We start from the raw sequence: 46622 nt of genomic DNA, 5'->3' as shown, positions 1-46622 counted from the left end.
TGTGCCGCTTTGACTGTCTTTGCCTGGTACCGGATTGGCGTTGACAGCAGCGCAAAGCATGCTGTCCTTGTTTTTGGTCTTGGCGCAGTACTGGTCTTGACTGACTTTGTCTGTCGAAGTCGTGGTGCCTGTGACGTTGCCGTTAGCGTCCTTAGTGGTCTTAGTCGTGGTGGATTCGCAGACGCCGTTAGAGCAAGTCGTGGTGGTTTTGCCTTCGGTTTTGGTGCCGTCGCTGTTTGTAGTCGTGCCCGTCCAGTCCACGCCAGTTGCGCTGGCTGCAGGAATGCAAACGGTGTTGCCATTGACGGTGCCAGTCTGTCCCGCACAGCGCTTGTCGATAGGCTCGGCTTTTTCTGCGGGTGGTGGCGCATCAGGCGCAGAAGGTTCACTAGGTGTGCCGTAGCTGCACTTGCCGCCTGTGAGCGTGCCCATGCCCTTGTACAGGGTCTTGCCGGTGCTATCGGTTACACCTGTGCTTGGGCCGGCATTAGCCATGCAACCTTGACTACAGCCAGGAAACTTAGGTTGGTCCCAGAAGCAACGGCCAAGACACCCGCAGAACCTGCAACGACCTTGGCACCGTAGCGACGGGCGATAGAACGAGTTTTATTGAACATGATTGGACGGGCGTTGGTCCTGTCGGAGATTCGCTTTGTGGTGCTGCGCTCACAAGTAGCTAGGCCCGGCTCCGGTCAAGAGCTGCCGACTACCGCAGACTTCTGAACGACGGCTGGAGGTTGAACTGGGTCATCTTCGTGAATCGGTCTGGACGATTGCAAACACGGACGTCAGCTCTTGGTCGCAAAGCGACTTCAACCGGCGGGGTATCCCTTAACACCAAACTCTCCGCCATGGAGGTCGAGAAACGCGGGCCTACGAGGAGTTGGGCCATTTGGTTCGGTAGAACATCACTCCATCATGTTCTTTGCACACTCAAGCGGATGAGCACGGATCTTGCTTAACTGACTTGTAGCCGTTTTTGCAATGAAGCAGATTCGGCTGTATCAAGACAACGACGTCTACGTTAGGCATAGGCCGCTATTGCGGGTAATGCCTGCGTAGACGTTTTCTTTTGTAGGGACAGAAAGCAATGACGGGCTTCCGAAACTTTTTACAAGCTGGGCATGCACCAACCTTGGGCGCATCACTCTTCTATTTCGCCTGCTCATGCGGCATTTGGGTCATCAATGGTGCAATGGCCCCTTTTCTCAGCGAGAGCTTTAATCTGACACCGGCGCAGAAGGGCCTGATGCTATCCATCCCAATCTTCGCGGGGTCGCTGATGCGCTTTCCGCTGGGATTACTGGCTCAGTACATCGGTAGAAAGAATGCCACCTTGGTTGAGATGGTGGGCATCGCCATCGCAATGTTGTACGGCTACTTCGCCGTTGACTCCTTTGGTGATCTGCTGGCCATGGGCGTTTTGCTAGGCATTGCTGGTGCCAGCTTCGGCGTAGCTCTTTCACTCGGTTCAGGCTCATTTCCACCGCACTACAAGGGACTAGCAATGGGACTAGTTGGTGCCGGCAACATCGGAACGGCCTTTGCCGCACTGCTGGCACCGCAGTTGGCACAGGCCTTTGGCTGGCAGGCCGTATACGGCTTTGCGGCTCTAGGTATTCTGGTGCCTATGGTCGTAATGATTGTGTTTGCCCGAGAACCCGCAGACCGTGATGCACATGCCACTCTGCGCGACCATGTTGCCTGCCTTTTCGAGAAGGACGGCTGGGCCTTCAGCCTAATTTATGCCGTCACCTTTGGCGGCTTCATTGGCTTAGCCACTTTTCTGCCAAGCTACTTTTATGACCAATTCGGTGTGAGCAAAGTTGAAGCTGGGCAGTTGACCATGCTGGCTGCGTTTATGGGTGCGACTACGCGCATTTTTGGCGGCTGGCTGTCGGATCACTGGGGCGGAGTGAACACGCTCACAGCAGTGCTGGTCGTCGTCTTCATTAGCTTGCTGCTTTGCGGACTCAGCGGCCACTCCTTAACTCTCACAGTGCTGTTCTTCTTGGTATGTTTTGCCGCCTTGGGAGCTGGCAATGGTGCCTTGTTCCAATTGGTTCCTCTGCGGTGGCCAACAACCACTGCTGTGGCCGGCTCCATGATCGGAGAGTTGGGCGCTTTGGGCGGCGGCTTGATCCCTGCAAGCATGGGTTTGTCGCAACAGCACACCGGCAGTTACTTCACAGGATTCGCTGTGTTTGCCTGCTTTTCACTAGTCATGTTGGTGATGCTGCGCCACATGCAACTGCGCTGGACACGCACCTGGGCGGAGAAAGGCGGTCGCGCACGCACCGTGCCGGCTTGATTCAAAGCTCAGCGTGGCAGGAACAGTAACCAGTAAAGCAGCGCCACATTGAGCACAACGCTGAAGGCGAGCGCTGTCTTCCAACCGAATGCTGGATCGCGCTCAAGGAGTGGACTGGACGCTTGCGGCAATAGTGGCCGCGCAGCTCCGCGCTCTAACGCCAGCAACATTTCTTCGGCCGTCTCGAAGCGCTGTGCAGGATCGCGAACGATCGCCTTAAGAACGATGGCATCCAGCCAGATTGGTACTTGTGGGTTGTGACGACTGGGAGGTATTGGGTCACGCCAGTAGCGCCCTCTCTGGTAAGCGATAACCTCACCATAAGGCAGACGTCCACTTGTCAATAGCTGGTACAGCGTCACGCCCAAAGCGAACAGGTCGCTGCCCGCACTTGCTGGCACTGGCGGATCGTCCCACTGCTCGGGGTTCATGTAGCTAGCAGTACCCGCATGTAAGGCACGCAGTTCGGGAGGCTCTCGGCCAGTCAGCGCAACGCCAAGGTCGAGCAGACGCAACACCCCATCAACACCGCAGTGAAGGTTCGCGGGCTTGACGTCGCGGTGGATAACACCCTGTCGGTGCAGGTAACCCAGCACACGCGCGGCCTGCTGACCTATGGCAAGCACCTGGTCTACACCAGGCTGATGTCGTCGCTCCAGCCATTGAGAAAGCGTCTCGCCCTCCACCCATTCGTACAAAAGATAGAAAGCTGACGGCAGATCCACCGGCGCAGCATGCAGCCGAACCAGATGTCGGGCTGCCGCTCCGGTCTGCAGATGGCCGGCCACCCATGCTTCATGGGCCAGAGCAGCCCATTCCTCGCGGTCATGGGCACGCTGTGTGTGCAGCGTTTTGAGCGCATGGCGCTGGCCGCTGCGCTCATCCAGCACTCGGTACACGCGGTAAATGCCACTGTCGGCCACTAAAGCCTCCACACGCAGCCCATCCACCAGACTGCCGGGCCTGAGCAGAGGCAACGGCGGCAGGGACTGTGCGCGACGCATAGTGTCGTCCAGGGTTGCTTCCTTCACGCCCAGCACGCGAACGACCACGGCTGTGAGATTGTCGCGGCTGCCGTTGCGCCACGCGGCATCAGCCAAGCGTTCGGCCAGGGACTGTGCACCGCCCTCGCCCGCCCACTGGGCAAACTCGCGCGGCTTGACGTCATTGTGTATGCCGTCTGACAGCAGTACAAAAATGTCGCCGGGAACCACTTCTCCTTGCCGATAGTCAATGCTGACCCTATCCTCCAGGCCGATGGCGCGCGCCAGGCGGTGCGCGAAGTCCACGCCGCCCATCACATGGTCCTCCGTCAGCTGCTCGATCTGCCCTTGTCGCAACAGGTAGGCACGGGTATCGCCTACATGGGCCAGCGTGAAACTCTGCCCACGTAGAACCAGAGCTGTCAGCGTGGTCAGACCATAGGCCGGCTGACGTCGCCGATTGATGCCATAGAGCCAAGCGTTCTGTGCACCCACGATGCGGTCCAGCGCCACGGTGGGCTCCCAGGTGGCTGGCGTGCAAAAGAAGTCGCGTGCCAAACAGGTTACCGTGGTCTGTGCAGCTTCACGGCCCCAGCCACCCGCACTGACACCATCGGCAACGGCGGCGAGCATGCTGGCGTGGCCCGAACTTTCGTCCTGCAGTTGTACTGCCGCGAAGTCCTCGTTGTCCTGCGCACGACCGGAGCGTGAGACCCATCCGATATCCAGTTCAAAAGGCATGAGCGAATCCGTAACGGCATTCCTTGCTATCGCGCCCCACAAGAGTGCCTATCGATGCGGACACCGCACCGAACTGAAGCATCGGTAGATCAGAATCAGCAGCACCTTCGTTTGGAACCACGGCACTGCCAAGCTCCATGAGCAAGAAAATGATTGGCATAAAAAATGCTTTATTCATAGCAACGGTCTGGGCAATGTAGCTCCGACAGTTGAGGACAACGGCGTTTGCGACATACCTGGCCAAAGGTGGCTAGGTCATGGCGCAAGCGCCTTTTTGTTTTTTTAACCGTGAGAGGGAGCGTAACTCGCTTCACTCCCCTCCGACGAAGGGATATCGCATGCCCCACGCGATTCATAAAACACCACGAAAGCTCATCGTTGTTGGTAACGGCATGGTGGGTCAACGCTATGTCGAAGCTCTAACCGAACAATTTCCCGACCTTTGCGCAGCAGGATGGGAAGTGACGGTACTTGGTGAGGAGCCGCGCCCAGCATACGACCGTGTCCACCTGTCGGAGTTCTTCAGTGGCCGCAGCGCCGACGATCTGTCCCTGGTCCCAGAGGGCTTCTACGACCGCCCGGGCCTGACGCTGCGCCTCAATGCCCGCGTTGCCTCCATCGAGCGGCGCGATCGTACGCTGCAACTGACCAATGGTGAAGTACTGGCCTTCGACAAGCTGGTGCTTGCAACGGGCTCCTCACCCTTTGTACCGGGTGTGCCGGGACGCGACCGCCCTCACTGCTTTGTCTACCGAACCATCGAGGACCTCGAAGCCATGCAGGCCTCGGGGGCCAAGTCCCAAAGCGGCGTAGTGGTGGGCGGCGGGCTGCTGGGGCTGGAATGTGCCAAGGCCTTGCGCGACATGGGGCTGCAAACCCATGTCGTGGAGTTCGCACCACGCCTGATGATGGTCCAAGTGGACGAAGGCGGCGGTCGCGTGCTGCGCACCAAGATCGAATCGCTGGGCGTGCAGGCTCACACCAGCCGCAACACTGTGGAGATCACCGATGGCGCCACGGCGCGCCATCGCATGGTGTTCGCCGATGGAACTTATCTCGAAACCGACATGATCGTGTTCTCGGCCGGCATCCGGCCGCGCGACGAACTGGCACGTCAATGCATGTTGGCCATCGGTCCGCGCGGAGGCATGGTCATTGACGACCACTGCCGCACCAGCGATCACGACATCTATGCCATCGGTGAATGCGCGGCCTGGAATGAGCAGGTCTTCGGTTTGGTCGCGCCAGGCTACGATATGGCCCGCGTTGCCGCAGCTCACTTGGCAGGACAGGCCGATGCCGCGTTCACGGGCGCCGACATGAGCACCAAACTCAAGCTCATGGGTGTGGACGTAGCCAGCATCGGGGACGCACTTGGCAAGACGCCGGGTAGTCGCAGCTTTAACTACACCGACGAGCTGCAGCAGATCTATAAGAAAATCGTTGTCAGCGAAGACGGCAAGCGCCTGCTGGGCGCCGTGCTGGTGGGGGATGCCGCAGAGTACGGCACGCTTCTGCAGATGGCGCTCAACAATATGGAGTTGCCCGATGCACCCGGCCAGCTCATCCTGCCAACCAGCGACGGCGCGGCCAAACCAGGCCTCGGCGTGGACGCCCTGCCTGACGCTGCGGTACTGTGCTCGTGTAACAACGTCAGCAAGGGGCAGTTGTGCTCAGCTATCGCTGGCGGTGTGCAAACCATCAGCGAACTTAAATCCTGCACCAAGGCGGGGACCTCCTGCGGCGGCTGCGTGCCGCTGGTTACCCAGGTACTCAAGGCCGAGCTCAAGCGCCAAGGCGTAGCTGTCAACAACCACCTTTGCGAGCATTTTCCGCACTCGCGCCAGGAGCTTTATCACTTGGTGCGCGTTGGCGAAATCCGAACCTTCGCGCTATTGCTGCAGCAACATGGCAAAGGTCATGGCTGCGACATCTGCAAGCCCACGGTGGCCAACATCCTGGCCAGTTGCTGGAACGACTTCGTTCTCGACCGCAACGGTGCGCCGCTGCAGGATAGCAACGACTACTTCCTGGGCAATATCCAGAAGGACGGCACTTATTCCATCGTCCCACGCGTGCCCGCAGGTGAGATCACGCCTGACCAACTGATCGTGATTGGTAAGGTCGCCAAGGACTACGGCCTCTATACCAAGATCACGGGCGGCCAACGCATCGATCTGTTCGGAGCCCAAGTCCACGAACTGCCGCTGATCTGGCGTGAGCTGGTGGATGCAGGCTTTGAATCGGGCCATGCTTATGGCAAGTCGCTGCGTACGGTCAAGAGCTGCGTGGGGTCCACCTGGTGTCGCTATGGCGTGGACGACAGCGTTGGCCTGGCCATCGAGCTGGAGAACCGCTACAAGGGCCTTCGCTCGCCACACAAAATCAAGTTCGGCGTTTCCGGCTGCACACGCGAATGCGCCGAAGCACAGGGCAAGGACGTGGGGGTGATCGCCACAGAAAAAGGCTGGAACCTCTATGTCTGCGGCAACGGCGGCATGAAACCACGCCACGCCGAGCTGCTGGCAGCTGACCTTTCCAAGGATCAGTTGGTACGTCTGATCGACCGCTTCCTGATGTTCTACATCCGTACCGCTGATCGGCTGCAGCGCACCAGCACCTGGCGCGACAACCTCGAAGGTGGCCTGGACTACCTCAGGGCCGTTGTGGTCGACGACAGTCTGGGTCTTGCCTCCGAGCTGGAGGCGCAAATGGCCCATGTCGTGGGCACCTACGCTTGTGAATGGAAAAAGGCCGTGGACGACCCTGCCGTCGTGCGGCGCCTGCGTACCTTCGTCAACAGCGACGCAGGCGACGACAACGTGGTCTTCGTTCAGGAGCGCGGCCAGATCCGACCCGCTACCCAAGCCGAAAAGCACGCACGCCTCAAAGGCATCCCGGTGTTGGTCGAAGCCAGCGTTTGACCCCCTAAGGAGCACCTCATGAACGATACCGCCATTGCGCCAGAACCCACGCGCACCGCCGCACCCACGAGCTCAGCCGCCAACAAGAGCGCAGCCTCTGCTGCCATCTGGCACCGCATCTGCCCTTTCGACGACATCTGGCCCGACACGGGCGTTTGCGCTCTCATCGGGCGTCGTCAGGTGGCCGTCTTTCGGCTGACCGACGGCAGCCTCTACGGCATAGGGAACCATGATCCCCACAGTGGTGCCAACGTACTCTCTCGCGGCATCGTTGGCGACCTGGGCGGCGAACCTGTCGTCGCCTCGCCCATCTACAAGCACCACTATCTGCTGCGCACCGGCGCCTGCGTGGAAGAACCGGACACCATCCTGCCTGTCTACTCCATCGAGCTGCGCGACGGCATCGTCTGGCTCAAGGACTGAGTGCACATGGCCACCGAAGTCTCCTCTGTGCGCCCTTACTTCGGCGTTGGCTGCGGTATGAATCTGCACGTGGACCAGGGTAAGGTGATCAAGGTCATCGGCATCAAAAGCCACCCGACCAACTTCGGCCGCCTGTGCACCAAGGACTCCAGCAGCTCGCAGACTTTGAGGGAGTCTGGCCGGATGGAGACCGCATTTGCGCGCATTGACCGTCAGCGCGATCCTGTGCAGGTCAAAATGGACGAGGCCGTTACGAAAACTGCCCAGCGCCTCAAGACCATCCTTGACACTCATGGCCCCGATGCTATTTCGTTGTACGTATCGGGCCAGATGTCCCCGGTTCCTACAAGGATTTCGATCAAGCCGATGTCTTTTTCGTGATCGGCGCCAATATGGCCGATTGCCACCCCATCCTGTTCCTGCGCATTAATCGGCAAAGCCGGGGCCTGGATGAGCTGCTGGACCATGGGGCTGAACCAGAGCGCGCACGGCACCTGGAACACCAATGCCATCTGTAACTTGCACCTCGCTACCGGTGCGATCTGCAAGCCGGGTAGCGGTCCGTTCTCGCTGACAGGCCAGTCCAACGCAAATGGGGGGACGCGAGATGGGCTATATGGGCCCTGGCCTACCTGGCCAACGGGCAGTGCTGGTGGAAGCTGAGCGCCACTTCGTCGAAGATGTGTGGGACGTACCACGTCACCGTTTCGGCTTTCAGCGGGCTTGTAACGGTAAGTGCTGGATGACGAGCAGTGAGCGGCGTTCGCTGAGTCCACCGCCCATCCTCGCGCCGTGCAGGTGCGCTCACCACTTTTTTCTCAAGGCTTCTTTCGTCACCTCGTTCTCCAACATGGACTCGGCCAGCAGCCGCTTGATACGGGCGTTTTCAAGCTCTAGCTCCTTGAGCTGTTTCGCGTCCGAGACGCTCATGCAGAAACCGTGCCGGCGGCGCAGCTCTGCCACTGGCAGTCCAGACTCCGCTTCTCGCAGGAAGCCAATGATCTGTTCTTCTGTAAATCTCTTTTTCACGTCCAATCTCCTGTCTTCGGGATTGGACTCCAGAGTCAGACGCTACTCAAATCCGGGGGGACGTCGCTCAGCGAGCTGCTCTTGAAGGCATGACTGTAAAAACGTACAAGAAATTACTTCACCCGCCTGCAACTCAGAACCTGCTGGCAAAATAGTGCCTATGCGATTCCTCCACACGATGTTGCGCGTTGGCAATCTCCAGCGCTCTATTGATTTCTACACCAACGTCATCGGCATGCAACTGCTGCGCACGTCCGAGAACCCCGAGTACAAGTACTCGTTGGCCTTTCTTGGCTTCGAAGGTGGTAACCCGGGTCAGGCGGAAATTGAGCTGACTTACAACTGGGGAACCGAGAACTATGACATGGGCACGGCTTACGGTCATATTGCTCTGGGTGTGCCCGATGCCTATGCCGCCTGCGAGAAGATCAAGGCTGCCGGCGGTAATGTGACCCGTGAGGCTGGCCCCGTCAAAGGCGGTAGTACCGTCATTGCTTTTGTGACGGATCCTGATGGCTACAAAATCGAATTAATACAAAAAAAATTAAACGATTACAGCGAAGAACGCCACTCAGACGCCAAAAAAATCGATCCGCTGCGTAGCGCGTAGCAGGTGAGCAATAAAAAAGCCTACGCGAGTAGGCTTTTTTCTATCCAGTGATGGAAGGCCTGCAACGCCCGCGACCATATGCGATTTTTCGAGAATCACCTGGATTCCGCCTGACCGAGGAACTGTCACTGGCTTGCGTCACCAACGGCCAGGAAATCGTTGACTGCACGCGCGAGATCGAACAAGACGAGACGCACGTCTACAGCATTGCGAAATACATGCAGCTGTTTGTCTTCAGAGTCATCGGCAATGGATGTTGTCTCTACCTATTGGGCCGTTGGCATGGCGAATTCCGCGCCTTTGCCAATGCTCTCGGGCCAACGCTGCATGACGGATTTCTGTTTGGTGTAGAAGCGCACCCCCTCTTCCCCATAGGCATGCATATCGCCAAACAGGCTCTTCTTCCACCCACCAAAGCCGTGCCAGGCCATGGGCACCGGAATGGGTACGTTGATACCTACCATGCCAACCTGGATACGCCGAGTGAATTCCCGAGCCACATTGCCATCGCGGGTGAAACATGCAACGCCATTGCCAAACTCATGCTTGTTGACGAGTTGCACTGCGGCGGAGAAATCAGCGACTCGAACACATGACAGCACGGGGCCGAAGATCTCTTCTCGGTAGATGCTCATTTCCGGCGTAACCTGGTCGAACAACGTGCCCCCCATCCAAAAGCCGTTGGCGCACCCCTCTCCGGCAGCAGCGCCCAGGAAGGTACGGCCATCAACGAGCAGTTGTGCCCCCTCCTTAACGCCCTGCTCGATATAGCTGCTGATACGCGCATGCGCCACAGGAGTCACGATGGGGCCCATCTCTGCCGCCAAATTGGTGCCATTGAGCACTTTCAATGCTCTGGTTCGTTCCACCAATCTGGGCATGAGCTTGTCGGCGACGTCGCCTACGAGGACTGCGACAGAGATGGCCATGCAGCGCTCCCCCGCTGAACCATAGCCCGCACCGATCAGTGCATCCACGGCCTGGTCGATATCGGCATCTGGCATCACCACCATATGGTTTTTGGCACCTCCCAGCGCCTGCACGCGCTTGCCATGGCGCGCACCGGTTTCATAGATGTAGTTGGCGATCGGGGTAGAGCCGACAAAGCTCAGCGCCTTCACTTCAGGGTGTTCCAGCAGCGCATCTACAACCTCTTTGTCTCCTTGAACAACGTTGAACACGCCGTCGGGCAAGCCTGACTGTTTCAACAGATCGGCGATGAACAAACTCGGGCTGGGGTCAGTGGGGCTAGGCTTGAGCACGAAGCAATTGCCGGCGGCAATGGCTACGGGAAACATCCACATGGGCACCATGACGGGAAAATTGAAAGGTGTCACACCAGCGACGACGCCAAGTGGCTGGCGCAGAGTCCAGTTATCAATACCGGTACTGACTTGATCGGTAAAGTCGCCTTTGAGAAGTTGGGGAATTCCACATGAGAACTCGACGATATCGATGCCCCGTGCCACCTCGCCTTGAGCGTCAGTAAAAACCTTGCCATGCTCGGCCGTGATGAGTGCGGCGAGTTCGTCCTTATTGCGATTAAGCAGTTCCAGGAACTTGAACAGTACGCGCGCGCGACGTATGGGCGGGGTGTCCGCCCACTGCGGAAATGCAGACTGCGCAGCAGCAACGGCAGCCTCCACGTCCTGAGCCGTACCCAGACGCACCTGGCGGCTAACGGCGCCGGTGGCGGGGTTGTAGATGGGTTGCTTACGCGTGCCGTTGCCAGAGATGTGAGCGCCGCCTATGTAGTGGGCGATTTCCGTTCTGTTACTGATATCGGTCATGGTGAAACTCCTGTTCGGTGGAAAAAGAAACCCGTCGAATGACGAATGCTTGTGTTCAGAAAGACTCACACGCCAGCGTGCTTTCATTGCCGTCGATGACGATGTCGCGCAAGCCTGGAACGTTTGAAAGGATGCGGATGGTGTAAGAAGTGCGATGTGGCGATCTTTGTGCTCAGGAAGGCCGTATCTATCTTCTGGCGCGCCAACATGACCTTGCTGGCAGCAGCGGACACAATGCAAAGCTCATGCTGGCGCTGTTGAGCATTTCCGTGCATGCCGCGCCGATGCTGGGCAGACCTTGGCCGCCAAAGGCGGGGGGCTGCAACCCTCTTCCATCAACCGTAGGTAAGCCCATTTGAAGCCGGGCAAGGTGCTCACCGAGCCATCGGCCAAGGCAGCGGGGTTTTGTCCCTCAGCTGCATTCAGCGGCGCGATCACTATCTGGGTGAATTTGGCGCAGGCTTGGGCCGTCTCCGGCATGACTTCTTCCAGCCCCTGCAGTCGCGCGGTTGCGTCTAGCCCAGCAAGTTCCTTCATGCAACACAGCATGTCGTCAATGGGGGCTTGGTAAGTCATGTCCTTGCTTATCTTCCGTACGTTCAATGAGATACAGAGGCAATGCCTACGGCGGTTTCCGCGCGCACCTCCTGCGCAGGAAACCCAGCTTTGTCCTGCGCGGCGCGCGGCGAGCGGTCCATGAGGGATACCACGACGATCACCACGAATGCCAACGGCATCGAAATCAGTGTGGGGTAGTCATAGGGAAATACCGGCGCGGCGAAATGGAAGATGCGCACCCATACCGCAGGCGAGAGCACTACCAAAGCAAGAGCTACGCTCAGCCCTACCAGGCCGCCGGCCAAGGCACCACGGGTCGTCAGGCTGCGCCAGTACATCGACATGAGCAACACTGGAAAGTTGGCGGATGCAGCGATGCTGAAGGCAAGGGCCACCAGGAAAGCCACGTTCTGATCTCGAAAGAGCAGACCGAGCACGATGGCTACCATGCCGATGCCAATGGAGGCCAGACGGTTCACGCGCATGGCCTCACTGGGGGAAACATGGTCGTTCTTGTAGACCTTTGCATACAGGTCATGCGCAATAGCGGAGGCACCGGCCAGCGTCAATCCACTGACCACCGCGAGAATGGTGGCGAACGATACGGCAGCCAGCAGGCCGAACAGCAAGTTGCCGCCCAGCGCGGTCGCCAGGTGCATGATGGGCATATTTGAGCCACCCAGCACAGGGCCGCCCACCTTGCCGTCCACGTAGAATGCGGGGTAGTTCGGCAGGATGGCCATTGCACTGAGACCCAGAAAGCAGATGATCACAAAGAACGCGCCCATCAAGCCTGTGGCGACGAAAACCGATTTGCGGGCCGCGCGCGCATTGGGCACGGTGAAGAAACGCATCATGATGTGAGGCAGGCCCGCAATGCCAAAGACTAGGGAGACGGCCAGTGACAAGCCGGAGATCGGATTCGCCATGAGCTTCCAGGGCCCTTTCATCGCTTCGCCAGCCTGATGGTTGTTGGCAGCAGCCGCCAATAAGGACGAGAAGTCGAAATTAAAGTAGCGCAAAGCAAGCACCATCAGCACGATGCCGTTGCCCAGCATCAGCACGGCCTTGATGATCTGCACCCAGGTCGTTGCAACCATGCCGCCGACCACGACATACACCATCATCAGCAGACCAACGGCAATGACGGCATAGGTGTAGTCGATGCCAAACAGTAGCTGCACCAACTGTCCGGCGCCAACCATCTGCACAATGAGGTAGAACAGCACCACGGTCAGCGAACTGATCGCGGTGAAGATGCGCGTACTGCGCTCATCCAAGCGGTAGGAAACGATGTCGCTCAGCGTATAGCGCCCCAGGTTGCGCAGGCGCTCTGCAATCAGAAACATGATCATGGGCCAGCCCATGAAGGCACACACCGCGTAGATCAGCGAGTCGAAGCCGTTGGAGAATGCCAAACTGGAGATACCCAGCAATGTGGCTGCAGACATGTAGTCGCCCACGATTGCCATTCCATTCTGGGTCCCAGTGATACCGCCACCTGCAGTGTAAAAATCCGAGGTGGAACGCGTGCGGTTTGATGCCCAGTAGGTGATGCCTAGCGTGATGGCGACAAAACCAGCGAAGATCAGGATGGCCTGCGTGTTCATGTTTGCAACCCCGACAGCAGCCGCGTGCACTGAGCGTCGAAGCGTGTATTAGCAATGTGGATATAAATGCCCGTTAGCCCCCATGACAACGCGATCAGCCCGGTGGCGCATGCCACGCCGCTGGTAAGCGTTCCCTCGCGGTTCAAAGGCACGGCCAGACTGGCAGGCGACATCACTGCAGCCAGAATGAAGGCCATACACAGTCCCAGGCATACGCTGGCAAAGGCAAATGCCACGCGGCGGCGCTGGGTTTTGAGTTGTTCGTAGCCAGGGTGGCCGGGCAGCCGCCGGCATATTTCTTCATTCGATAGCATGCTTGTCTCCGTTGTTGTTGCGGGTTGGCAGGCGACCAGAATCAGTGGCCCAGTTGCACCTTGTGCGCCCTCTTGTTGACGAACTCGCCCAGGCGCTGCTGTACGTCATGCCCCTGCTGGATCATGGCCATGACCAGCCCTTCGGTGAACAAACCATCCGTGGCCGACATGTCCGCAATGCGGTTGATGGCACTGACGATGGCGTAGTTGGATAGCGCCGCGTTGCCAGCGATCTTTTTCGCCAGGGAAAGTGCCAATTCAGAGGCTGGTGTATCGCCCTTGGCGGAGTCGCAGACGTAGTGGGCCAGACCGAGTTGACGGCCTTCCTGCGCATCGATAACCCGGCCCGTGAGCATCATCTCAACCATGCGGGGGGCGGAGATGATGCGCGCCGTGCGCACAGTGGCACCGCCGCCAGTGAAGATGCCACGTGTTCCCTCGGGCAACGCGAAGAAGGTGCCGCTGTCGGCCACACGGACATGGGCCGCGCTGGCAAGTTCCAGCCCACCGCCTACTACGGCGCCTTGCAGGCAGGCGACCACAGGGATGCCACCATGCTGGATCTTGTCGAACGCGCGGTGCCAGCCCTGACACACGCGCATGAATTCAACGCCGCTGCGCTCCTTGTCATGGTGCTCCTTCAAATCGAGCCCGGCACAGAAATGCTCACCCTTGGCCATTAGAAGGACGACGCGGATGTGGCTGGGAATAGCCGAAAAATAGGCATCGATGGCCGCAATCGCTTCCTCGTTCAGCGCATTGCGCTTGTGCTCCATGTTCAGGGTAACGATGCCGACGTCGTCCTGCTCGGACGTCAGCAAAAGAGGGGTAGACATAGAAAGAACTCCTTGCAAGCGGTGAAATGGGTAACGAATGGGGATAGGGACGGATCACGTCGCCAGCGCACGCAGCGCTGTTTTCTGAATCTTTCCGGTGGCCGTCATCGGCATGTGATCTATGAACACCACCCTGTCGGGAATGGACCACTTCGCCACACGCCCTTGGTAGCGCGCAAGAATCCGTTCGGCCGATCGCTCCGCGCCCGCCTTAGGCACGACGAACAGCACCGGGCGTTCACCCCACTTTTCGTTGGCTTCGGCAATGCAGGCTGCCAACTCGACACCGGACTCTTCCATCGCGATGTTTTCAATCTCTATGGATGAGATCCACTCTCCGCCTGACTTGATGACATCCTTGCGGCGATCCGTGATGCGCATGTAGCCGTCCGCATCCATGCTGCCGACGTCTCCCGTACAGAACCATCCGTCTTCGATCGCGGGCTCAGTCTTGCCGTAGTAGCGAGAGATGACCCAGTTGCCCTGAACCATCAGGTGCCCAGTTGAAACTCCATCGTGGGGCAATCGATTGCCAGCATCGTCCACCACCTTGAATCTCGCACCAAACAAGGGCCGCCCTTGCGACGCCAGCACCTGCAGGGCTTCGTCGCCAGACAGCGACGCATGCTGGGGAAGCAATTGGCACACCGTTCCCAGAGGGGACACCTCCGTCATACCCCAGGCGTGGCGCACCGTGACATTACGGGCACCAAAAGCCGCAATCATGTGAGGCGGGCATGCCGCGCCACCGATGAGGATGCGCTGAAGCGTGCTGAAGGCTAGTCCGTGGTTTTCGGCATGGTCCAACACGCCTTTCCATACAGTTGGAACGCCGGCCGACAACGTCACCCCTGCTCGCTCGCACAGAGCGTACAGGCGCTCCCCCTGCATGTTCGATCCCGGCAAGACAATCTTGGCCCCGGACATCAAGGCTGAATACGGCAAACCCCAAGCATTGACATGAAACATGGGCACCAATGGCATCACGGCATCTCTGGCCGAGATGGCGACGGCGTTGGGATGGCTGGACGCGTAGGCGTGCAGCACAGTTGATCGATGGGAGTACAGGGCCCCCTTTGGCGCTCCAGTGGTGCCGGACGTGTAGCACAGCCCACACGCGGTATTTTCATCAAAGACCGGCCATTCAAAGCCACGGGTGTCGTTGCCAAGCCAGGAGCCGTAGTTGTCCCCAGCGCTTCCTCCACCTGCACCTTCGCTCAACAGCACCCAATGCGCGACTGACGGGCATTGAGGGCGCAAGAAATCGACCAGCTCTGTGAATTGCGCGTCGTAGAACAGAACGGTGTCCTGCGCATCATTGATGATGAAGGTGATTTGCTCACGACTCAGCCGCGGATTAACCGTGTGGCAAATCACGCCGATACCAGCCGTGGCATAGTAGATTTCCAGATGGCGATAGGTATTCCATGCCAATGTCGCCACCCTCTGACCTGGCTGCACTTCATGCCGCGTCATGCCGATGGCCAGATCCATCACTCTTTCACCGAATTCACGGTACGAGTACGTGTGCAACCCACCATCGTCAAGTGCCGTTAAAATCTGCTGATCTCCGCTATTTTCAAGGGCATACGTTAGGATTGAACTGATAAGCAGCGGCATGCGCATCATGTTTCCAAGCCGTTCCATGTCGTTGTCTCCTTTTCCTTTATTCAGAGAATAGGTACAAGGCGCTCCCCATCCAATTGCCAATGGCGACTTGAAACATGCAAAAAGTGACAATCGCACCAGATCCCCTGGAATGGCCTCAAACGGATGCAGAGGATGGCAGAAGTACCTCGACGGCAACCGTTTCACTCGATTTGGTGCAGGATCTGCTGCAAAGCCTGCGGGCGCTTTGCTCTGAACAAGCTTTGGATCGCTGCCTGAAAGAGGCTGGAATCGTCAAGGAATTCATCAGTCACCCTGGCGCTCGGCTCACACACGATCAGCTCGTTGGGCTTTATCAGAAAAGCGCAGGCGCAACGGGCGATGAAATGATGGGTTTATGGAGCCGCCCCATACGAACCGGCTCCCTGAAATACATCATCCGGGTGCTCATGGATGCGCCCACAATCGATGTGGCGCTATATCGCTTCACACAGTTCTGGAACCTGCTGCTGGACGACTATCACTTGAATTTTGGACAAGCTGAAACCACACTGCGCCTGGACCTGATCCCCCGTTCACCCGAGGCGGGGGTGAACCGCTTCGGCCACGCACTGATGTTGAAGCTCACGCACGGCATCGTTTCATGGCTCGTCGGCCGGGAGGTTCCTGTTTACAGCGTGGGGCTCGCATTTCCGCGTCCCTCCTTTGCCGCCGACTATCCGATCCTGTTCCCGGCCCCCATTGATTTCGATGGCAAGCACTCGCAGATCACCTTTGGTGCCGAGCTAGGGAAAATTCGGCCCGTACGCAGTGCAGCTGACGTACGGACCTTTCTTGCACGAGCACCCCGCGATTGGATATTCACCTCCTACCACGAACACGCTATACGGCTAAAAGTGCGCGAGTTGTTGCACGCAGATCTGGGAAGAACGCTGGACGACGTTTCAAGCCGACTGCACATGTCCTCGCGAACATTGATCCGCAAATTGCAAGAGGAAGGTCTGTCCTTCCAGGGCATCAAGGATGAACTGCGCAGGGACTTGGCCATCCTGAACCTTGTACGTAACGACGTTTCTCTGGCTGAGATCTCCTATGCCCTGGGCTTCAGCACTCCTGCTGTTTTTCACCGTGCCTTTCGTCACTGGACGGGTATGACTCCGGGCACATACCGGACTGCACAGCGAAGCATCTCCCAAATAACCAAGCCATGACGTCAGTCATGCAGCCTGAAGCCCGCCACTGCGAACCGTTGTGGCCTGTTGCCCCAACCGCTGTTAGAGAGCAGGCTTCCACAGTGTGAATCTCATGTCTGCACTGACCGTCAGTTACCAGGCGATGGACGATGGTCCCGACCGTATTGGCGGCAATGTCCTTGACGATCTGCGCCAGTTCCTGATTTTTCAGGCCTGAATTGACTACCTATCGTCCAAACATGGGTTTTCAGTCATTGGCTGGCATTCCAGACTCGGCACTCCAACACCAATCAGGAGACTGGCAATGAGTGACTCGGTTCTGGAGCAACTTCAGCAGCGTTTGCAGCATCTTGAGGATATTCAGGCGATACAGGCTTTGAAGGCCCGGTACTTGCGAGCCTGCGATCAGAAGCAACCGAATGCCATGCGTGAGTGCTTTGTGGAGCATGGCGCAGTCATCGAGGCCGATGGTTTTCCGGCTTTTACGGATCGCGAAGAATGGGTTGAAACCTTCACCAGGCTGGCGGTTGCCAACCCGTCCATCCAGGACATGCACCACGGCCACAACCCTCAGATCAGCTTTACGGGAGCTGATAGTGCAAAAGGCTTGTGGGATCTGGAGTTCTGCCAGGTCAATGTCAAGGAACGCACCATCGTCAATCTCTCAGGTCAGTACAGTGATGAGTACGAGCGCATCAACGGGTGCTGGCAGATCCGTTCCATGCGCTTTGCGCGGGGATCATTTGTCATGCGCCAGGTCGATGCAGGCGGCATTGAAAGAGTCATTGCCCTGGGCAAGCCTCCGGCAGCTGGATTCATTGAAAACAACTGATCCTTGCTCTGTTGCAAACAGCAAAAAGCCCGATACAGCGAATGCCATATCGGGCTTTGTGCAAGAGAACTGGGGTTATCAGTCGGCCAGAATCACTTCCACACGGCGAGCTTCGGCATTGGAGCCGTCGGCCTGAGATTGCTCGGGCTTCTTCAGCTCGACCTTGTCTTCTGCCACGCCCAGTGCCACCAGGGCGGCCTGGACGGCTTGCGCACGTTGCTTGGCCAGTTCCGCGTTGATTTCAGCACTGCCGGTTGCATCATGGAAACCGGAGATCACGGCGCGCTTGCCTTCAGCCACGCCCTTGACCACATCGCTCAGCGCTTCGTTGGCGCCAGCGGCCACTTCCGCCTTGCCCGAGACAAAGTAGAACTTGACCACACCGTTTTCCACGATCACGCGGGCAGTTTCTTCAACCACCACCACAGGCACGTTGGTCGCGCTGGGTGCGGACACTGCTGCTTCGGCCTTGGGAGCATGGGAAATACCGCGCTTGTAGACGACGGTGCCGACGACGGTGGAGACAACCAGAGCGATCAGGGCAAACAGAAAACCCAGGGCAAAGCGTTGTTGGCTATCGTCGTCAGAGCTGTTGAAGGACATGAATGAAATCTCCGTATTTGCGGGTGATTATGAAAGTACGAAACCTGTATTCATGACACTTTGCAGCCCAGCTACATGCTTCAGGCTGACAAAGCGACAAAACCACGCATTCTAGAGGTTTGCCGTGAAACGCCCTAACTGCTGCTCTCACAGCAATCGCAAAAAAGATTCAAATTTCAGCCGTTTCACACCGGGAAAGCGTTGCTTTTACGCCTTCGTGTGTGCACAGGTGCACCGACGGCGCGTCCGCGCGTTATATATCAAAGTCAATTCAGCTCTGAATCCGGTTCGAGGAGTTTCCATGTCCGCCCTTCCTTTGTTGAATCATTCCATGCGTGATGCTGACCAGATGCTGGAGCGGGCTCTGGTGCAGTGGGGAGGTGACGAGGATTTGTGGATCTTTGGTTATGGTTCCCTGATCTGGCGTCCCGAATTCGACTTCAGCGAACGCCGCTCGGCCCATGTACATGGCTGGCATCGTGCCCTCAAAATGTGGAGCACCATCAACCGTGGCACGCCCCAGGTTCCAGGCCTGGTGTTTGGCATGCTCTCGGGCGGCAGTTGCCAGGGCATGGCCTTCCGTATTCCGCGCAACCAAGGCGATACTGTCATGCGCAAGCTTTGGCTGCGTGAGATGCCAAATGCCGTCTATGACCCGCGCTGGCTGCCTTGCCGCACCCCGCACGGAGCCGTGAAAGCCCTCGCATTCACGCTGTCACGCCAAAGCCCGCACCATACCGGCGAGCTGGCGCCGGATGAATACCGGCGCATTTTCTCTCAGGCCCAGGGTATATACGGCACGACCCTGGACTATGCGCAGGCCACTTTTGACGAGCTGCAACGGCTTGGCATCGACGACAAGGCGCTCAAGCGCCTGCTGGCCTATGCGGACTTCCAGCAAGCCAGTTGCCCATCTGCTGCTGCTATTTGAAACGTAGCTAACATCGCTCTACTGTATTGGTCTGCAGAGCAAAGAAGCTTGAAATTCTGGCGATCCGGGGCACAATGGCCTTTTGATTTCGGAAAGACTGCCATGTTCCCCAACCGTGTTGCCGCCCTCTTTTCGCGCCCTGCCTGGGCAGGTTTGACGCTTGCAGCAAGCTTGGCCGTGACAGCCTGCTCCACGACCAGCAACACGGCCGCGCCCTCTTCTTCGGAGACGACTCCCGCAGCGACTCTCAGCAAAGGCGTTCAATCGATTGCACGTCTGGAAGCCACCAAGGGCAGCCAGGTAACGGGTACGGTACAGTTCTTCCCACAGCCTGACGGTAGCGTGCGAGTAAAAGGCCGCGTGGAAGGGCTTGCGCCGAATAGCGAGCACGGCTTTCATGTCCATGAAAAAGGTGACTGCTCCAGCGGCGACGGCTTGAGCGCCGGTGGCCACTTCAACCCTGGACAGCAGGCGCATGGCAAATTCGGCGACAGCAAGGCCCATCACATCGGTGACCTGCCCAGCCTTGACGCCGACACCCAGGGCGTGGCAACTATCGATTTTGTGAGCAAGGAGTTCAAATTGGACAGAGGCAGCAGCGGCATTCTGGGTCGATCGCTGATCGTGCACAACGATCCGGATGACTACACGACCCAGCCCACCGGCAATTCAGGCGCACGCCTGGCTTGTGCCGTGATTGAGCGCGGCGCCTAAGCCTGCCATCGCCTGAAAAATGAGTAGCGGGAGTGCATTTCAAGGACAAGGCCAGACAGCTGGAGCCGGGGCTTGTCTGATAGACGAACTCGGCAAATTCAAAGGCTACCGCGTCAGGCACTCCCTCAGGGGCTTCTAGACAATCAAGAATTGCGCGCCTGCCAGATCCTGCGCGCCTCTTCCAAGGCCTGCACGGTGTCCACATCAAGCACGCAGCCTATGTCATCGCAGTCCCAGCGCCTCAGACGCTGATTCTCCGCCGCGTTGCGCACGATGGAGGCTGCGCCCAGATCGCCACTGAGCTCAGCAAGTTCCTGCGCTGCTGCACGACTGAAAGCTACAGGATGGCCCTTCTGGCCCTGATAAAAAGGTTGGATCACACGCAGCTCGCGACTCTCCAGCTGTGCCAGCTGCAAAGCCAGTTGTTGCAGCGTGCTGGCTTGAATCAAGGGCAAATCTGCAGGCAGGACCAGCCAGCCATTGGCGCCGGCTGTGGCCTTGACGGCCGCCGCAATGCTGTCGCCCATGCCGGGATGCGGCCCGTATTCCAGATACCAGGGAAGGCCCGAGGCCTGCACTGCAGCCAGCGTGGTTTGCAGAACGGTTTGCAGGCCCAGCATGGCCTGGAGCTTGTGGCTGGATCCGCCCGATGCGAGAAAACGCTCTCCCCTGCCCGCAGCGAGAACCAGCACACAAGGCTGCTCCGAATCAATCACGGGAGCGGACAAAACTTCTTGATTCATATTGCTGTCGAGCATAACGTCGGCTTTGGCTGCGCGGCACAATGTGGACATGAGCAGCCTATCTTCATCCATTGCCGATCTGCGCAAAAGCTATGAACGCGCAGAGCTGAGCGAATCCGCTTCCAACCAGAATCCCCTGCAGCAGTTCGACCAATGGCTGCAGGAAGCCGTGAGAGCCCAAGTGCCTGAGCCCAATGCCATGACTGTGGCGACCGTGAGCGGCGACCTGCGACCCAGCACGCGTATTGTGCTGATCAAAGGTTACGACGAGCGTGGCATTGTCTGGTACACCAACTACGACAGCCGAAAGGGCCAGCAGCTGGCGGGCAATCCATTCGCTGCATTGCAATTTCACTGGGTAGAGCTGGAGCGCGTGGTGCGCATCGAAGGCCGTGTGGAAAAAGTCAGTGCCGAAGAAAGCGATGCCTACTTTGCCAGCCGCCCGCTTGACTCCAGAATTGGGGCCTGGGCCAGTCCGCAAAGCCAGGTCATCAGTGGCCGCGGCGTGCTGGTGGCCAATGCCGCCAAGTACAGCGCGCAGTTTTTGCTCAATCCTCCCCGGCCTCCCCACTGGGGCGGTTTCCGTTTGGTGCCCGAGCGGTGGGAATTCTGGCAAGGACGCAAGAGCCGGCTGCATGACCGCCTGAGCTACCGCCAGGAAGGTCAGCACTGGATTCGTGAACGACTGGCTCCCTGAGTTTTGATGGATCCCTCATTGAAATGGGAGGGCGCAGCGACAGAAAGCGCCCTCTTCGCTGATGACCTTTGGCTTGTGATTAAGTGAATGAATTTATGTCGGTGGTGATAAATACATCATGTAAGTTACATTAATATCATCAAATGCAAAATATAGACATTTCGGATCTGCAGCCTCCAGACCCATCCACTCTGCCAACAGGAAGCCAGCTGTTTCGCGACTGGCTAGAGCATGAGGGCAACAAGAGTTGGGATGCGCTGGATACTTCTCCTGACGGCAACTATGAAAAGGTCTGGCAGGCCTGGTTGATGCATTTGTCCGGGCAGGCACCGATCTCTGGCAAGGAGCGCCCTGCGCGCAGGCAACGTTCTTCAAAGCCCTGGCATCAGGCAACCGAGCTGGATGTGCAAAGCTTCTTGCAGATACGCGATGGCCAACGTGCGCACCACCACCCCGATCGCAAGATCAGCCCGGTCACCCGCCGCCGCTACTGGCGGCTGCTGGAGCGCATCTACGATCATGCGATGGAGCACGGCTGGATCAGCGCCAACCCAGCAACCGGTCTCGAGCCGGCTGAACGCCCTCCCTCCGAGGACGGCAAGGGCCATTGTCTGCCTCCCCTGCTCTGGCAGTCACTGCCAAGGCACTTTCCCAGCGCCGACGGCTATCAGGATGCACGCGATCGCGCCATTGTGTTGCTGCTCTACGAGTTGGCTCTGGCCCCTGAAGAGGTTCGCTGCCTGCTCTGGAAGAACCTGCTTTCAAGCGCCGATCAGGTCTGGCTTGGCAGCTCGGAGAGCATTGCGAACGGAGAGTCACCCCTGCCCCGCTACATGCAGATAGAAGGCAGTAGAAATGCTCAGCAACGGCTGCTTGAGCTGCCCGACTCCGTAGCTCAGGCCCTGCAAAGCTGGAGAAGATTCAGCGCCGCACAGCGCGGGCCGTCAGTGATTGACGGCAACCATATCGTTTTCTATTCGCGCCGTGGCGGCGAACTGTCGGTACGCATGCTGTTCCATGTGGCCTCGCAGATCATTCAGCGCGCCCATCAGGCCCAGCCCGAGGACAGCCAGAAATTTCCGCTGCAGCGCGTAGGGCCGCAGGTCTTGCGCAACACGGCCATCGTGCAATGGCTGCGCGCCGGCGTGCCCGAATCGGAAGTGATTGCCAGGATCGGCGTGGACAGCACACGTTCCCTGCGCCATCTGCAGCACTATCTATAGCCACGACATCCGGCCCAGGCCCAAACCTGGGCCGGATGCGGCTTAACTCAGCTGAAGCCGGATCAGAAATCCATTCTCAGACCGACCACCAGATTACGCCCCATCAACGGCGCTGCACTCTTGATGAACGAGGTTGCTGCGTAGGCCAGACGGTTGGTGAGGTTCTGGCCCTTGACATAGAACTGCCACTGGTTGCCGCCACTCTTCCAGAGGTAGCTCGCGCCCAGGTTCAGCATGCCGTAGCCAGGCGTCTGGGTTTCATACTGGGCCGTGCGGTTCTGGCGCAGCACCTGGGTCCATTCGGCCATGGTGTCCCAGCCGGCCAGACGCGCGTTCACACGCAAGCCGGCACGCAATGCCGGAATGCGTGGCAGCGCAGAGCCGTCTTCCAGACGTGCACGCACGCCGTCGCCAAACACGCTCAGGCTCAACTCGCGACTCAGGCGCTGGCTCAGCTGGGCCTCCCAGCCCGTAAAGCGCGCATTGCCCTGGGTGTATTGCAGCAGCTGCAACCCTTCGTGAGCATCCAGCGTGGCGCCGTAGATATAGCCCTTGATGCGGTAGTGATAGGCATTGAGCTTCCAGGTCGTATCACCGGCCGTCTTGGCCAGGCCCAGGTCCAGCGCCTGCGAGCGTTCGCGCGACAGATTGGGATTGCCGATCTCGTAGGTTGCCGTGGCCATGTGCAGGCCGTTGGCAAACAGCTCTTCGGCCGTGGGCATGCGGCTGCCGCTGGTGAACGAGGCCGATGCGCTATAGCCGGGCTGGAACTTCCAGACCGTGCCCAGCGACGCCGAAGTGGCGCTGTGGCTGCGACGCTCGTTGCTCAGCTCGGCCTCCACGCGTTGGCGGTCGTGGCGCAAGGCTCCCTGAAAGCTCCAATCCTGCCAGCGGTATTCCTCAAGCAGATAGAGGCTGTGGCGCTGGGTATCCGTGGGCTGCACATAGGCCTCTTCGCCCGTGGCGCTGAAGCGGCGCTTGAGGGTTTGCAGACCCAGCGTGCCACGCCAGCCGGCGATGGGTTCATGCTCCATCTCCAGGCGCAGGTCATGGGCCTTGTTTCTGAACTGAGTGGCCACGCTGCCATCCTCGATCTCGTCGTGGCGGTAATTGGTCAGGCCGCCGCGCAGACGCAGTGCGGCGATGCCGGCCGTGGGCTTGCGCCATTCGCCGCGCAGATCCCAGCGCTCGCTGGTCAGATCGACCACGGGCACGCTGCCGCCTTCCTCATGATCATGATCATGGTCGTGGTCATGCCCGTCATGGGAGCCGCAATGCAGATGATCGCCATGTGCGTGGCAGCCTTCGAAGCTGTGCTGATGGCCTGGCAAGCCGTACTTGGCCTGCTGCCGCGTGTAGGCCAGACCCAGATAGCCCTGATTACCTACCCACGACAGGCCCACGCTGCCCGTGTTGCCACGGCTGAAGCTGCCCGGAACCTTGCTCTGGCCCCAGCCGCTGCCCACGCGATAGTCTCCCGCGTTGCGGGCCACGCCTTCGGCATGCAGCACCAGCTGGCCGTTATCGTTCTTGAGCGGCGTGGCCGTGGTCAGGGAGAAGGCCCCGGCCGACATGCCTGCCGCCGTTCCAGCCTGCACCTCGGCCGAACCTTCCAGGCCCTTCTCGGGCACCCGGGTCGGAATCTTGCCGTCCAGCACATTCACCACGCCCCCCATGGCGCCGGGGCTGTAGAGCAAAGCTGAAGGGCCGCGCAGCACTTCGATCTGATTGGCCAGCAGCGGCTCGGTGGTCACCGCATGGTCGGGGCTGACCGTCGAGGCATCGAGCAACTCCGAGCCATCGCTGAGCACGGAGACCCGCGCACCATCCATGCCGCGAATCACCGGTCGGCTGGCTCCCGCACCGAAATGGCTTGCATTGATGCCCGGCTCGGCCGCCAGGGTCTCGCCCAGGGTCGCGGCACGGCGCAGGCGCAGTTCCTCTTCGCCAAGCACCTGAACGGGCGTGGCCATATCGCCGGCGGCCATGCCGGTCGCCGACACGGTCACCTCGGCCAGGCTGGACTCCTGCTTGGCCGCATCGGACTGCGCAAAGGCCAGGGGTGAGCAGGCCAGCAGGCCCAGGCCTGTGCCCAGAGCCAGCCCGCGCCCTGCTGGCTGCAGCGCCTCTATGGCGCGGGCCAGAGCCGACTTGGGGGAGCGGCGCAAGGAATGGGCGGAAGAATTCGAAAAACGTTGAGACATCTCAGTTCCACAAACAACCGTGCGCACGCAGACCATCAAAGAAAGTACGCACGGAAATTCAATAAAAACAGCCTGTAGCGCTTGTACATAAAGCGCTGAAAGCTATCAATTTTGAGGTTTCTGGCGCCAGCGAACAGACCATGCAAAGCACGGCCCGAGCTTAGGCCAGGGATCTAAGAAACTGCGGGGGCGCGCGCGCAGCCAGCGGCGCGGCAATGAAGATGGCTCTGGGTGCAGGAGCAAACGGCAGCGGAATGAAGCTGTCAGGAGCGGGCGCACTGAAGGCCTTAATGGCCACAGGCCCGGCATAGCCATGATTGACCTGATCCAGCAACTGACATTCGGCCGGGCCGTGACCCGCAAACAGCGCATGGACCCAGCCCTGATCCGGGGCGCAGCCGCTGTTGTCACTCTGGCAGTCGCCAGCCACAGCCGACGAGGTTGGCTGCACATGGCTGTGCGCCACATAGGACTTTGCCGGGACTGTATTGACCGCGTGAACCGCACGGTGCATCTGGCCAAGCGTCGGGCCCAGCACCATGGCCAGGGCCAGCAGGCCCATCAGCCAGCGCATCACCCAGATTTCACGCAGGCTGGCGCAACCGCCAGCGGATGCTGGACGGCTGTTTCTGCGCAGATGGGAGTGATGTGACACGTTCAGGAGCAAATGCGGTCTCGGGCGAAACGGCTGCAGCAAAGCTGCCGGGGGTTGCAAAGTGTATCTGCACTGCGGGTCGTGCGCAGCAAGCCAGGCTTAATCCTTGAGCCAGCGCGAGAACGCTTTCTGGAATTTCTGCACCTTGGGTCCCACCACAAAAGCGCAATAGCCCTGACCCGGGTGCTGCAGGAAATAGTCCTGGTGATAGTCTTCGGCGGGCCAGTAGTTGGTCAAGGGCTCGATCTGAGTGACCATGGGTGCATCAAACGCTTTTTCGCTCTGCATTTCCTCGACCAATGCCCGCGCCACAGTCGCCTGCTGCGCATCAGTGGTGAAGATTGCACTGCGGTATTGCGTACCCACATCATTGCCCTGACGGTTCAGTGTGGTCGGATCATGGGTGCCGAAGAAGATCAGCAGCACATCGCGCAAGCTGATGACCGCGGGGTCGAATTCAAGCTTCACCACCTCTGCATGACCGGTCTGGCCGGTACAGATATCGTCGTAGCTGGGATGGTCCAGGTGGCCATTGGCATAGCCGCTCTCCACATCGACTATTCCGCGTACACGGTCGAAGACGGCTTCGGTACACCAGAAGCAACCTCCGCCCAGATAAATGGTTTCCGCTGCCATCACCGGCTCCTTGGTTTTTAAGACGCGTCAAGCGTAGCTCAAATCAACTACCCATTTTCACCAATGACAGCGATTGCGGCGTCGCTATGCTGCAGGGCGCCCACTACACTTGCAATACAAGCCGTGCCTGGCGCACCTACCATGTGGCGCATAGAACAGAAAAACCTGCCTCAGAGGGATACACACCATGAAGCGTTCCGGCCGCTGGGCCTTGAGTTTGGCCCTGATCGGCTTGCTGGCCATCATAGGCTGGCGCGCAGTCGTCAATCTGCAGCATAAAAAGCCGGCTGTGGCCAATGGATCGGCACCGCTGGAGCTGCCCATACAACTGGCTGCCCAGGAGGTTCTGACGGCGCAACCCCTTCAACTTGCCTTGAGCGTTCCGCTCAACGGTGTGGTGCAGGCGGTGAACTCGGCCGTGGTCAAGGCCTATGTCGCGGGCGAACTGCGCGGCCTGACGGTGCGTGAAGGCGATAGCGTCAGCAAGGGCCAGCAGCTGGCTCGCGTTGATGCCACGGAGGCCGAGGCACGCTGGCGCCAAGCGAAGCAGCAGGCCGATGCCTCCAGAGCCCAATTGGTGATTGCCCAGCGCAACCAGGACAACAATGCGGCCCTGGTGCAAAAAGGCTTTATCTCCACCACCGCACTGCTGACCTCGCAGGCCAACCTGGATTCGGCCCGCGCCAATCTGGCCGCCGCCCAGGCCGCCGCCGATGCGGCCCGAAAGTCCGTCACCGACGCCGTCATCACCAGCCCCATGAGTGGGCAGATCGCCCAGCGCTTTGTCCAGAACGGCGAGCGCGTTGGTGTGGAAGCGCGCATCGTCGAAGTCGTCGATCCAGGCAAGCTGGAAATCATGGCCCAGCTCGCTCCCGCAGATTCGGTACAGGTTCAGGTCGGCCAGATGGCCGAGCTGCAAGTGCCCGGTGCCCCCCAGGACATGACGGCCATCAGCGCCAAGGTGGTGCGCATCAATCCCAGCGCCCAGACCGGCTCGCGCACTGTGGCGGCCTATCTGGCAGTGCAAAAGGACGAAGCCGCCAAGAACAATAGCAGTCAACGCATTCCACAGTTGCGCCCCGGTCTGTTCTTGCAGGGAAGCATACTGACCGGCAACGCCAGCCAACTAGCCGTGCCTCTGGCCGCCGTGCGCACCGATAAGCCCCTGCCCTATGTGCAAGTGCTGCAAGCCGGCAAGCCGACCGTGGCCGCAATCGCACCGGAGCGTGCACAGGAAATCTCCAGCCGCACAGAGCTTCGCGTGATCCACAAGACCGTGGAACTGGGACGCCAGTCCGCCCATGAAGGCGCAACCTGGGTGCAAATCCTCAAGGGCCTGAATGCGGGCGACCGGATACTGGCTGGCAGCACCGGCGGTCTGCGCGAAGGCACGCTGGTCGAAGAGTCGGCCGAGCCAGGCAGCAGCGGGAGCCGGTAAATGTGGTTCACGCGCATCAGCCTGAAAAACCCGGTGCTGGCCACCATGCTCATGCTGGCCTTTGTGGTGCTGGGCATTTTTTCCTACCAGCGGCTCAAGGTTGACCAGTTCCCGAACATCGAGTTTCCCGTGGTGGTGGTCACGGTCGAGTATCCGGGCGCCTCGCCCGAGATCGTCGAGAGCGAGGTCACCAAGAAGATAGAGGAAGCCGTCAACTCGGTCGCCGGCATCAATGCCCTCACCTCGCGCAGCTACGAAGGCACCAGCGTCGTCATCATCGAGTTCCAGCTGCATATAGACGGTCGCCGCGCTGCCGACGATGTACGCGAGAAGGTCGCCTCAGTGCGTCCCACTCTGCGTGACGAGGTCAAGGAGCCGCGCGTCATCCGCTTCGACCCGGCCAGCACGGCTGTCTGGTCGCTGGCCGTGCAGCCAGACCCCCATGCCCTGCACGGCGAGACCGCAGCCAATGGCCAGAGCGTGACGCCGCCCGACGCGATTGCGCTGACGAGCTGGGCCGACCAGGTGCTGAAAAAGCGGCTGGAGAACGTGCGCGGCGTGGGCGCCGTGAACATGGTGGGAGCCACCAAGCGCGAGATCAATGTCTATCTGGACCCGCAGGCGCTCGAGGCCTACTCCATCACTCCCGAGCAGGTTGCCCAGGCGGTGCGCGCCGAAAACCAGGATCTGCCTGTGGGCTCGATCCGCTCCAAGGCCCAGGAACGCGTGGTGCAGATCGATGCCCGCATTCAGCGCCCCGAGGAATTTGCCCGCATCATCGTGGCCTACCGCAACGGCGCCCCAATCCGCGTCGGCCAGTTGGCCCGCGTGCAGGACGATGCGCAGGAGCTGCAGACCCTGGCGCTGTACAACGGCAGCCGCACTCTGCTGATGTCCGTGCAAAAGGCCCAGGACGAGAACACCATCGAGGTAGTCGACGGCCTGAACGCGGCGATCAAGGCAATCGCCCCCGAGCTGCCACCCGGCGTGCGCCTGCAGGCGATTGCCGACAACTCGCGCGCCATCCGCGTGGGCGTGGACAACGTGCGCCAAACCCTGATCGAGGGAGCCTTGCTCACGGTACTCATCGTGTTTCTGTTCCTGAATTCCTGGCGCTCCACGGTGATCACGGGGCTGACGCTACCCATCGCACTGATTGGCACCTTTCTCTTCATGTACTGGTTTGGCTTTTCCATCAATATGGTCACGCTGATGGCGCTCTCGCTGTGCGTGGGTTTGCTGATCGACGATGCCATCGTGGTGCGCGAGAACATCGTGCGCCATGTGCAGATGGGCAAGAACGCCTATCAGGCAGCCATGGAAGGCACGCAGGAGATCGGGCTGGCCGTGCTCGCCACCACGCTTTCCATCGTCGCCGTATTTCTGCCCATAGGCTTTATGGGCGGCATCATCGGCAAGTTCTTCCATGAGTTCGGCATCACCATCGTGGCGGCCGTGCTGATCTCCATGTTCGTCAGCTTCACGCTGGACCCCATGCTCTCCAGCGTCTGGCATGACCCGGCAATCCACGCCCATGGCGAACATGGCAGCAAAAGCCTGTACGACCGCACGCTGGGTCGCGTGACGGCCTGGGTGGAGCGCATGAGCGATCGGCTCTCGGACGTCTATCAGAGCATACTGCGCTGGTCGCTGGCTCACAAGCTGCTCACCCTGGCGCTGGCATTCATTATTTTCATAGCAAGCATCGCTCTTGTACCCTTGCTTGGCACCGAATTTGTGCCCAAGGCGGACTTCTCGGAAACTTCGATCAGCTTCAACACCCCCGAAGGCTCCTCGATCGAAGCCACCGAAGCCAAGGCCAGGCAGGTGACGAACATATTGCGCGCCTTGCCCGAGGTGCGCTACACGCTGACCACCATCAACACCGGCAATGCCAACGGCAAGAACTACGCCAATATCTATGTGCGCCTGGTTGACCGCCACCAGCGCAGCCGCAATGTGGACGAGATTTCGGCCTATCTGCGCCCCAGGCTGCAGGCGGTTGCAGGCATCAAGCTCACCCATGTGGGCCTGCGCGAGGCCGTGGGCGGGCAAAAGCAGGTCGAGTTCTCGCTCATGGGCCCGGATCTGGACGAACTGGGCCGCCTGAGCCAGATCGTCCAGGAGCGCATAGCCGACATCCCGGGTCTGGTCGATCTGGACTCCAGCCTCAAGCCCAACAAGCCCATGGTCAATATCGAGGTCCATCGCGATGCCGCGGCCGATCTGGGCCTGTCGATAGGCAATATGGCTGGCGCACTGCGCACCTGGGTGGCCGGCCAGACCGTGGGCAACTGGCGGGCCAGCGACGACCAGACCTATGACGTGAACGTGCGGCTCCAGCCCGAGGCCCGCACCACGCCCCAGGACCTGGAGCGCCTGCCGTTTGCACTGGCGACCGGAGATGGCGGCATGCGTATCGTGCGCCTCAACCAAGTCGCCAGCGTGGTGGACAGCACCGGCCCCAGCCAGATCAACCGCCGCAACCTCAACCGCGAAGTCGCCATCAACGCCAATGTCTATCTGCGCAGCACGGGCGAGGTCACAGCCGATATTAAGCAGGCGCTGGCCACCATTCCCATGCCGCCCGGCTACAGCTACCAGTTCAGCGGCGCGGCCAAGAACATGGCCGAATCCTTCGGCTACGCGATTTCCGCGTTGATGCTGGCCATCATCTTCATCTACATGATTCTGGCCAGCCAGTTCAAGAGCTTTCTCCAGCCCCTGGCACTCATGACCTCGCTGCCCCTGACGCTGATCGGCGTTGTGCTGGCCCTGATGATGTTCGGCTCGGCCCTGTCCATGTTTTCCATCATCGGCGTGGTCATGCTCATGGGTCTGGTGACAAAGAACGCCATTCTTCTGGTGGACTTTGCCATCCGCGCCCGCGAGAGCCGCACCAACGAGGTCAGCGGCCAGACCGAGCCGGGCCTGCCGCGCAACGAAGCGCTGCTGCTGGCGGCCCGGGTGCGCCTGCGCCCGATTCTGATGACCACGCTGGCCATGATCTTCGGCATGGTGCCGCTGGCCTTTGCGGTCACCGAGGGCTCCGAGCAACGCGCCCCCATGGGTCAGGCAGTGATCGGTGGCGTCATCACTTCCTCGCTGCTGACCCTGGTCGTGGTGCCCGTGGTGTACTGCTATCTCGATGATTTTTCCAACTGGATGCGCCGTAAATGGTCTGGCGTGCCCTCAAAAAGCGATGAGCCGCCGCACGAAGCCTCCGAGGCTCGTAGAATCGATGGTTTGTCCTGATAAGTCTTTCCCCGGAGATACCATGGCCCTGCCAATGAATGCCCAAGTGGACCCGCGCGATGTGCACGCGCAGGCTCGTTTCAACATGATCGAACAGCAAATCCGTCCCTGGAATGTGCTGGACGAGTCCGTGCTGGAGCTGATGGGCAAGGTCCACCGTGAAGACTATGTGTCGCCCGAATACGCGAACATGGCCTATATGGACATTGAAGTCCCCCTGAAGGGCACGGCCGAAGAAGCTGCCGCCAAAGGCTGGCACATGCTGGCACCCAAGATCGAAGCGCGCATGCTTCAAGACGTGAAGATCAAGCCCACCGACCGCGTGCTCGAGATCGGCACCGGCTCCGGCTATATGGCAGCCCTGCTGGCCGCCCAGGCCAAGGAAGTCGTGACACTGGAGATCGACCCCGAACTGGCCGAGATGGCCCGTGAAAATCTGCTCAGCGCCGGCGTCAAGAATGTCGAAGTCAAGCTGGCCAACGGTGCCACCGCTTCCCTGGCTCAGGGCGCGTTTGACGTGATCGTGCTCAGCGGCTCGGTGGCTCAGGTTCCCGATGCCCTTTACGCCCAGCTCAACGAAGGCGGCCGCATTGCCGCCATCGTCGGTCACATGCCCGTGATGCGCTTCACACTGGTGACCAAGAACGGCAACAATTTCGAAGTCCAGCAACCCTGGGATACTGCTGCCACCCGCCTTGTGGGTTTTGAAGAGCCTTCGCGCTTCTCGTTCTAAACGCTTGTTGCGTTCGCCCTGCTTTCTGAGCTGCGACTAGGCAGTGCAGCGATCAGGGCCTGTCTTTCAGTGTCAGGGTTGGCCCGCAGATTCGTCGGCCAGCCGCCAGGAGTTTTTATGTTGACCCAGGTCTTGCCCGCCCAATTCCAGCAATGGCTGACTTCTCATGCCGCGAATGGCGTCAGGCCCGTGGTACTGGATGTGCGCGAACCCTGGGAAGTCACCCTAGCCAGCATTCAGCCCGGCGAGGGCTTCGAGCTGCGCTGCATTCCCATGCACGATATTCCCGGTCGCCTGCAGGAGCTGGACCCCGACCACCCCGTCGCCTGCCTGTGCCACCATGGCGCCCGCAGCATGAGCGTGGCTGCGTTTCTGCTCAACAACGGCTTTGAGGACGTCAGCAACATCACCGGCGGCATTGACGCCTGGTCGCTCAGCGCCGATCCGGGCGTGCCCCGTTATTGAAAGATTGCCGGGCCTATTGCTCGGCCAATCCAGAGCTTTGTTGAGTTTTCCGTTGTGATCGAGACCGCCCAACCCTGACATCTATGACCAAGCTGCCCAGGCCTCTGCAAGCCCCCTCCGCACACGCGCTGCGTGCCATTTCCTTGGGAGTTTTGCTGGCATGGGCCGGCGCTCAGACACAGGCCCAGACCTTGTCGGAGCTGGTGGCTCAGGCCCGCGGCTATGACGCTTCATGGCAGGCCCAGCAAGCCGATGCGAGAGCTGCGGCCAGCCGCGCCGATCAGGCCCTGTCCGGGCTGCTACCCAATGTGGGTCTGTCGGCGGGTGCCAACCGCACCCATGTGGACATTCACACCTCGGTGCCCGTGCCCGGCATGACCAGCAGCTTCAATAGCACGCAGCAGAACGTGCAGCTCAGCGCCCAGCAGCCGCTGTACCGTCCTGCCAACAAGATTGCCTACGAGCAGGGGCAGCGCGGCGTGGATGTGGCCCAGGCTCAGCTGGATGCGGCTGCACAGAACCTGATCGTGCGTGTGTCCCAGGCTTATTTCGATGTGCTGGCGGCCCAGGACAGCGTGCAGGTGGCCCAGTCGCAAAAGCAGGCCATCAGCACCCAGCTCGAGATGGCCAAGCGCAATTTCGAAGTTGGCACAGCCACCATCACCGATTCACGCGAAGCCCAGTCACGCTTCGATCTGGTCACGGCCCAGGAAATCGCTGCGCAAAATGACCTGCAGGTCAAGCGCGTAGCCCTGGATCAGCTCGTGGGCCGCGTCGGCATTCAGCCTACGCCGTTGGCCGCGCCGCTGACCCTGCCCAAGGTGACGCCCGACAATATGCAAGACTGGGTGGACAAGGCTTTGGCCGCCCAGCCCCAGTTGCGCCAGGCCCAGCTGGCCCTGGACATCGCCAGGCTCGACACGCAGAAGGCCGAAGCCGGCCACAAGCCTACCGTGGACCTGCAGGCGGGTTATGTGGTCAACCGTTATCCCAACGGCTCCATGACTCCATCCATTCCCCTGAGCTATCGCACCAACGCTGCCCAGATCGGCGTGGTCATGAACATGCCGCTGTTTGCGGGCTTTGCCGTGCAGAACCGCATCCGGGAAACCGTGGCGCTGGAGGAAAAAGCCCGCGCCCAGCTCGACGACGCTCGCCGCAACGTGGAGCAGGCTACACGCACCGCCTTCCTCGGCGTGCAGTCAGGCCAGGCTCAGGTCAAGGCGCTGGAAGCGGCCCTCGCCTCCAGCCAGAGTGCGCTGGAGGCCAACAAAATGGGTTATGAGGTGGGCGTGCGCATCAATATCGATGTGCTCAATGCCCAGAGTCAGGTCTACCAGACCGAGCGCGATCTGGCCAATGCGCGCTACCAGGTGCTGCTAGGCCAGCTCAAGCTGCGCCAGTCCGCAGGCGTGCTCAGTGACGATGATCTGCGTATGATCGACGCACTGACACGCACGCCCGACATAGCCCCTGCTGCCACAGCCAGGCCAGCCGTCACAAGCAGCATGGCTGCCGCAAAGCCCGCAGCAAGAACGCCTAAGCGTTAAGACCGCTCGAGAAGCAGGCTTTCAGGGTTTAATGTCATATCGACCTCAAACCCTTACCCACAACGCTCCTGATCAAGGAGCATTCATCAACGCTTGAATCGCCTCGGCCGTGGCCGCGGCCGCGCCGCGATTGCCCTGCACCATCTGGCGGCAGCTTTGTACGGCAGCCTGCAGACGATCCGGCTTGGCCACCAGGTCCAAGGCCTGACACAAGCCCGCTCCCATATTTTCCACACCCAGGGCTGCTCCGGCATGCAGCGCCTGCTCGGACGCCTGGCTGAAATTGAAGGTATGCGGCCCCAGTATCACCGGGCAATCACAGGCCAGCGCCTCGATCAGGTTCTGCCCGCCCAGCGGCGCAAAGCTTCCCCCCATCAGGGCCGCCGCTGCCAAGCCGTAATACAGGGACATCTCGCCCAGCGAGTCTCCAAGCCAGATCGCGCCGGACTGCACGGGAGGCCTCTGCCCCCACTGGCTGCGCCGCGAAACAGCAAAGCCCGCCTTGCCCAGCAAGCTCGCCACCTCGTCAAAGCGCTGAGGGTGACGCGGAACGACCAGCCATTGCACCGCCGCTGCAGCATCGCCCAGGGCCTTGAGCGCATCGATGAACATCGCTTCCTCGCCCTCGCGGCTGCTGGCAAACAGCAGTACGGGGCGTGCCAGTTCTGCGCGCCATTGGCCTGCCCGGGCGATCTGGGCAGTATCGGGCTGCACATCGAATTTGAGATTGCCCAGCACCGCATCCACGCTGGCTCCTACATTGCGCAGGCGCTTGGCATCGGTCTCGGTCTGCGCCCAGACGGCAGCCAGTGCGGCGTACGCTGGGCGAGACAGAGGCCTGACTCTCAAGGCACCGGCTTCGGATTTCTCGTTCAGACGTGCATTGGCCAGGGCCAGAGGAATGCCTGTGTTGGCACAGGCCGCAATCAGATTGGGCCAGATCTCGGTTTCCATCAGCACGCCCACGGCAGGCTGAAACTGCGCGACAAAACGCCTGGTGGCGCCCAGGGAGTCCCAGGGCAGCCAGACCTGCACATCGCCCGGGTGCAACAGCTTTGCCCCCTCCTCTCGCCCGGTCGCAGTGCTGTGCGTCAACAGCAGACGCATGGCCGGCATGCGCTCGCGCAAGGCCTTGATCAGAATGGCGGCAGCCCGGGTCTCGCCCAGCGACACCGAATGAATCCACACCCAACGGCCGCGTCCGTCGCGCCCCAGATCTGCAGGCTGATAATGGCCAAAGCGCTCCGGCACGGCCACGCCGTAGCCCGGCTCGGCGAGCGCTCTGCGTCGCAGCTTGCGCCGCAGCAGAGGCTGCACCGCCCAGGCCAGTGCGCTGAACAGCGCGCGGGCAAAGCTCATGGGAGCCGATCTGGCCATGCTTGAGCGCTGCTGCTATCAGTGCGCAGAAGCGCCCACCTGGGCGTCGGGCTTGACGCGCTTGAGCAAGGCCAGCATCTGCGCTTCTATGCGCTGCAAGGCTTGCTGTGTATGGCCTTCAAAGCGCAGCACCAGCACCGGCGTGGTGTTGCTGGCGCGGATCAGGCCGAAGCCGTCGGCCCAGTCCACGCGCAGGCCGTCAATGGTGCTGACCCGGGCAGGTTCGGCAAACTCCGTGGCAGCGAGCGCCTGCAGCTCGGCCGCCAGACGATGGGGCTCGCCTTCGGCACAGGCCACATTGAGTTCGGGCGTGGAGAAGCTGGTGGGCAATGCGTTGAGCACTGCGCTGGAGTCGGTTTCGCGGCTGACGATTTCGAGCAGACGGCAGCCGGCATAGGTGCCATCGTCAAAGCCGTACCAGCGCTCCTTGAAGAAGATATGGCCGCTCATCTCGCCGCCCAGCGGCGCGCCCAGCTCCTTCATGCGAGCCTTGACCAGCGAATGGCCGGTCTTGTACATCACGGCCTTGCCGCCTGCAGCCTCGATCTCGGGGGCCAGACGCTGGGTGCACTTGACGTCGAACACGATGGAGCCGCCGGGCACACGCGAAAGCACATCCTTGGCGAACAGCATCATCTGACGGTCGGGGAAGATGTTCTGGCCGTCCTTGGTCACAATGCCCAGGCGGTCGCCGTCACCGTCAAAGGCCAGACCCAGCTCGGCATCGCTTGTCTGCAGGGCCTGGATCACATCGCGCAGGTTCTCTGGCTTGCTTGGGTCGGGATGATGATTGGGGAAGTTGCCGTCGACTTCAGAGAACAGCTCGATCACCTCGCAGCCCAGCTGGCGGAAGATGGCGGGCGCCGACGCACCGGCCACGCCGTTGCCGCAGTCCACCACAATCTTCATGGGCCGCGCCAGCTTCACGTCGCCCACGATGCGGGCGGTGTAATCGGCCAGCACATCGGCACGGCTGATCTGTCCGGCACCGGTAATCGTCCAGTCCTCGGCTTCCATGCGCACGCGCAAGGCCTGGATTTCCTCGCCATAAATGGCGCGGCCTGCCAGCACCATCTTAAAGCCGTTGTAATCCTTGGGATTGTGGCTGCCCGTCACCTGAATGCCGCTGGTGCACAAGGTCGCGGCCGCAAAGTACAGCATGGGCGTGGTGGCCAGGCCGATGTCGATCACATTCACGCCCACATCGGTCAGGCCCTGCATCAATGCCTCCGACAGCGCGGGACCCGAAAGACGTCCATCACGGCCCACCGCTACGGTTTTTTCGCCGGCTACCAGCGCTGCCATACCGAATGCGCGGCCTATGCCACGGGCGACTTCTTCAGTCAGTGTCGACGGCACGATGCCGCGAATGTCATAGGCCTTGAAGATGGAGGATGCAATTTGCACAACAGCTCTTTCTCGAAGTTTTTCAATTCCATAGCGCCAGGCAGCGGACTGCGCGCGCGAACGGGCGATTTTAGGCTGCAAACAGCAAGGCCTGCGCCTTGATGATCGCAGGCCTTGTATTCAAATGTCCCCTGAGTCGCTTCGAGTCTTCCCTGAGGGGACGACGGACTTTGCTGCGGGGCGGCCCTTGCCTGGACTGTGGTGATTTGGAGAGCCATCACCACAGGCTCCGGCTTGCTGAAGTTACAAGCGTTGCTGGACCTGAGCCAGGGCCGCAGGATCTTCCATGGTGCTCAGATCACCAGGGTCACGACCTTCGGCCACGGCCTGCAGGGCCCGGCGCAGCAGCTTGCCGCTGCGCGTCTTGGGCAGAGCCGTGACGAAAATCACGCGAGACGGACGCGCAACCGCACCCAGACGCGAGTCGACCAGCTTCATCACATCGGCCTCCAGGGCCTTGCTGGACACCTCATCTGCCACCAAGGCCGCATCGCGCACCACGGCAAAGGCCAGCGCAGCCTGGCCCTTGAGATTGTCGGCAACGCCAACCACGGCCACTTCGGCAATCTGGGCATGGGCAGAGATGCTCTCCTCGATCTCGCGCGTGCCCAGGCGATGGCCCGCCACATTGATCACATCGTCGGTACGGCCGAGGATGAAGTAGTAGCCGTCCTCGTCGCGAATGCCCCAGTCGAAGGTGCTGTAGATCAGCCGACCCGGAATGCTCTTCCAGTAAGTGTTGACAAAGCGGTTGTCGTCACGCCAGACCGTCTGCATGCAACCGGGCGGCAGCGGACCTTCAATCGCCAGCACGCCCTTCTGATTCGCCTGGGTCAGCTCCTCGCCGCTGGCGTCATCGATGAGCTTGACGTTGTAGCCATAGACAGCCCGGCCCGGACTGCCAAAACGCGTGGCCTGCTTTTGCACGCCGTTGCACAGCGTCATGATGGGCCAGCCGGTCTCGGTCTGCCAGTAGTTGTCGATGATGGGCTTGTTGATGGCCTGGCTGATCCAGGTCGCCGTGGGCTCGTCAAGCGGCTCGCCGGCCAGCCACAGGGCCTTGAGGCTTGAGATGTCGTAGCGCTTGAGGTAATCAGCATCATGCTTTTTGAGCACGCGAATCGCCGTCGGCGCCGAGAACATGTGCGTGACCTTGTATTTTTCGACAATGCTCCACCAGATGCCCGCATCTGGGTTGACCGGCAGGCCTTCGTACATCACCGTGGCCATGCCCGCAATCAACGGCGCATAGATGATGTAGCTATGACCCACGACCCAGCCGATGTCGCTGGTGCAAAAGAAGGTCTGTCCGGCCTGGGCATCGAAGATATGCGGCATGCTGGCCGCCAGCGCCACGGTATAGCCGCCCGTATCGCGCTGCACGCCCTTGGGCTTGCCTGTGGTGCCGCTGGTATAGAGGGTGTAGCTGGGATGGGTTGACTCCACCCAGACGCAATCCACCTGTGCATTCATGTGCCGGGCGCGCAAGGCCGACCAGTCATGGTCGCGACCTGCCTTCATGGGCATTTCAGCCAGCCCGCGGTTGACCATCAGCACGGCAGCGGGCTGGTGGCTGGATTGCCTGAGCGCTTCATCCAGCAAAGGCTTGTAAGCCACGACACGGCCGCCACGCGAGCCCGCATCGGCGCTGATGATGACCTTGGGTTCGGCATCATCGATGCGCGACGCCAGTGCGCCAGAGGCAAAGCCACCGAACACCACGGAGTGAATGGCGCCCAGACGCACGCAGGCCAGCATGGCAAAGCAGGCCTCGGCAACCATGGGCATATAGATCTGCACGCGGTCGCCTTTTTGCACACCCAGCGACTGCAACACGGCGGCCATGCGATTGACCTCCGCATGCAGCTCGCGATAGCTATAGACCTTCTCGGTCTGGGTTTCGGTGGAAATGGCGATCAACGCGTTCTGATCGCCGCGCTCTGCCAGATGGCGGTCAATGGCGTTATGGCAAAGATTGGTGGTGCCGCCCACAAACCATTTGGCGAATGGCGGGTTGCTGTAGTCACAAATCTGCTGCGGCTTCTGCTGCCAATCGATCAGGCCGGCCTGCTCCGCCCAGAAGCCGTCGCGGTCATGAATGGAACGCTGATAAAAATCTTCGAAACGCGTGGTCATGAATATGTCTCCTTGACTCTCCGTCTTTTGCAGAGAGTTTTCTGAATTCATAATTATTCATAACGCGCTTGCCAAAAACTGACAGCACTTGACTATCGCATCAACGCCGCATCAGAGCACCGGCCCAAGCACGTTCAGTTCCTGGGTCCTCCTTGAAACCATCTTCTAGGAATTCGTGTCCGCCGTGCCATGGGGTATGACATAGTGCTCCTGACTCCTCGGTGGACACCCCATGGAGACCATCTGCAAGCCAGACAGCGATTCCTGGGATCTGAGCGCCACTGAATGGAAATGTGGCGATCAGCGCGCAGCCAAAAGAAAAAGCGCCCAGAAGGCGCTTATTTCCTGAATAGCTGCAAGCGATTACTTGACCAGAGCCAGCATCTCCTTGAAGGCAGGGTCTTCGCAGGTGCGCAGCCACTCGAACATCACCATTTCGGTGGTTACCAGCTCGGCGCCGGCACCTGCCAGACGGTCAAACGCTGCATCCCGGTTACGCTCGGTGCGCGAGCCGCAAGCATCCGTCACCACCCACACATCGAACTCGTCTTCCAGCAGCTCCAGCGCCGTCTGCAACAGACAGACATGGGTTTCGCAGCCGGCAATCACCACCATATTGCGCTCGGGCGCCTGCTGCTGGGGCTTTTGCAGATGCTTGGGCAGGCTGCGCGCATTGCCGCCCTGCGGCTTGGCGGGAGGACGCAGCCATTCACCCAGCCCCTCAGGCACGGCGCTGAAATACATTTTCTCCATCGTCTTCTGGCACAGCGCCTTCAGCTCCGCATTGTTGGCGCCAAGGCGCGAGGGGTTCTGCTCAGTTCCCCAGACAGGCACATCCAGCAGCTGCGCCATCTTGGCCAGCTTGACGGCATTGGCCAGCACTTGCGCGCCTTCGTGAATGACAGGCATCAGCTTGTCCTGGTAGTCCACCAGAACCAGTTGCGACTCGGAAGCTTCTAACAACATGGCAAATCTTTCTTAAAACCGTGTCAAGCCACTGCTAAAAAGCGCAGCGCTTGCGCAGGACAGGCGCGCGGCACGCTGAGGAAGCGTGTCGCATCGGCTGCAATCGATGGCGCTATTGTCGCTGCAAGCGCATGCCGGGGTAGAAAGTCCGTCAATGCAACGCCTCTCGCATGTCAATACCATGAATTGGTGCATTCCCGACCCGCATTCACCAGAATGGGGAAATCACTTACTGCAATACGCTGCAAATTTGAGAGCAGCTCACGCAATAAGCTTATGCCCGCAGCTCACTTGCTGTGCTGCATCAAAAACCAAGAGAAAAAATTGGAAATAGAGCCCCCATCCTACCAATGAACGTGTTACCCTCACGCCCCATGTCCCGATGGCTTATTGCACTTCTATTTGTCGGCGTTACCTCAGCGCACGCAGCGCCTAGCGAGCAGCGTGACGACGACATGGCCCAGTTGCTGGTCAACCGCGGCCTCATCACCCAGTTGCGTGAAGCTCGACACTCCGTGGCCGAGAAGACGACTGATTTCGTGCGCGAAGCACGTCAGAACGTGGCCGAAAAAACCTCCGATCTGGTGGTGACGGCCATGGGCTTCCTTGGCGTTCCCTATCGCCTGGGCGGCACCAATGCAGAAACCGGCTTCGACTGCAGCGGTTTTGTGCGGGCCATCTACTCCCAGACCATGGGCAAGGTTCTGCCTCGCGTCTCTGCCGAACAGGCCAATGCCACTCAGCAAATTGACCGCAGCGACCTCAAGCCCGGTGATCTGGTGTTCTTCAACACCATGCGCCGCACATTCAGCCATGTGGGCATCTACGTGGGTGATGGCAAATTCATCCACGCACCGCGCACCGGTGCCAGCGTACGTGTGGAAAGCATGCAGACCTCCTACTGGGCTCGCCGCTTTGACGGCGCCCGCCGCGTCGAAGGTGCTGACGCTTCGGCAACCACGGCTGCAGCATATAGCGCCCTGGGTCCATTGCAGCCTTGATTCTGAATCAGAGCTTGCCCAAAACGCCTGCTTTCTGCAGGCGTTTTGTTTTTTTCCTCGGGCCTCGATGTAGCCCATGCCGCCGCATGTTTTCATGCAAGAACCACGCTCGCGCCGACATTCAGAATCGTCCGACAGAGTCGATCTGCCGGGCCGCGTAGAGTCACTTTCGTCAAAGCACCAACAGGGAACAGAATATGTCCATCATCGGAACCATCATCATCGGTCTTATCGTCGGTTTGATTGCACGGGCCATCAAGCCCGGCAATGACAGCATGGGCTGGATCATGACGATTCTTCTCGGTATCGTCGGCTCGTTTGTAGCTACCTATCTGGGCTCGGCCATGGGCTGGTACCAGCCCGGGCAAACCGCAGGCTGGATCGCATCGGTCATTGGGGCCGTGATTCTTTTGTTTATTTATGGCATGGTGCGCGGTAAGGCCAACTGAATCTGAATTCCGACCAAAAGGGGCCGACAAGCCCCTTTTTCTATTTCCGTCATCTCCTTATCGAATATGTGGAAAAAAGACCCGAGCTTCAGAAACCTTAGTGCGACCAGAGCGGAGCGCAAAGACATTGCCCAAGCCGCTGAACGGGCCCGCAAACTACTGAGAAGACGGGCACTCGTCAGCGCTGCCGCCAGTGCCATTCCCATACCCGGTCTGGACTGGGCTGCTGATGCCGCCCTGCTCGCACAACTCTATCCGCGCATCAACCAGGAGTTCGGGTTGACGCCAGAGCAACTCGACCAACTCACGCCAGGAAAGCGCGAGCAAGTCCAGAAAGCCATCGCCATGGTTGGCTCCGTGCTGATCGGCAAGTTCATCACCCGCGACATGGTGCTGCGCCTCGGCAAAGCAATGGGTTTGCGCATGAGCACCAAGCAGGCCGCCAGATATGTGCCGCTACTGGGCCAGCTCGCAGCTGCATCCATAGGCTACGCGACTCTGCGCTATCTGGGCGAGCGCCATATTCAGGACTGTATGCGGGTGGTGGAAGAAGCCGAGCTGGACATTCCGGGCCGCTGGCTGGACACCCGAAATCTGCTGCAACGCAATAGCGATCTGGTGCGCAATTGGCAGCAGGATCGCGGTCCCTGGCAGCGAGACCGTGATGACTGAGACAGCAACCTCCTCACCGACAATGCACCCATGAACGACAGCAGCCTCCAAGCCCATCGTTACTGGCTCATGAAGAACGAGCCTGACGAGTACTCCATCGACCATGTTCTGGCGTCCCCCGAGCAGACCATTGCCTGGAATGGCGTGCGCAATTACCAGGCACGCAATTTCATGCGTGACGATATGCAGGTGGGTGACGGTGTGCTGTACTGGCATTCCAGTTGCGCCGAACCCGGGATTTACGGCATTGCCCGCATTGCCGGCAATCTGCGTGTGGACCCTTCACAGTTCGACCCTGCAGACCCCTATTACGATCCCAAGTCCCAGACCGACAAACCGCGCTGGCTTATGCTGGATGTGCAGGCCTTGAAAAAGATCCGCCCCCTGCTGATGCCAGAGCTGCGCGAGCAACCTCAACTGGCGCAGATGCGCGTGCTGCAAAAAGGTAATCGTCTCTCCATTACCCCGGTGACCGAAGCCGAATGGCAATGCATTCAGTCTCTGCTGCAAGGGAGTTGAGGCTGAGCATGTGCATGCTCTTCCAGTCATAGCAAGCTGTGCTGATACCGCCTTGAATTTAATGAGATTTTCATCATAAGCAACCTCGACAGTAACAAAAGCCGATAATGCCGGCTTTTCGCTGCTGCCCGACCCGAGGTTCAGCGGAACCCAAGAACGGCGCCCTGCTTCGGGGTGTGCCCAAACCATTGACAACACGGTGGCTGCCAGCCGGGGACTCGTCGCCCGCTGCCTTGCCACGCGCAGGCCGGCACAGGTTTTGTGCCGGCTCTCTTGTTCTTGTAGAAGATGACTGCACTGACCGATCACCCAGCCCAGGCGGCCTCGCCCCCTGCTCCTGCCGGCCTGCAAAAGACTCTGCTGCTATGGCATGTGGTCATCATCGGCCTGGCCTATATCCAGCCGATGACATTGCTGGACACTTTCGGCATGGTCTCGCGAGATTCGATGCAGCATGTGCCCACCTCCTACTTTGTTGCCTTGCTGGCCGTGCTGCTGACCTCGCTGAGCTACGGCCACATGATCCGGCGCTACCCCTCCTCGGGCTCGGCTTATACCTATGCGCAAAAGGCCATTCACCCCAACGTGGGCTTCATGGTGGGCTGGTCGTCGTTGCTGGACTATCTGCTCTCGCCCATGGTCAATATCCTGCTGGCCAAGATCTATCTGACATCCATGTTCCCCGAGGTCAACCACTGGGTCTGGATCGTCGGCCTGACCGCGCTGATGGTTTGCGTGAACCTGCGCGGTATTCGCTTCGTCGCCCATTTCAATGGCTTGATCGTCTTCTTCCAGCTGCTCGTCATCGGCGTCTTCACCTGCATGGTCTGGCGCGATCTGCATGCGGGCCGCAATGCCCTGGGTGCGATTGCCGGGCATGGCGGCTTGGGCCTGTGGACGCTGTCGCCCTTGTGGAGCGCCCAGGCCGAGATCGGTGCACTGATTACGGGAGCCACCGTTCTTTGCTTTTCGTTCACGGGGTTCGACTCGCTGAGCTCACTGGCCGAAGAAACTCACGACACCCGAAACACCCTGCCCAAGGCCATTTTTCTGACGGCGCTGATTTCCGGCCTGATCTTCATCGTGGCCACGTATTTCCTGCAGCTCTATTTCCCTGGCGACCCCGGTCAGTACTTCGAGGCCGTGGACGAAACCCAGCCCGAGATACTCTATCTGGTGGGCGGTGCGCTGTTCAAGTCAGTGGTGCTGTCCTTTGCCATCGTCACCGTCATGGCCTCGGGCATCGCGGCTCACGCTGGAGTATCGCGCCTGATGTATGTGATGGGCCGCGACGGCGTGATCCACCAGCGCTTCTTCGGCCACATCAGCTCCAGGTCCTTCACGCCTTCCTACAACATTCTGCTGGTGGGCGCGGTGGCGCTGACCGCTGGCTTTCTGAGTCTGGAATATGTGGTCGCCCTGATCAGCTTCGGCGCGCTGACGGCTTTCAGTTTTGTCAATCTGTCGGTGCTGGCCGAATATATGTGGCGCCAGGGCCGCTGGCACAGCCCGGGCGACCTGCTGCGCTATCTTGTCACCCCGGTGCTGGGCTTCATGAGCGTAGGCGCCATGTGGCTGGAGGTGGAGCCCAGCTCGCTGAGCTCGGGCCTCATCTGGGGCAGCATCGGCCTTGCCTATCTGGCCATCATCACCAGTGGCTTTCGCAAGACCCCGCCCCACTACGACGACTCGGCAGACTGATCCGCCGAGCTGCATTTCCGGGTGACGTGGCGTATTTCCCACAGGACAATCTCGCTACGCCCTCTAACATCCTTGAATCAGAGTCTGATTGACGGCCATGCCAAGGAGTTTGAGATTGCGCTGGAGCACCCCGTTCATGCTGGCCTGGCGCCGTGCCAAGACCACTTTTCCATCGCGAGCCAGGCTGGCCCTGCGTGATGCGATTGCCGCCGCACTGGCCAGCATGCTGGCCTGGGTCATCGCCCAGCAGCTTTGGGGCCACCCCAAGCCCGCCTTCGCCGTGGTCACCGCCGTGATCTGCCTCGCCCCTGGACTGCCCAGCCATCTGAAACAGGCGCGCAGTCTGCTCATAGGCTGCACACTGGGCATCGTGATCGGCGATCTGCTGTGGCAGTTGCCCGAGCAGCATCTGTTGCTGCGCATGAGTCTGGGCGCATTTCTCTCCATCCTGCTCGGTGCCATCATCGGCCCCGCGCCCGTGGTGCCGATTCAAGCAGGGGTCTCGGTGATTCTGGTGCTGGTGCTCGGCCCCAGCATGGCGGGCGGAGCCCGTCTGCTGGACGTCACTGTCGGCGCTGCGGTCGGGCTTATCTTCAGCCAGGTGCTGCTGACCTCCAACCCCATCAAGGATATGGGCCGGGCCGCCTCGATCTTTCTCAAACAGCTTGCCAACGGTCTGGATCTGATCCTCGGGGCCTGCCAGCAGCAAAAAGCCGATGCAGCCGAAACTGCTCTCGGCCAGCTATCACTGGCCCATGAATCGCTGGCCGCCCTGCGCGCCGCCGTAGGCCAGGCCCATTCCTCGCGCCGCTGGACCCTGCGCGGACGGCTCAATGCAGAGCGACTGGCTTTTGTCACCCGTCGCTATGACCGACACGCCGTGCGCGTCTATGCCACGGCTCTGCTGCTGGCCGAAAGTCTGAATCGTGCCACCGCCCACACCGGGATGCCACCGCCTGCGGCAATAGCGGAATACTGTCGCTGGCTGACGCATGCCTGTCTGGATCTGGCCAACCAGCCAACCGTGGTCGCACTCAGGGCCGATGATCCACTTGCGACCATGGACAGCTGCCCTGCATCACCTGCACCAACGGAAGTACTGCAGCCCGAATGGCTGCTGGTGCATGAGAACGCCCGGCAACTGGAGCGTGCGTTGCGCGCCCTTATCGGCTCGCGCGATGCGTGAAAAACATTCACCCAAACGCATACCTATCAATCGCAAGTGGCTCTCAAATCAGAAGTTTGCCCCATCGCGCTTGTAAACCGTGCGCCCTTCCTTGATGGTCTCCAGCACCTGGAGGCTGGCAAGCTGATGAGGCTCCACAGTCAGCGGGTTGCCCGAAAGCACGACCAGATCGGCCAGCTTGCCGACCTCGATGGAGCCCTTTCGGTCTTCCTCGAAATGCTGGTAGGCCGACCAAATGGTCTGCGCCTTGAGCGCCACCCAGGGCGAGACGCGATGCTCGGGCCCCAGCACGCGGCCCGAGCGCGTGGTTCGATTGACTGTGGCATCGAGCACACGCATCGACGACGGCAGAGCGACAGGCGCATCGTGGTGAGAGGTGAACACCATGCCCTCGGCCAGCACCCAGCCTGTCGGCGAGATGTTCTGCGCGCGAGGATCGCCGAGCACCGAATCATGGTGCCAATCGCCCCAGTAAAAGGTATGCATGGGAAACAGCGACGGGAAAATGCCCAGCTCCTTGAGCTGGCTCACCTGGTCGCGCCGCAGCGTCTGTCCATGGATCAGCACCGGGCGCACGGCAAGCGCCTGCTCCACGGAGCCGCTGGCACGCACGGCAGCGATGAACTGGTCGATCGCCGCGTCGCCGTTGCCATGTACCAGAATCTGCCAGCCGTTGTGGATGGCCCTGGCCACCTGCTCATTGGCCCTGGCATCGCTGAGCACCCCATAGCCTCGATAGCCGGGCTGCTGGCCATCGGGAGGCACTAGATAGGGCTCGGTCAGCCAGGCCGTCTTGCCCTGAGGCGAGCCGTCGAGCGTGAGCTTGACGCCGCCAATGCGGAAGCGATTGGTATAGTTGCGGCTGAACTTGAGCTTGTTGGCCAGCGCGCCATCGCCCAGTTGCAGTATGTCGGGATAGGACACCACGTCGATGACCAGCCTACGCGACTCGGCCGCCGCCATGGCCGAGGCGATCGCGCCTGCGTCGGAGCGCCCGTCCTGCACCGTGGTGTAGCCGAACTCCAGATAGAGCTGCTGGGCTTTTTCCAGCCAGTCCATGGACTGCTCCAGAGTGAGTTTGGGCATGATCCGGCCCAGGCTGTGGAAAAAGGCGTTCTCCTCCAGTACCCCGTTGGGCACCGGGCTACCCGCACGGCGACGAATCACTCCGCCTTCGGGGTTGGGGGTGCCGGGGCCGATGCCGGCCCGGGCCAGGGCAGCGGAATTGAGTGCGCCGAAATGCCCTGACTGATGAATCACGGCAATCGGCAGGTCTCGGGAGACGGCATCGAGGTCGTCGCGTGTGGGATGACGCCGCTCCTGGAGCTGGGAATCGTCATAGCCAAAACCGAGCACGATGCCTAGTTGTTTGACCTCGGGCGAGGTCTGGATGTACTCGCGCAGCGTCTGCTGCAAGTCGGCGATAGAGGCATTGCCGCCGTCGGGCGGAGGCAGCAGATTGGCCGAAATGGCCTGCAGTCCCACGCCGCCGATATGGCTGTGCGGATCCACAAAGCCCGGAATCAGCGTGCGCCCCTGCAAGTCCAGCATGCGCGTGGCCGGACCGCGCAAGGCCTCCAGCTCCGGCAGTGAGCCGAT

The 46622-nt window shown here is 60.2% G+C and carries 39 protein-coding genes and 3 pseudogenes (1 of these 42 running past the window's edge); 22 read left to right on the top strand and 20 right to left on the bottom strand.

The window, feature by feature from the left end; all coding sequences use genetic code 11:
• Positions 1 to 495: pseudogene (locus AAIL66_RS05325) on the bottom strand (hypothetical protein); the annotation flags it as partial.
• 595 nt (positions 496 to 1090) lie between these two features.
• Here AAIL66_RS05325 and AAIL66_RS05320 point away from each other — a divergent pair.
• Positions 1091 to 2311: an MFS transporter gene (locus tag AAIL66_RS05320; RefSeq protein WP_343496179.1), complete on the top strand. Its 1221-nt coding sequence runs from the start codon at positions 1091 to 1093 to the stop codon at positions 2309 to 2311.
• A gap of 8 nt (positions 2312 to 2319) precedes the next feature.
• Here AAIL66_RS05320 and AAIL66_RS05315 read toward each other — a convergent pair whose 3' ends face one another.
• The gene (locus AAIL66_RS05315) at positions 2320 to 4035 is read right to left on the bottom strand and encodes a bifunctional protein-serine/threonine kinase/phosphatase (RefSeq protein ID WP_343496178.1); all 1716 of its coding nucleotides are present in this window, start codon (positions 4033 to 4035) and stop codon (positions 2320 to 2322) included.
• Positions 4025 to 4213 (bottom strand): hypothetical protein, encoded by a 189-nt coding sequence (locus tag AAIL66_RS05310; RefSeq protein ID WP_343496177.1) that lies wholly within the window; start codon positions 4211 to 4213, stop codon positions 4025 to 4027. The genes AAIL66_RS05315 and AAIL66_RS05310 overlap by 11 nt, the downstream gene beginning before the upstream one ends.
• Positions 4214 to 4373: 160 nt before the next feature.
• Between AAIL66_RS05310 and nirB the strand changes: the two genes are divergently transcribed.
• The 3 genes and pseudogenes from nirB to AAIL66_RS05295 all read left to right on the top strand — a co-directional run.
• Positions 4374 to 6959, top strand: coding sequence for a nitrite reductase large subunit NirB (gene nirB / locus AAIL66_RS05305; RefSeq protein WP_343496176.1), 2586 nt, complete (start codon positions 4374 to 4376; stop codon positions 6957 to 6959).
• An 18-nt stretch (positions 6960 to 6977) separates the two neighbouring features.
• Complete coding sequence (nirD, locus tag AAIL66_RS05300) at positions 6978 to 7382, top strand: nitrite reductase small subunit NirD (RefSeq protein ID WP_343496175.1); 405 nt, start codon at positions 6978 to 6980, stop codon at positions 7380 to 7382.
• Positions 7383 to 7388: 6 nt separating this feature from the next.
• Positions 7389 to 8079: pseudogene (locus AAIL66_RS05295) on the top strand (reductase); the annotation flags it as partial.
• A 140-nt stretch (positions 8080 to 8219) separates the two neighbouring features.
• Here the strand turns inward: AAIL66_RS05295 and AAIL66_RS05290 are convergent.
• Positions 8220 to 8411 (bottom strand): annotated as a pseudogene (locus AAIL66_RS05290) (transposase); the annotation flags it as partial.
• 160 nt (positions 8412 to 8571) lie between these two features.
• On the opposite strand from AAIL66_RS05290, the gene gloA reads away from it, so the two are divergent.
• On the top strand, positions 8572 to 9021 hold the full coding sequence (gloA, locus tag AAIL66_RS05285; protein ID WP_343496174.1) for a lactoylglutathione lyase: 450 nt from the start codon (positions 8572 to 8574) through the stop codon (positions 9019 to 9021).
• Between the two features lie 266 nt (positions 9022 to 9287).
• Here the strand turns inward: gloA and AAIL66_RS05280 are convergent, their stop codons facing one another.
• The 6 genes from AAIL66_RS05280 to AAIL66_RS05255 all read right to left on the bottom strand — a co-directional run bounded on the left by AAIL66_RS05280 (position 9288) and on the right by AAIL66_RS05255 (position 15776).
• Positions 9288 to 10811, bottom strand: coding sequence for a CoA-acylating methylmalonate-semialdehyde dehydrogenase (locus tag AAIL66_RS05280; RefSeq protein WP_343496173.1), 1524 nt, complete (start codon positions 10809 to 10811; stop codon positions 9288 to 9290).
• A 243-nt stretch (positions 10812 to 11054) separates the two neighbouring features.
• Positions 11055 to 11387: an acyl-CoA dehydrogenase family protein gene (locus tag AAIL66_RS05275; RefSeq protein ID WP_343496172.1), complete on the bottom strand. Its 333-nt coding sequence runs from the start codon at positions 11385 to 11387 to the stop codon at positions 11055 to 11057.
• Between the two features lie 23 nt (positions 11388 to 11410).
• Entirely contained in the window at positions 11411 to 12979 is a 1569-nt protein-coding gene (locus AAIL66_RS05270) for a sodium/solute symporter (RefSeq protein ID WP_034391558.1), read from the bottom strand.
• Positions 12976 to 13293, bottom strand: coding sequence for a DUF485 domain-containing protein (locus AAIL66_RS05265; RefSeq protein WP_034355977.1), 318 nt, complete (start codon positions 13291 to 13293; stop codon positions 12976 to 12978). Before AAIL66_RS05265 ends, AAIL66_RS05270 begins: the two co-directional genes overlap by 4 nt.
• Positions 13294 to 13334: 41 nt before the next feature.
• A complete protein-coding gene (locus AAIL66_RS05260; RefSeq protein ID WP_034384220.1) occupies positions 13335 to 14129 on the bottom strand; it encodes a crotonase/enoyl-CoA hydratase family protein in 795 nt (264 codons plus the stop codon).
• 54 nt (positions 14130 to 14183) lie between these two features.
• The gene (locus tag AAIL66_RS05255; protein ID WP_343496171.1) at positions 14184 to 15776 is read right to left on the bottom strand and encodes a long-chain-fatty-acid--CoA ligase; all 1593 of its coding nucleotides are present in this window, start codon (positions 15774 to 15776) and stop codon (positions 14184 to 14186) included.
• A 176-nt stretch (positions 15777 to 15952) separates the two neighbouring features.
• On the opposite strand from AAIL66_RS05255, the gene AAIL66_RS05250 reads away from it, so the two are divergent.
• The gene (locus AAIL66_RS05250; RefSeq protein ID WP_343496186.1) at positions 15953 to 16948 is read left to right on the top strand and encodes an AraC family transcriptional regulator ligand-binding domain-containing protein; all 996 of its coding nucleotides are present in this window, start codon (positions 15953 to 15955) and stop codon (positions 16946 to 16948) included.
• A 286-nt stretch (positions 16949 to 17234) separates the two neighbouring features.
• The gene (locus AAIL66_RS05245; protein WP_343484908.1) at positions 17235 to 17762 is read left to right on the top strand and encodes a nuclear transport factor 2 family protein; all 528 of its coding nucleotides are present in this window, start codon (positions 17235 to 17237) and stop codon (positions 17760 to 17762) included.
• 78 nt (positions 17763 to 17840) lie between these two features.
• Here AAIL66_RS05245 and AAIL66_RS05240 read toward each other — a convergent pair whose 3' ends face one another.
• The gene (locus AAIL66_RS05240; RefSeq protein WP_224651021.1) at positions 17841 to 18365 is read right to left on the bottom strand and encodes an OmpA family protein; all 525 of its coding nucleotides are present in this window, start codon (positions 18363 to 18365) and stop codon (positions 17841 to 17843) included.
• A 301-nt stretch (positions 18366 to 18666) separates the two neighbouring features.
• Here AAIL66_RS05240 and AAIL66_RS05235 point away from each other — a divergent pair, with 301 nt between their 5' ends.
• Together AAIL66_RS05235 and AAIL66_RS05230 are read left to right on the top strand one after the other, a co-directional pair.
• The gene (locus AAIL66_RS05235; RefSeq protein WP_034384211.1) at positions 18667 to 19296 is read left to right on the top strand and encodes a gamma-glutamylcyclotransferase; all 630 of its coding nucleotides are present in this window, start codon (positions 18667 to 18669) and stop codon (positions 19294 to 19296) included.
• A gap of 102 nt (positions 19297 to 19398) precedes the next feature.
• Entirely contained in the window at positions 19399 to 20010 is a 612-nt protein-coding gene (locus AAIL66_RS05230; RefSeq protein ID WP_343496170.1) for a superoxide dismutase family protein, read from the top strand.
• Between the two features lie 143 nt (positions 20011 to 20153).
• On the opposite strand, the gene AAIL66_RS05225 is transcribed toward AAIL66_RS05230, so the two are convergent.
• Positions 20154 to 20768 carry an NTP transferase domain-containing protein gene (locus tag AAIL66_RS05225; protein ID WP_063661385.1) on the bottom strand — a complete coding sequence of 205 codons (615 nt, stop codon included), beginning with the start codon at positions 20766 to 20768 and terminating at the stop codon, positions 20154 to 20156.
• Between the two features lie 34 nt (positions 20769 to 20802).
• Here AAIL66_RS05225 and pdxH point away from each other — a divergent pair, with 34 nt between their 5' ends.
• Positions 20803 to 21450: a pyridoxamine 5'-phosphate oxidase gene (gene pdxH / locus AAIL66_RS05220; protein ID WP_034356018.1), complete on the top strand. Its 648-nt coding sequence runs from the start codon at positions 20803 to 20805 to the stop codon at positions 21448 to 21450.
• A gap of 143 nt (positions 21451 to 21593) precedes the next feature.
• The gene (locus AAIL66_RS05215; protein WP_343496169.1) at positions 21594 to 22673 is read left to right on the top strand and encodes a tyrosine-type recombinase/integrase; all 1080 of its coding nucleotides are present in this window, start codon (positions 21594 to 21596) and stop codon (positions 22671 to 22673) included.
• 62 nt (positions 22674 to 22735) lie between these two features.
• Here the strand turns inward: AAIL66_RS05215 and AAIL66_RS05210 are convergent, their stop codons facing one another.
• The 3 genes from AAIL66_RS05210 to msrA all read right to left on the bottom strand — a co-directional run bounded on the left by AAIL66_RS05210 (position 22736) and on the right by msrA (position 26168).
• Positions 22736 to 24877 carry a TonB-dependent receptor gene (locus AAIL66_RS05210; protein WP_343496168.1) on the bottom strand — a complete coding sequence of 714 codons (2142 nt, stop codon included), beginning with the start codon at positions 24875 to 24877 and terminating at the stop codon, positions 22736 to 22738.
• A gap of 160 nt (positions 24878 to 25037) precedes the next feature.
• The gene (locus tag AAIL66_RS05205) at positions 25038 to 25532 is read right to left on the bottom strand and encodes a hypothetical protein (RefSeq protein WP_241781335.1); all 495 of its coding nucleotides are present in this window, start codon (positions 25530 to 25532) and stop codon (positions 25038 to 25040) included.
• Between the two features lie 99 nt (positions 25533 to 25631).
• On the bottom strand, positions 25632 to 26168 hold the full coding sequence (gene msrA, locus AAIL66_RS05200; RefSeq protein ID WP_034355948.1) for a peptide-methionine (S)-S-oxide reductase MsrA: 537 nt from the start codon (positions 26166 to 26168) through the stop codon (positions 25632 to 25634).
• Positions 26169 to 26355: 187 nt separating this feature from the next.
• On the opposite strand from msrA, the gene AAIL66_RS05195 reads away from it, so the two are divergent.
• The 5 genes from AAIL66_RS05195 to AAIL66_RS05175 all read left to right on the top strand — a co-directional run bounded on the left by AAIL66_RS05195 (position 26356) and on the right by AAIL66_RS05175 (position 33609).
• A complete protein-coding gene (locus AAIL66_RS05195) occupies positions 26356 to 27606 on the top strand; it encodes an efflux RND transporter periplasmic adaptor subunit (protein WP_343496167.1) in 1251 nt (416 codons plus the stop codon).
• Entirely contained in the window at positions 27607 to 30861 is a 3255-nt protein-coding gene (locus AAIL66_RS05190; protein WP_343496166.1) for an efflux RND transporter permease subunit, read from the top strand.
• Positions 30862 to 30883: 22 nt separating this feature from the next.
• Positions 30884 to 31594 carry a protein-L-isoaspartate O-methyltransferase gene (locus tag AAIL66_RS05185; protein ID WP_004340917.1) on the top strand — a complete coding sequence of 237 codons (711 nt, stop codon included), beginning with the start codon at positions 30884 to 30886 and terminating at the stop codon, positions 31592 to 31594.
• A 117-nt stretch (positions 31595 to 31711) separates the two neighbouring features.
• Positions 31712 to 32059, top strand: a complete 348-nt coding sequence (locus AAIL66_RS05180; RefSeq protein ID WP_343496165.1) for a rhodanese-like domain-containing protein — start codon at positions 31712 to 31714, stop codon at positions 32057 to 32059.
• Between the two features lie 83 nt (positions 32060 to 32142).
• Positions 32143 to 33609, top strand: coding sequence for a TolC family outer membrane protein (locus AAIL66_RS05175; RefSeq protein ID WP_343496164.1), 1467 nt, complete (start codon positions 32143 to 32145; stop codon positions 33607 to 33609).
• A 72-nt stretch (positions 33610 to 33681) separates the two neighbouring features.
• Here AAIL66_RS05175 and AAIL66_RS05170 read toward each other — a convergent pair whose 3' ends face one another.
• The 4 genes from AAIL66_RS05170 to AAIL66_RS05155 all read right to left on the bottom strand — a co-directional run bounded on the left by AAIL66_RS05170 (position 33682) and on the right by AAIL66_RS05155 (position 39495).
• Entirely contained in the window at positions 33682 to 34986 is a 1305-nt protein-coding gene (locus AAIL66_RS05170; RefSeq protein WP_343496163.1) for a 3-deoxy-D-manno-octulosonic acid transferase, read from the bottom strand.
• 18 nt (positions 34987 to 35004) lie between these two features.
• Positions 35005 to 36393, bottom strand: a complete 1389-nt coding sequence (locus tag AAIL66_RS05165) for a phosphomannomutase/phosphoglucomutase (protein WP_343496162.1) — start codon at positions 36391 to 36393, stop codon at positions 35005 to 35007.
• A 243-nt stretch (positions 36394 to 36636) separates the two neighbouring features.
• Positions 36637 to 38529: a propionate--CoA ligase gene (locus AAIL66_RS05160; RefSeq protein WP_039051064.1), complete on the bottom strand. Its 1893-nt coding sequence runs from the start codon at positions 38527 to 38529 to the stop codon at positions 36637 to 36639.
• Between the two features lie 363 nt (positions 38530 to 38892).
• Entirely contained in the window at positions 38893 to 39495 is a 603-nt protein-coding gene (locus AAIL66_RS05155) for an isochorismatase family protein (protein WP_034355927.1), read from the bottom strand.
• Positions 39496 to 39869: 374 nt separating this feature from the next.
• Between AAIL66_RS05155 and AAIL66_RS05150 the strand changes: the two genes are divergently transcribed.
• From AAIL66_RS05150 to AAIL66_RS05125, 6 genes are all read left to right on the top strand, one after another.
• The gene (locus AAIL66_RS05150) at positions 39870 to 40496 is read left to right on the top strand and encodes a C40 family peptidase (protein WP_034349623.1); all 627 of its coding nucleotides are present in this window, start codon (positions 39870 to 39872) and stop codon (positions 40494 to 40496) included.
• A 197-nt stretch (positions 40497 to 40693) separates the two neighbouring features.
• Positions 40694 to 40945: a GlsB/YeaQ/YmgE family stress response membrane protein gene (locus AAIL66_RS05145; RefSeq protein WP_034355925.1), complete on the top strand. Its 252-nt coding sequence runs from the start codon at positions 40694 to 40696 to the stop codon at positions 40943 to 40945.
• 66 nt (positions 40946 to 41011) lie between these two features.
• Positions 41012 to 41617: a hypothetical protein gene (locus tag AAIL66_RS05140; protein ID WP_034362540.1), complete on the top strand. Its 606-nt coding sequence runs from the start codon at positions 41012 to 41014 to the stop codon at positions 41615 to 41617.
• Between the two features lie 30 nt (positions 41618 to 41647).
• Entirely contained in the window at positions 41648 to 42136 is a 489-nt protein-coding gene (locus AAIL66_RS05135) for an EVE domain-containing protein (protein ID WP_343496161.1), read from the top strand.
• 288 nt (positions 42137 to 42424) lie between these two features.
• Positions 42425 to 43837 carry an APC family permease gene (locus AAIL66_RS05130; protein WP_343496160.1) on the top strand — a complete coding sequence of 471 codons (1413 nt, stop codon included), beginning with the start codon at positions 42425 to 42427 and terminating at the stop codon, positions 43835 to 43837.
• A 115-nt stretch (positions 43838 to 43952) separates the two neighbouring features.
• On the top strand, positions 43953 to 45023 hold the full coding sequence (locus AAIL66_RS05125; RefSeq protein WP_224650997.1) for an FUSC family protein: 1071 nt from the start codon (positions 43953 to 43955) through the stop codon (positions 45021 to 45023).
• Between the two features lie 48 nt (positions 45024 to 45071).
• Here AAIL66_RS05125 and AAIL66_RS05120 read toward each other — a convergent pair whose 3' ends face one another.
• Positions 45072 to 46622: the 3' portion of an amidohydrolase gene (locus AAIL66_RS05120; RefSeq protein WP_343496185.1), read on the bottom strand. It continues 204 nt past the right edge of the window; only the last 1551 of its 1755 coding nucleotides appear in the window; its start codon lies off the right edge, out of view — the gene reads right to left on this strand; it ends in the stop codon at positions 45072 to 45074.

Origin of the sequence: Comamonas sp. F1-6, assembly GCF_039581415.1 — a bacterium.
GTDB classification, from domain to species: Bacteria; Pseudomonadota; Gammaproteobacteria; order Burkholderiales; family Burkholderiaceae_C; genus Comamonas; species Comamonas thiooxydans.
This window is presented reverse-complemented; position numbering and strand designations above follow the sequence as displayed.

Excerpts from the sequence above, each read along its gene's own strand:
- AAIL66_RS05135 (WP_343496161.1), top strand. The coding sequence starts at position 41,648 with ATGAACGACAGCAGCCTCCAAGCCCATCGTTACTGGCTCATGAAGAAC.
- AAIL66_RS05255 (WP_343496171.1), bottom strand. The coding sequence starts at position 15,776 with ATGGAACGGCTTGGAAACATGATGCGCATGCCGCTGCTTATCAGTTCA.
- nirD (WP_343496175.1), top strand. The coding sequence starts at position 6,978 with ATGAACGATACCGCCATTGCGCCAGAACCCACGCGCACCGCCGCACCC.
- AAIL66_RS05130 (WP_343496160.1), top strand. The coding sequence starts at position 42,425 with ATGACTGCACTGACCGATCACCCAGCCCAGGCGGCCTCGCCCCCTGCT.
- AAIL66_RS05215 (WP_343496169.1), top strand. The coding sequence starts at position 21,594 with ATGCAAAATATAGACATTTCGGATCTGCAGCCTCCAGACCCATCCACT.
- AAIL66_RS05160 (WP_039051064.1), bottom strand. The coding sequence starts at position 38,529 with ATGACCACGCGTTTCGAAGATTTTTATCAGCGTTCCATTCATGACCGC.
- AAIL66_RS05230 (WP_343496170.1), top strand. The coding sequence starts at position 19,399 with ATGTTCCCCAACCGTGTTGCCGCCCTCTTTTCGCGCCCTGCCTGGGCA.
- AAIL66_RS05240 (WP_224651021.1), bottom strand. The coding sequence starts at position 18,365 with ATGTCCTTCAACAGCTCTGACGACGATAGCCAACAACGCTTTGCCCTG.
- AAIL66_RS05270 (WP_034391558.1), bottom strand. The coding sequence starts at position 12,979 with ATGAACACGCAGGCCATCCTGATCTTCGCTGGTTTTGTCGCCATCACG.
- AAIL66_RS05175 (WP_343496164.1), top strand. The coding sequence starts at position 32,143 with ATGACCAAGCTGCCCAGGCCTCTGCAAGCCCCCTCCGCACACGCGCTG.
- AAIL66_RS05225 (WP_063661385.1), bottom strand. The coding sequence starts at position 20,768 with ATGCTCGACAGCAATATGAATCAAGAAGTTTTGTCCGCTCCCGTGATT.
- AAIL66_RS05280 (WP_343496173.1), bottom strand. The coding sequence starts at position 10,811 with ATGACCGATATCAGTAACAGAACGGAAATCGCCCACTACATAGGCGGC.
- pdxH (WP_034356018.1), top strand. The coding sequence starts at position 20,803 with ATGAGCAGCCTATCTTCATCCATTGCCGATCTGCGCAAAAGCTATGAA.
- AAIL66_RS05145 (WP_034355925.1), top strand. The coding sequence starts at position 40,694 with ATGTCCATCATCGGAACCATCATCATCGGTCTTATCGTCGGTTTGATT.
- nirB (WP_343496176.1), top strand. The coding sequence starts at position 4,374 with ATGCCCCACGCGATTCATAAAACACCACGAAAGCTCATCGTTGTTGGT.
- AAIL66_RS05150 (WP_034349623.1), top strand. The coding sequence starts at position 39,870 with ATGTCCCGATGGCTTATTGCACTTCTATTTGTCGGCGTTACCTCAGCG.
- AAIL66_RS05170 (WP_343496163.1), bottom strand. The coding sequence starts at position 34,986 with ATGGCCAGATCGGCTCCCATGAGCTTTGCCCGCGCGCTGTTCAGCGCA.
- AAIL66_RS05210 (WP_343496168.1), bottom strand. The coding sequence starts at position 24,877 with ATGTCTCAACGTTTTTCGAATTCTTCCGCCCATTCCTTGCGCCGCTCC.
- AAIL66_RS05185 (WP_004340917.1), top strand. The coding sequence starts at position 30,884 with ATGGCCCTGCCAATGAATGCCCAAGTGGACCCGCGCGATGTGCACGCG.
- AAIL66_RS05155 (WP_034355927.1), bottom strand. The coding sequence starts at position 39,495 with ATGTTGTTAGAAGCTTCCGAGTCGCAACTGGTTCTGGTGGACTACCAG.
- AAIL66_RS05260 (WP_034384220.1), bottom strand. The coding sequence starts at position 14,129 with ATGTCTACCCCTCTTTTGCTGACGTCCGAGCAGGACGACGTCGGCATC.
- gloA (WP_343496174.1), top strand. The coding sequence starts at position 8,572 with ATGCGATTCCTCCACACGATGTTGCGCGTTGGCAATCTCCAGCGCTCT.
- AAIL66_RS05320 (WP_343496179.1), top strand. The coding sequence starts at position 1,091 with ATGACGGGCTTCCGAAACTTTTTACAAGCTGGGCATGCACCAACCTTG.
- AAIL66_RS05235 (WP_034384211.1), top strand. The coding sequence starts at position 18,667 with ATGTCCGCCCTTCCTTTGTTGAATCATTCCATGCGTGATGCTGACCAG.
- AAIL66_RS05265 (WP_034355977.1), bottom strand. The coding sequence starts at position 13,293 with ATGCTATCGAATGAAGAAATATGCCGGCGGCTGCCCGGCCACCCTGGC.
- AAIL66_RS05245 (WP_343484908.1), top strand. The coding sequence starts at position 17,235 with ATGAGTGACTCGGTTCTGGAGCAACTTCAGCAGCGTTTGCAGCATCTT.
- AAIL66_RS05275 (WP_343496172.1), bottom strand. The coding sequence starts at position 11,387 with ATGACTTACCAAGCCCCCATTGACGACATGCTGTGTTGCATGAAGGAA.
- AAIL66_RS05315 (WP_343496178.1), bottom strand. The coding sequence starts at position 4,035 with ATGCCTTTTGAACTGGATATCGGATGGGTCTCACGCTCCGGTCGTGCG.
- AAIL66_RS05190 (WP_343496166.1), top strand. The coding sequence starts at position 27,607 with ATGTGGTTCACGCGCATCAGCCTGAAAAACCCGGTGCTGGCCACCATG.
- msrA (WP_034355948.1), bottom strand. The coding sequence starts at position 26,168 with ATGGCAGCGGAAACCATTTATCTGGGCGGAGGTTGCTTCTGGTGTACC.
- AAIL66_RS05310 (WP_343496177.1), bottom strand. The coding sequence starts at position 4,213 with ATGAATAAAGCATTTTTTATGCCAATCATTTTCTTGCTCATGGAGCTT.
- AAIL66_RS05195 (WP_343496167.1), top strand. The coding sequence starts at position 26,356 with ATGAAGCGTTCCGGCCGCTGGGCCTTGAGTTTGGCCCTGATCGGCTTG.
- AAIL66_RS05140 (WP_034362540.1), top strand. The coding sequence starts at position 41,012 with ATGTGGAAAAAAGACCCGAGCTTCAGAAACCTTAGTGCGACCAGAGCG.
- AAIL66_RS05180 (WP_343496165.1), top strand. The coding sequence starts at position 31,712 with ATGTTGACCCAGGTCTTGCCCGCCCAATTCCAGCAATGGCTGACTTCT.